The following is a 56787-nucleotide window of genomic DNA, read 5'->3' on the forward strand; positions in this document are numbered from 1 at the left end:
CTGTGGCCCAATATGCTCGGCAGCCTGATCCTGGCAGCAATGGTCTGGCTGGCCATTGGCTGGGGGCTCAAACCCCTGGCCAACATGGCAGCCACCCTGCGTGCCCGTCATTCAGGGTCGCTTGAACCTCTGCAACTGATGCCATTGCCTGCAGAACTCGAACCGATGCAGGCCGCGCTGAACCGCATGCTGGCGCAGATCCAGGAAGTGCTGGAACGCGAGCGACGCTTCATTGCCGACGCGGCTCATGAAATGCGCACGCCCCTGGCGGTCCTGCGGGTGCACGCGCAAAACCTGCAGGAGGCCGGGACCGAACAGGAGCACCGTGAATCGCTGGCGCACCTGATACACGGGGTGGACCGCGCCAGCCGTCTGGTCAACCAGCTGCTCACCATGGCACGCCTGGAACCGCAGCCGGGTCATGCCCATGCCCCGCGAATCGACCTTGAACACACTGTGCGCGACAGCCTGGTGCAGATGACCCCATGGCTACTGGACCAGGGCCTTGAACTGGTGTTCGAGGCCGCCCCAGGCAACTACCTTGCCCGAGTGGATGGCGGGGCGATCGATATCGCACTCAACAACCTGGTGACCAATGCCGCGAACTTCTCCCCCGAGGGAGGGATCATCAGCGTTCGCCTGAGCCGCCAGCCGACGCATTTCGTGCTGTCGATACAGGACGAGGGGCCTGGTATCGACGAAGCTGAACGCGAGCGCCTGTTCGAACGCTTCTACAGTCGTGGCAATGCACAGGGCGCCGGCCTTGGCCTGGCCATCGTCCAAGCGGTCGCCATGCGGCTGGGCGGTCAGGTCCGGCTGGAGAACATGGCCACCGGCGGGCTGTGCGCAACCCTGGAGATTGCGCTGGACTGAACCCGCCCCCCCGCTGACAGGTAGCCATCGACGGTCATGGCGCCAGGTCAGGGTCCGAGTCGCTGTGCTTCTGGCCGATCGGGTCGGTGGCCGGCGACTGCTGCGGCGCCTGGGTATCGATGCCCGGTGGCGGCGCAAGCTGCAGTATCTCGCTGGTGTAGGCCCACTCCTGCTGCACCCGGGCCGGGTCGTCGTTCAGGTGGGTGCCGTAGCTGGGCACGATCTGGTGCAGCTTCTGCTGCCAGGCCGGGCTGGCGACCTTGTCCTTGAACACCTTCTGCAGCACTTCGAGCATGATCGGCGCCGCGGTGGATGCGCCGGGCGATGCGCCCAGCAGCCCGGCAATGCTGCCATCGGCCGCGCTCACCACCTCGGTGCCCAGCTTGAGCACCCCGCCCTTTTCCTTGTCGCGCTTGATGATCTGCACCCGCTGCCCGGCCTGCCACAGGCGCCAGTCTTCCTTCTTGGCCTGGGGGAAGTAGGTCTGCAGCGCCTCGAAGCGGTCGTCGTCCGATTGCATCAGCTGGCCTGCCAGGTACTGCACCAGGTCGAACTGGTCGATCCCCACCTTGGTCATGGGCCACAGGTTATGGGTGGTCATGCTGGAGAACAGGTCCAGGTACGAGCCTTCCTTGAGAAACTTGGTGGAGAAGGTCGCGAACGGCCCGAACAGGATCACCCGCTTGCCATCGAGTACCCGGGTATCCAGGTGCGGCACCGACATCGGCGGCGCGCCCGTGGCGGCGATGCCGTAGGCCTTGGCCATGTGCTGCTGGGCGATGGTGGGGTTGTCGGTGACCAGGAACGAGCCGCCCACCGGGAAGCCCGCGTAGTCCTGGGCCTCGGGAATGCCGGACTTCTGCAGCAGCGGCAGCGCCGCGCCGCCGGCACCGATGAACAGGAACTTGGCATCGGCGGTCGACTTCTCGCCGCTCTTGAGGTTCTTGTACTCCACATGCCAGGAGCCGTCGTCATTGCGACGGATGTCCTCGACCTCGCTGGACAGCTTGAGCGAGAAATTCTCCTGCTGCTGCAGGTGCGCCACGAACTGGCGGGTGATCTCGCCGAAGTTCACGTCGGTGCCGATCGGCGTCCAGGTGGCGGCGATCTTCTGGTTGGGGTCGCGGCCCTCCATCATCAGCGGCACCCACTTGCGGATCTGCGCCGGGTCTTCGGAGTACTGCATCGGCCGGAACAGGGGGCTGGCCTGCAGCGCCTCGTAGCGGCGCTTGAGGAAACTGATGTTGTCGTCACCCCACACGAAGCTCATGTGCGGCGTGGAATTGATGAACGAGCGCGGGTTCTTCAGCACCCCGTTCTTGACCTGCCAGGCCAGGAACTGGCGCGTCACCTGGAACGCCTCGTTGATCTCCACCGCCTTGGTGATGTTGATCTTGCCGTCCTTGTCCTCGGGCGTGTAGTTCAGCTCGGCCAGCGCCGAGTGCCCGGTGCCGGCGTTGTTCCAGCCGTTGGAGCTTTCCTCGGCCACCCCGTCCAGGCGCTCGACCATCTCCATCGACCAGCCCGGCTCCAGCTCGTTGAGCCAGATTGCCAGCGTGGCGCTCATGATGCCGCCCCCCACCAGCAGTACATCGACCTTCTTCGATTCCGCCCCCTGCGCCTGGCCGGCCGCCAGCGACACGGCCAGGCCCAATGTGGCCACGTTCCTTGCGAACTTCATGGCATATCCCCCCAATTGCATTACGAGACGATCCAGTGAGTGTGGCTCATGGATCGCGCATGACAAGCCGTACAAGCGACCCGGTGCAGTCAGTGGGGTTCCCTTGGATCGGGCCGCGGCGGCGCCAGGGCACGGGCAGAACGCTATCAAACTGAACCAATTCATCAGCTAAGGATCAGTTTTAGCATCGTGAAACCACAGGATTTGATACCTTGTCCGCGCTTTCTACACTTGGCCGGGATCGCTTGTGCCCTTCCCCTGCACGGCCTGCCAACACGCCTTCAGGAGGGATCTTGTGACCACCACCCACCCCAGCGACGCTTTCCAGATCGCCCTGGCCAACTGCGCCCGTGAACAGATCCGTACCCCCGGCAGCATTCAGCCCCAGGGGTTCATGGTCGTGGTGCAGGAGCCGGCCATGTTGATCCGCCAGGTCAGCGAGAACCTGCCGGACTGGCTGGGGGTGGAGATCGACGCCTTGCTGGGCGTGCATTTCGATGCGGTGGTGCAGGACGGTTGCAGTTTCGTCGAGCAACTGGGCGAACTCGACGAAGACCAGTCCCAGCCCTATCACGTGGCCGACGTACAGTTTCTGATCGGCCAGCAGGCGCAGCGCCTGCCGATGATGCTGCATCGCCACGACCAGGTGCTGATCGCCGAATTCCAGCGCCCGGCCGCCGTGCCGGCGCCAAGCTCGCGGCTGTACCCGCTGGTGCGCTCCTTCGTTGGCGGCGCACCGGACAGCGAGAGCATCGACGAGCTGTGCGAGCGGGCGGTGCGCGTGATCAAGCGCCTGACCGGGTTCGGCCGGGTCAAGTCCTACCGCTTCGACACCGAGGGCAACGGGCTGGTCAACGCCGAGCTGGTCGACGACGACTACCCCAGCTACAAGGGCCTGTGCTTCCCTGCTTCGGACATCCCGGCGCAGGCCCGGGCGCTGTACTGTGCCAACCGCATCCGCGTGATCGAGGATGCCGACTACCAGCCGGCGCGCCTGCTGCCGGCCGCCAACCTGCTCACCGGCCAACCCCTGGACCTGAGCTTCTCGACCCTGCGCAGCGTCTCGCCCGTGCACCTGCAATACATGCGCAACATGCAGACCTGGGCCTCGATGTCGGTTTCCATCGTGGTCGAGGGCCGGTTGTGGGGGCTGGTGTCGTGTCATCACCGCACCCCGCGCAGCGTGAGCTTTCAGGTGCGTACTGCCTGCGAACTGCTGGGCCGGGTGCTGTCGCTGCAGATCGAGACCCGCGAAGCCCACCTGCGCCACGCGCGCATGCTCGAGATCCGCCAGCGCATCGTGCAGCTGCTGGGCGCCATCGCCGACCAGGACAGCGTGCGCCTGGGCCTGCGCGCCCTGCCCGACATCTTCACCGACTTCGTCGGCGCCGCCGGTGCCGCAGTGGTGTCCAGCACCGGCTGCGATACCTACGGGCACACCCCGCCCCAGGCGCGGATCATGGCCCTGGTGGGCTGGCTGACCGCCCGCGGCGACGCCGAGGTGTTCCATACCGACAACGCCGGGCGCGATATCCCGCACCTGACGGGGCTGGCCGACATGGCCAGCGGCATCCTTGCCGTGTCCATTTCCGAACTGCACCCGCATTACCTGATCTGGTTCAAACCCCAGCAGTCCCAGGTGGTGCACTGGGCCGGCCGCCCGGAAAAAAGCATCGCCCAGAGCGGCTCGCTGAACCCGCGCGAAAGCTTCGAGCAGTGGCAGCAGATCGTCGAAGGCTTCTCGACCCCCTGGGACCCCAGCGAAATCGAGGGCGTGCAGGAGCTGCGCCAGGCCATCCTCGGCATCGTGCTGCGCAAGGCCGAAGAACTGGCGCAACTGTCCGAATCCCTGGAAAAGACCAACAAGGAACTGGAAGCCTTCTCCTACAGCGTTTCCCACGACCTGCGCGCGCCGCTGCGTCATATCGCCGGCTACGCCGAGCTGCTCAGCGATGCCGAAGGCGCCAACATGTCCGAGCGCAGCCTGCGCTTTCTGGGCACCATCGAGAACTCCGCCAAGTTCGCCGGCACCCTGGTGGACAACCTGCTGAGCTTCTCGCAGATGGGCCGGTGCGCCATGCACCTGTCCGACGTCAACCTGTCGGCGATGGTCGCCTCCATCAAGCTGGAGATGCTGCCCGACTACGAGGGCCGGGACATCCGCTGGACCTTCAACGCCCTGCCGATCGTGGTGGCCGACCCGGCCTTCCTGCACCTGGCCCTGCGCAACCTCATCGCCAACGCCATCAAGTACACCCGCGGCCGGCCGGTGGCGCTGATCGAGGTCGACGTGCAGGAACGCGACGACGCCCACGTGATCAGCGTGCGCGACAACGGCGTCGGCTTCGACATGCAGTACGCCAACAAGCTGTTCGGCGTGTTCCAGCGCCTGCACCGCATGGAGGAGTTCGAAGGCACCGGCATCGGCCTGGCCAATGTGCGGCGCATCATCGAGCGCCATGGCGGCACGGTATGGGCCCACGGTGTCCCGGACCAGGGCGCGACGTTCTATTTTTCACTTCCAAAGAAAACCCTCATGCCCACTGCATGACCCACACGAGGGCGCTCCATGCTCAAACCGATACTCCTGGTAGAAGACAACCCCAACGACCTCGAACTGACCCTGCTCGCGCTCGAGCGCAGCCAGCTGGCCAACGAGGTGATCGTGGTACGCGACGGCGCCGAGGCGCTGGACTACCTGTTCCGCAGGAACAGCCATGCCGACCGCCCGCAAGGCAACCCGGCAGTGCTGCTGCTCGACCTCAAGCTGCCCAAGGTCGATGGCCTGGAGGTGCTCGAACAGGTGCGCGACTCGGCCGACCTGCGCAGCATTCCGGTGGTGATGCTGACCTCGTCCCGCGAAGAGCCGGACCTGGACCGCGCCTATCAGCTGGGCGTGAATGCCTACGTGGTCAAACCCGTGGAATTCAAGGAGTTCGTCGGCGCCATCTCCGACCTGGGGATTTTCTGGGCCGTGCTCAACGAGCCACCGCCCGGTTCCACCCGGGTCGTGCGTCGCCCCAAGTCATGATGACAAGACATGCCTAGACGAGAGCCCGGAGCGCCGACGCCGCTCCCCAGAATAAAGCTGCTGCTGATCGAAGACAGCACCCACGACGTCGAGCTCACGCTGTTGACGCTGGAGCGCTATGGCCTGCAGGTCGACCCGGTGGTGGTGCACGATCACATCGGCGCCTGCGAGGCCATGCAGCAGCACACCTTCGACGTGATCGTGTGCGACTACCTGCTGCCCTCCTCGTCGGGCATCCAGGTGCTCGAGGTGGCCCAGCGGGCGGCCCCGGAAACGCCGTTCATCTTCCTGTCCGGCATCTTCGGCGAACAGCAGGCGGTGGAGACCATGCGCCTGGGCGCGGTCGACTACGTGCTCAAGCAGAACCTCAAGGTGCTGCCCAAGGCCATCCGCCGCGCCGTGCTCGAAGTGCGCGAACGCGAGAAGCGCCGCGCTGCGGAAAACGCCCTCGAAGAGGTCGAGACCCGCGCCCGCCTGGCCATCCAGGCTGCCGAGATGGGCGTGTGGGAACTGAGCGTGCCCAGCGGCTCGGTGCTGTGGGACGAGCGCTGCCGCGCCCTGTACGAAGTCACGCCCAGCTGCAACCTGCACCTTGACCAGGTGCTGGAGCACTGCCACCCCGACGACCGGGCAATGCTGCGGGCCAAGGTCGAGCAGGCCCTGAGCTGCGAATCGGTGTTCCATGCCGAATACCGCGTGCAGTTGTCGGGCGGTCGCCTGCGCTGGATCAACTCCAACGGCCGTTCGCTGTTCAAGGATGGCCGTTGCGTGCGTTTCAGCGGGGTGATGCAGGACATCAGCGAGCGCAAGGTCGCCACCCAGGCCCTGGTGCAGTTGACCGAAACCCTGGGCGAGCGCGTAGAGCAACGCACCCGCGAGCGCGACCGCACCTGGGAGCTGTCGCGTGAACTGCTGGGGGTGCTGCGCTTCGACATGACCCCGATCAACTTCAACCCGGCCTGGGAGGCGGCGCTGGGTTGGTCGCGGGACCAGATCGGCAGCCTGCGCCTGTGGGAGCTGATCCACCCCCTCGATCTGGACGCCACCATCAAGGAAACCCGCAGCATCGCCAGCGGCAACGTATCGACCCGCTTCGTCAACCGCATGCGCCACGCCAACGGCGACTACCGGTGGCTGTCCTGGACCATCGTGCCGGAGAACGGCCTGATGTACGCCGCCGTGCGCGACATCACCGATGAGCGTGCGGTGGTCGAGGAACTGGCCGCCACCAACAAGCGCCTGCGCGAACAGATCGACGAGAAGGAACGCGTGGAAGCCACGCTGCAGCAGATGCAGCGCCTGGAAGTGGTCGGCCAGCTGACGGCTGGAGTGGCCCACGACTTCAACAACCTGCTCACGGTGATCCTCACCAGCGCGACCTTTGCCACGCGCGACATTGCCCGCGGCAACCTGGACAAGGCCCGCACCCGGCTGGAACACATCACCGATGCCGGTGAACGTGGCGCCCGGCTCACGGCCCAGCTGCTGTCGTTCTCGCGCCGCCAGCGCCTGCAGCCGCGCCCGGTGGACCTGAACGCCACCGTGCGCGGCATGCAGAGCCTGCTGAACAAGGCGCTGGGGGCCAATATCTGGGTAGAGATGTCGCTGGCCCCGGACCTGTGGACCGCCTCGGCGGACCTGACCCAGACCGAGATGATCATCCTCAACCTCATCATCAACGCCCGCGACGCCATGGCCAACGGGCCCGGCTCGGTGCTGCTGCGTACTCACAACGTCACCGTGGAGGCCGCGCCCCTGCGGCCCGAAGACCCGGAACCCGGCCACTACGTGGTGTTCTCCATCGTCGACTCGGGCAGCGGCATGAACGAGGACACCCTGCTCAGGGCCTTCGAGCCGTTCTTCACCACCAAGCCGGTGGGGCATGGATCGGGGCTGGGGCTGGCCCAGGTGTTCGGTTTCGCCAAGCAGTCCGGTGGCGGGGTGCGCATCGAAACCACCCTAGATGTCGGCACCACGGTCAGCGTGTACCTGCCGCGGATCCAGGGCGACGCCGTGGCCGTGCTGCCCAGCCCTGCGCCGGTGAGTGAACCGCATCAGCCGCTGGGCTCGACCATCCTGCTGGTGGACGATGACAGCACCGTGCGTACCCTCACGGCCACCTTGCTGGAATCGTTTGGCCTGAAGGTGGTGCAGGCGCGCAACGGCCCGGATGCACTGAACATGCTGAGCCCCGAGATCGACCTGCTGCTGACCGATTACGCCATGCCGGGCATGACCGGCGGCGAGCTGGCGGCCCTGGTCAAGCGCTCCTACCCGCAGTTGCCGGTGGTGTTCGTGACTGGCTATGCCAATACCGACGTGCTGGGGCTGAGCCATTCGACGGTGATCCAGAAGCCGTTCAGCGAGCGCGACTTGCGCAGCAAGATCTGGGCAGCGCTGGCGCGTTGAAAAAACCTGTACACGCTTTCTACCTGGCCGAGCAAAAAAGATTATTCTTGAAAGACATTTTTCAACGCCAGACTATGTGAGAGCCGAATATGAAGATCGATGACATGGACGCCTTCGTCGCCGTCATCCGCTGCCAGTCGACCAACCTTGCGGCGCAGTCGCTGCAGTTGACGCAGCCGGCCATCACACGACGCGTGCAGAACTTCGAGGAAGACCTGGGCGCCAACCTGCTCGACCGCAACACCAAGCCGCTCAAGCCCACGCCCATGGGCTGGCGCGTGTACGAACAGTGCAAGGCCATCCTGCGCGAGATCGACACCCTGCGCGAGCTGGTGGCCAGCCACGGCTCGCCCAGCGGCACCCTGCGCCTGGGCGTGCCGCAGACCATCGGCGATGTGGTGCTGCTCGATGCCCTGGCGCAGATTCGCCAGGCCTACCCCGAGCTGCGGACCCAGGTCGCCAGCGGCTGGGGCAGCGCGCTGATCGCCAGGATGGAAAACGGCGAGCTGGATGCGGCCGCCGCGCTGTTCCCCTCCGGCAAGATCTTCCCCGAAGGCATCGCCAGCCGTTCCATCGGCCGCATGCACCTGCGGGTGGTGGCCGCCAAGGGCAGCGCCAGCAAGCGCAGCTACAAGCTCAAGGACTGCTATAGCCAGGGCTGGGTGCTCAACCCCGACGGCTGCGGGTTTCGCGCCGGCTTGCAGCGCGCCTTGAGCGAGCAGGGGCTGTCGCTGCAGATCAACCTGGAAACCTTCGGCACCGAACTGCAACTGGGCCTGGTCGCCAACGGCCAGGGCCTGGGGCTGGTGCCCGAGCCGCTGCTGGCCGCCAGCCGTCATCGCGACCTGCTTGAAGTGGTCAACGTCAGCGACTTCAAGCCCCAGGTCGACCTGTGGCTGTTTCACCCCAGCTACCTGGGCAACCTGCAGGAGCCGGTGGAGCTGTTCGGCAGCGTCACGGCGCAGCGGCTGGCGCTGTAGCAGCCCCGCCCTGCCCCGCATCAGCCAAGGCAGCGGGCCTCACTCCAGCGTGATGTTGCCCGCCCGGATCACCTCGCCCCACCGTGCGCCGTCATCGGCAATCAGCTTGGCAAACCCCGCCGGGGTACTGTGCTCGACGCTGATCCCGTTCTGCGCGAACCGCTCGGCGGTCTGCGGCGCCTGGGCAATCGCGGCAATCGCCGCGCTCAACTGCTCGACCAGCTGCGGCGAAGCGCCCTTGGGCAGCACCAGGCCGAACCAGCCCGATGCCTCGAACCCCGGCAGGCCTGTCTCGCTGGCACTCGGCACCCCTGGCAGCAACGGCGAGCGCTGCGCGCTGCTGAGCACCAGCCCCTTGAGCTTGCCGGCCTGGATCTGCGGGGCCAGCACGGTGAGGGTATCCACCGCCACATCCACCTCGCCGCCCAGCACCGCCGTGACCGCCGGCGCACTGCCCTTGTACGGCACGTGCAGCAGGTCGATGCCCGCCAGGTTCTTCAGCAACTCCCCGGACAGGTGGCACAGGGTGCCGTTGCCGCACGACGAATAGCTCAACGCGCCCGGGCGCGTCTTGGCCTGGTCGATCAGCGCTTGCAGCGTGTCGACCTTGCTGGCAGCCGGTACGGCCACCACGTTGGGCACCGAGGCCAGCACCGCCACGGGCGTGAAGTCCTGCAGCGGGTCGTAGCGCAGGCCCTTCTGCAGGTTGGGCAGTATGGTCAGCTGCCCGGCGGTGGCCAGCGACAGCGTGTAGCCATCGGGTTTGGCCTTGGCCACGGCCTCGGCGGCGATTGCGGTGCCGGCACCGGGCTTGTTGTCGACCACCACCGGCTGGCCCAGCGAGGCCGACAACTGCTCGGCGTAGTAGCGCCCCACGGTATCGGCAGCGCCGCCCGGCGGGAACGGCACCACCAGGGTCACGGCGCGGCTCGGGTAGGTATCGGCCTGGGCCAGTGCGGCAACGCCCAGGGCCAGTGCGGCCAGGGCAAACTTGAGCGGTAGGATGATTTTCATGCAAAGGTCCTGGAACAGTCAGGGTTGAAGCAGCCCTCAGTCTTCACTGAAGGCCACATGACGCGTGGCGCGCACCCGCGGGATGAGCATCAGCCCCACCGCCAGCACGCACAGAATCAACAGGGTCAGGCTCAATGGCCGGGTGACGAACACCGTGGGGTCGCCCCGCGACAGCAGCATCGCCCGGCGCAGGTTCTCCTCCATCAACGGGCCGAGCAGATAGCCCAGAAGCAGTGGCGCCGGCTCGCAGCGCAGCTTGATGAACAGGTAGCCCAGCAACCCGAACGCCACCGTGAGCAGCACGTCGAACAGGCTGTTGTTGACGCTGTACACACCAATGCAGCAGAACAGCAGGATCGACGGGTACAGCAGGCGGTACGGCACCGACAGCAGCCGCACCCAGATCCCCACCAGCGGCAGGTTGAGCACCAGCAGCAACAGGTTGCCGATCCACATGCTCACGATCAGCCCCCAGAACAGCTCGGGGCGCTCGTCGATCACCTGCGGGCCCGGCACGATGCCGTGGATCATCATGGCCCCGGCCATCAGCGCCATCACCGCGTTGGAAGGCAGGCCCAGCACCAGCATCGGGATGAACGAGGTCTGCGCCCCGGCGTTGTTGGCAGACTCCGGCCCGGCCACGCCCTCGATGGCGCCCTGGCCGAAGCGCTCGGGGTGCCTGGCGATACGCTTTTCGACCATGTACGAGGCAAACGCGCCCAGCATCGCCCCGCCCCCCGGCAGCACGCCCAGCACCGCGCCCAGGCCGGTGCCGCGCAGCATCGGCTTCCAGCTGCGCCGGTAGTCTTCGCGGGTCGGCATCAGGCTGCCCACCCGCGCCACCTGGGGCGGCTGGCCGCGGCTGCGCTCCAGGTTGGCGATGATTTCGGCGATGCCGAAGATGCCCATCGAGATCACCACGAAACTGATGCCGTCGCTCAACTGGGGCAGGCCGAAGGTAAAGCGCTCCACCCCGGAATTCACGTCGGTGCCCACCAGGCCCAGCAGCAGGCCCAGCAGGGTCATGGCCACGGCCTTGAGCACGTCGCCCTGGGCCAGCACCACGGCGGCCACCAGGCCCAGCAGCATCAGCGAGAAGTACTCGGCCGGGCCGAACTTCAGCGCCACCTCGGCCAGCGGTGCGGCAGCAGCGGCCAGCAGCAGGATCGACAGGCTGCCGGCAATGAACGAACCGATCGCGGCAATGGCCAGGGCCGCCCCGGCCCGGCCCTTGCGTGCCATGGCATGGCCGTCCAGGCAGGTCACCACCGAGGACGACTCGCCCGGCAGGTTGACCAGAATCGCCGTGGTCGAGCCGCCGTACTGGGCGCCGTAATAGATGCCCGACAGCATGATCAATGCCGCCGCCGGGCTCAGGCCGTAGGTGATCGGCAACAGCATGGCGATGGTGGCCACCGGCCCCAGGCCGGGCAGCACCCCCACCAGCGTGCCCAGGGTCACACCGATCAGGCAGTACAGCAGGTTGTTCAGGGTGAAGGCGGCTTCAAGGCCGATACCCAGGTGTGCCAACAGCTCCATGGGTCGCTCCTCAGACAGGCCAGGCCGGCAAGTTCAGGCCCAGCCCGTAGCCGAACACCAGCACGCTGAACAGCCCCAGCGCGCTGCCCACCGCCAGCAGTTCGCCCAGGTGCGCCTTGTGCCGGCCCAGGCCGCTGAGCAGCGTCATGCACAGGGTCGCCAGCGCCAGGCCAAGGCTGGGCAGCAGCAGCGCGAACGCCACCACGCTGGCACTGATGGCCAGCGCCGGGCGGACGATGAACAACCCGTCCAGCGTGACCTTCTCGCGGCCCAGCCACAGGCCGCGCACCAGCAAGGCCACGCCCAGCCCGCCCAGGGCCAGGCTCACCAGCCAGGGAAAGTAGCCTGCGCCCATGCGCATCGCCGTGCCGCTGGCATAGGCGCTGCCCACCAGCAGCCCGGTCAGGCCGAAGCCCAGGAACAGGCAGCCGGCCAGCACTTCGCGGGCATCGAGGTTCAGGGTCAGGGAATGCGGGCGCGCAGTGGCGGCCCGTTGCAGAGCATCTCGCACGCAGGTCTCCAGGTGCCGGTACGGCACAAGGCAAGGCGATCCGCGCGTGCGGTCTCGGGGTGGGGTTGGGGTAGCTGCGCCGTTCAGGCGCTGCGTTGTGCCTGGCGCGCCGCGACCTTGGCGTGGGTCAGCGGGATCAGCTCGCGGCCGTAGTCGGCGGCGTCGTTGATCGGGTCGAACCCGCGAATCAGAAAGGTGGTCACGCCCAGGTCGTAGTACGCCAGCAAGGCATCGGCCACCTGCTCGGGGGTTCCCACCAGCGCGGTGGAGTTGTGCCCACCGCCAACCAGTGCAGCGATACCGGTCCACAGGCGCTCATCCACGCGCTCGCCTTGCGCCACGGTGTCCAGCAGGCGCTGCGCACCGACGCTCTGCGGCTTGTTGGCCACCACCGGGCCGGCGCGCTCCAGGCGCTGGCGAGCGGTATCGAGAATGGCATCGGCCTTGGCCCAGGCCGCAGCTTCGGTATCGGCGATGATGGGCCGGAACGACACGCTGAACTGCACCTGGCGCCCGTGCAAGGCCGCCTGGGCACGTACTGCCTGAATGGTTTCGCGGGTCTGCTCCAGCGACTCGCCCCACAGCGCGAACACATCGGCATGCTTGCCGGCCACTTCCAGGGCCGCCGCCGAAGAACCACCGAAAAACACCGGCAGGTGCGGCTTTTGCACAGGCTTGATGGCGGAGAAGGCGTTCTGCGCCTGGTAGAAGGTGCCGTGATGATCGAAGGGGGTGTCTTGGGTCCAGACCTTGCGCACCACCTCCAGAAACTCGTCGCTACGCGCATAGCGCTGGTCGTGGTCGAGGTAGTCGCCGTCCTTGCGTTGCTCGCCGTCATTGCCGCCACTGATCACGTGCAGCGCCAGGCGTCCGTCGAGCAGGTGATCGAGGGTCGCCAGCTTGCGCGCGGCCAGGGTAGGCGCCACGAAGCCGGGGCGATGCGCCAGCAGAAAGCCGATACGCGGCGCCGCCAGCCCGGCCAGGGCCGTGACCAGAAAGCCGTCGGGCTGATCCGACCAGTACCCCACCAGAATCCGGTCGAAGCCTGCCTGCTCGTGCACCTGGGCAAAACGGGTGATGTACGCCTTGTCGAAGATCGGGCCAGCCGGATCGAGGGTCTCCGAAGACAGGCGGTGGCCGATCATGCCGATGAATTGAACGCTCATGGGGGGCTCCTTGAAGAGGGCGAAGAAAGCTTATTGGTTATAGAAGGTTCTTTCTTCAAAACGAACGCTTATAAGCTACCGAGCCCGCCACCCCTTGTGAAATTCATTTTAGGCATAACCTAATATAAAAAATGATTTATATCGAAACAGCTTTAAAATTCACTTTGCGCATATTAGCTTATGCTCAATTTGAATTTTGAGAATCATCAGGCGGTTGCTAGGGTGATTCGAAACCGTAGCCAGAGCCCCGACCATGACCGACCCCCTTCGCCTGGACCGCTTGCGTCAGTTCATCGACGAACTGGCCAGCCTGCTCGACCGAGAAACCGATGAAGCGGCCCTTCTCGATGATGGCCAGCGCCTGTTGCAGCAACTGGTGGCCCATGACGATTGGCTGCCGCCAGAGCTGGCCCAGCCCAGCCCCGAACGCTATCAGCAGTACCTGCTGCACTGCGATTCGCGCCAGCGCTTCTCCATCGTCAGCTTCGTGTGGGGGCCGGGGCAGACCACGCCGGTCCACGACCACCGGGTATGGGGCCTGATCGGCATGCTGCGCGGCGCCGAATACGCCCAGGGTTTTGCCCGCAGCGAGCACGGCGCACTGCTGCCGTCCGGCAGCCCGGTGCGCCTCGAGCGCGGCCAGGTCGAGGCGGTGTCGCCGCGCATCGGCGACATCCATCAGGTCAGCAATGCCTTCGACGACCAGGTGTCGATCAGCATCCACGTGTACGGCGCCAACATCGGCGCGGTCAGGCGTGCCGTGTACCTGGCCGACGGCAGCGAGAAACCCTTCATTTCCGGTTATTCCAACACCCAACTGCCCAATCTGTGGGACCTGTCAAAAGAGAACCTTGCGCCATGAGCACCCCGACCACCCGCACCTACGCCCACCTGCGCCAGCACTTGCTGGCCAGGCATGAACTGGCCCTGATCGATGTGCGCGAAGAAGCGCCCTTCGCCGTGGAACATCCGCTGTTCGCGGCCAACATCCCGCTGTCCAGGCTTGAAATCGAAATCTACGCGCGAGTGCCCCGGCGCGATACACCGATCACCGTGTATGACGATGGCGAGGGCCTGGCGCAGATTGCGCTCCAGCGCCTGGGTCAACTTGGCTACAGCGACGTGGCCCTGCTCGAAGGCGGCCTGGCCGGCTGGCGCGAGGCCGGCGGCGAGCTGTTCCAGGATGTGAACGTACCGAGCAAGGCGTTTGGCGAACTGGTGGAAAGCCAGCGCCACACCCCTTCGCTGGCGGCCGAAGAAGTGCACGCACTGCTGAACGAAAAGGCCGACGTGGTGGTGCTGGATGCGCGTCGCTTCGACGAATACCAGACCATGAGCATTCCGGGCGGCATCAGCGTGCCGGGTGCCGAACTGGTACTGCGGGTGGCCGAGCTGGCACCGAACCCGGCCACCCGCGTGATCGTCAATTGCGCCGGGCGCACCCGCAGCATCATCGGCACCCAGTCGCTGGTCAACGCCGGCATTCCCAACCCGGTATCGGCTTTGCGCAACGGCACCATTGGCTGGACATTGGCGGGGCAGACCCTGGCCCATGGCCAATCGCGGCGCTTTGGCGACGTGAGCCCGGCCAACCGGCAGCGCGCCGCCGAACAGGCCCGGGCCGTGGCCGACAAGGCCGGCGTCGTGCGTGCGGACAGCCAGACGCTGGCGGCGTGGCGCGCCCAGGCCGATCGCAGTACTTATGTGTTCGATGTGCGCACCCCCGAGGAATTTGCCCAGGGCCACCTGCCAGGCAGCCGCTCGACGCCGGGTGGTCAGCTGGTGCAGGAAACCGACCATGTGGCCAGTGTGCGCGGGGCGCGCATCGTGCTGATCGATGACGATGGCGTGCGTGCCAACATGAGTGCGTCGTGGTTGGCGCAGATGGGCTGGGAGGTGGCGGTGCTCGATGGCTTGGGCGCAGGCGACTTCAGCGAAACGGGTGATTGGCAGCCGCCGTTGCCGGCGTTGCCGCAGCCTTCGACCATCGACCCCGAGCAGTTGGTGCAGTGGCAGGCCGACGCCGACACGGTGCTGCTCGACTTCACCACCAGTGCCAATTACGTGCAGCGGCACATACCGGGTGCGCACTGGGCGATCAGGGCACAGCTGGAGCAGGCACTGGAGCGCTTGCCGGTGGCGGGACGTTACGTGCTGACCTGCGGCAGCAGCTTGCTGGCGCGGTTCGCGGCGCAGGACCTGCAACGCCTGACCCGAGTGCCGGTGTTCGTGCTGGAGGGTGGTACGGGCCGCTGGATTGCCGAGGGGCGGCCGCTGGAGTCGGGCGAGACGCACCTGGCGGTGCCGCGCAGCGACCGTTACCGCCGGCCGTATGAAGGCACCGACAACCCGCGTGAGGCGATGCAGGGGTACCTGGATTGGGAGTTCGGGTTGGTGGCGCAGCTGGGGCGTGATGGCACCCATGGGTTCCGGGTGATCTGAACCTCTTGAGCAGACCGTATGAGGTCTGCCCCTGGCCGACAGGCCGCATACGCAGGTGCGGGCAAGGCCCGCTCCTGCTTGCTTCGGGCACAAGCACAGTAGGCGCCGGCCTTGCCGGCGAATCGAGCGCGAAGCGCTCGTACAACCTGAACCCACCGTGGATCAGGCAGCCCCCACCCGCCGAGCCGCAATCAGCGCCCTGCCACCGGCTCGAACAACGACACCGCCGCCGCATCCACCTTGCGCGGCAACAGGCCCTGGGCAAAGAACACATCGGCAATCTGCTGCTGTTCGGCCAGATGCTCCGGCTTCACCAACTGCACGTCGTAACTGCGCCGCGCATTGGCCTGCTCCACCGTGGCCACATCCAGGTTGCCCCACAACGGCCCCAGCACCTGCGCCGCCTGCGTGGGGTTGGCCTTGGTCCACTGCCCCGCCTTCTGCAACGCACCGAACACGGTTTCAAGCACCTGCGGATGCGCCTTGGCGTAATCGCTGCCCGCCAGGTAGTAACGCTGGTAGCTGGCCAGCCCCTGCCCGTCGCTCAGCACCCGCGCATGCTGCTGGCGCTGGGCGCTGGCCACGAACGGGTCCCAGGTGACCCAGGCATCGACCTTGCGGTTCTCGAACGCCGCACGGCCATCGGCCGGGATCAGGTAGGCCGGCTGGATATCGCTGAAGGTCAACCCGGCCCTGGCCAGGGCCTGTATCAACAGGTAATGGCTCCCCGCGGCCTTGGTCACCGCCACCTTCTTGCCCTTGAGGTCCGCCAGGCTGTGCAGCGGCGAATCCGCCGGCACCAGAATGGCCTGGGCCAGTGGCGATGGCGTCTCGCGGGCAAAATAGGTCAGCCGCGCCCCCGCCGCCTGGGCGAACACCGGCACGGTGTCGGCCACATCCGCCGACACATCGACATTGCCCAGGTTCAGGGCCTCCAGCAGCGGCAGGCCGCTGGCGAACTCATGCCAGCTGACCTGTATGCCCTGCTGCGCCAGCTGCTGCTCCAACGTACCCTGGGCCTTGAGCAGAATCAGCAGCGTCGAGGATTTCTGGTAACCGATGCGCAGGGTTTGCCCCGCGCTGGCGCTACCGATCAGGCTGGCGCCAAGCAGCGCGCCGATGGCCAGTTGTCGCAGACGTTTGAACGGTTGCATGGGGTCAGCTCCTGTCAGTGGGCCTGGGTCACGGCGACCCTGGCGGGCAGCACGAAGCCGCCGGCAAAGGTCGGCGCCACGTCCAGACGTTGGGCAATCAGGCCGTGGGCCTGGTAGAAGTCGGCGGTTTCCTGCTGCTCGGCGATGGTGCCGGCGTCCACGACCTGCCAGCGCAACTGGCGACGCTCGAACTGCAGCCGGGCCGCGTCCTGCGGGAAGCCGATGATCTGCGCCAGGGTCTTGGAGTAGCTGTCCAGGTTCTGGTTGGCCCACACCTGGGCCTTGGCCAGGCGCGCCAGGTAGTCCTGCAGGGCCGCGCGCCGGGCCGGGTCGGCCAACGCCTTGTCAGTCGCCGCCAGAAAGCTGTTGCCACTGGACAAGCCGCGACCATTGACCAGCACCCGGCCCTGGCCGGTGGTTTCGGCCAGCGCGGTGTAGGGCTCCCACGTCGCCCAGGCATCCACCGAACCGTTGGCCAGGGCCATCCTGGCATCCACCGGGCCAAGGAAGCGGAACTCGACGTCCTTCTCGCTCAGCCCCGCGCTGGCCAGCGCCTTGAGCGCCACGTAATGGCCAATCGAGCCGCGCCCGGTGGCGATGCGCTTGCCCTTGAGGTCGGCCGCCGCGTGCAGCGCCGACCCGGGGTCCACCAGCACGGCTGTGCCATAGGCGTCGGACTTGTCCACGGCAATCGCCTTGACCTGCGCGCCGGACGCCAGGGCGAACAGCAGCGGCGCATCACCGATGATGCCGGCGTCCACCGCGCCGGCATTGAGCGCCTCGGCCAGCGGCGCGGCAGCCGGAAACTCCGCCCACTTGATGTCATACGGCAGGTCGCGCAGCCCGTCTGCGGCCTCCAGCTGGGCACGCATGTTGCCCTTTTGGTCGCCGATACGCAGTTCGATACGCGGTTCGGCCAGCACCTGCCCGGCCAGCAGCAAGGCGCCAGCGAGGGCGAGAAGTCGTGAAATGGGTGGCATGCAGTGCACTCCTGAAGGCGATTGTAGAGCGACTCTACCGGCTCGCCATAAATCAGTGAAGTGCATTTTATGAATATCCTAATATGCAAATAACGTTTAATTATCGCCATTAGCTTATAACCATAAAGAATTTTACAGCAGAAAATTTAACGCATACGGTCATAAGCCCGCCGATCTGCACACACAACTCAGGGCGGGACGACGGCACCCCCGGGTGCTCCCTGGATTTTCTGCGATGAGTGCCTGATGAGCCTGTCTTCTATTGCCGCGCCGTACCGTTCGATCGAGTCGGCCCCTGCCCTGGCCGACCTGGACCCACTGCTGTTTACCCTGACCCGCGAGCTGGCCGCCAGCGCCGCCGAGGTGGACCGCAGCGGTGCCTTCCCCGCCGCCAACTTTGCCCTGCTGCAACGCCATGGCCTGCTCGCGCTCACCGTGCCGCGCGAGCTGGGGGGTGCCGGTGCCGACCTCGCCACCGCGCGCAAGGTGGTGGCCGCCGTGGCCAAGGGCGAGCCCTCCACCGCACTGATTCTGGTCATGCAGTACCTGCAGCACGTGCGCCTGCAGGACGACCAGCGCTGGCCGGTGTCGCTGCGCCAGCGCCTGGCCCGCGAAGCGGTGGAGCACGGCGCGCTGATCAATGCCTTCAGGGTCGAACCCGAGCTGGGCACCCCGGCCCGTGGCGGCCTGCCCGCGACCCTCGCGCGGCGTACCGCCGAAGGCTGGCGCCTGTCCGGCACCAAGCTCTACTCCACCGGCAGCCACGGCCTGAGCTGGTACCTGGTGTGGGCGCGCAGCGACGATGCCGACCCGCTGGTGGGCGGCTTTCTGGTGCACAAGGACAGCCCCGGCATCCGCATCGTCGATGAGTGGGATCACCTGGGCATGCGTGCCACCTGCAGCCACCGCGTCGAGTTCGACGATGTGCTGCTGCCGCTGGAGCATGCCGTGGCCGTCAGCCCGGCCAGCGCACCGCGCGCCGAGCTCGATGGCGAAGCTCAGCTGTGGATGGCGGTGCTGCTGGCCAGCCTCTACGACGGCGTGGCCCAGGCCGCACGCGACTGGCTGGTGAGCTTCCTGCGCGAGCGGGTGCCGTCCAACCTCGGCCAGCCGCTGGCCAGCCTGCCGCGCTTTCAGGAGCGGGTCGGGCGCATCGATACCCTGCTGTTCGCCAACCGCAACCTGCTCGACTCCGCGGCCAGCGGCCAGGTCACCGCGCAGCACGCCGGGCAGCTCAAGCAACTGGTCACGCACAACGCCATCCAGGCCGTGGAGCTGGCCATCGAGGCCAGCGGCAACCCAGGGCTTTCGCGGCACAACCCGCTGGAGCGGCACTACCGCAACGTGCTGTGCAGCCGCATCCACACCCCGCAGGATGACGTGGTGTTCCACAGTGCCGGGCGCTCGGCGCTGAGCCAGGAAGCGCCGTGACCCTCGCCCCCGGCTGACAGCGGCCGACCGGCCACGCACCGCCGCCCTCCAAATCGGCCTATGCTCAAACAGGCCTGCCGGCGGAGGTGCACATGTGCGGACGACTGAGCCAGTACCACGGCATCCACGAGTTCGTGGACGCCCTGAGCATGCCCAACCCACTGGTCAACCGCGTGGGCGATGCGCCGCTTGGGCACTACAACGTGGCCCCCACCACCCAGCTGGCGGTACTCGGCCTGCAGCATGAAACCCTGCACGCCGACCTGCTGCGCTGGGGCTGGCGGCCACACTGGGCGCAGGACAAGCCGGCACCGATCAATGCCCGCGTCGAGAAGGTGGCCCACGGCCCGTTCTTTCGCGCCATCTGGCCGCACCGGCTGATCGTGCCGGTCGACAACTGGTTCGAATGGGTCGATGAAGGCGGGCCGAAGAAGCAGCCCTACCTGATCCGCCGCCGCGATGGACGCCCTGCCCTGTGTGCGGCCATCGGCCAGCTGGGCGACCCACCCGGCGAACAGGACGGCTGCGTGATCATCACGGCCGACAGCCAGGGCGGCCTGCTGGATGTGCATGACCGGCGCCCGGTGGTGCTGGCTGCAGATGCGGCACGCCACTGGCTGGCCCCCGCCACCTCCAAGGCATACGCCGAACAGCTGTTGCTGGACCTCGCCGAGCCCGCCCAGGTGTTCGAGTGGTACCCCGTGGACAGCGCCGTGGGCAACAGTCGCAACCAGGGCCCGGCCCTGGTGCAGCGCCGGCACCCCTGAACGGCGCCTACTCGCCCAGGTACGCCTTCTGCACCTGCTCGTTGTGCAGCAGGTCGCTGGCCTGGCCTTCCAGCGCGATGCGCCCGCCATCGATCACATAGGCGCGCTGGCAGGTCTGCAAGGCAAGCCTGGCGTTCTGCTCCACCAGCAACAGGGTCACGCCGCCCTTGACCACCTCGACGATGGTTTCGAAGATCTTCTGCACGATGATCGGCGCCAGGCCCATCGACGGCTCGTCGAGCAACAGCAGCTTGGGCCTGCCCATCAATGCCCGGGAAATCGCCAGCATCTGCTGCTCGCCGCCCGACATGGTGCCGGCCAGCTGAAAGGCGCGCTCCTTGAGCCGCGGGAAGATGCCGAACATGCGTTCGATATCGGCCTGGATCGCGTCCTTGCCGTCGGTTCGCGAGAACGCACCCATCTCCAGGTTCTCGTACACCGTCAGCTTGGGGAAGATCCCGCGGCCTTCCGGCACCAGCGCCAGGCCCTGGCGGATCAGGTCGTAGCTCTTGATCGCCGCATGCGCCTTGCCATCGAAGGTGATCTGCCCGGCCACCGGGCTGAGCAGGCCGGCCAGGGTCTTGAGGGTGGTGGTCTTGCCGGCGCCGTTGGCGCCGATCAACGCGACCATTTCGCCCTCGCGGATGTGCAGGTCGATGCCCTTGATCGCCTGGATGGCCCCGTAGGCCACCTGCAGGTCGCGTACTTCAAGAATGTTCTTCATGTTCAGGCCACCGCCTCCGAACCCAGATAGGCCTCGATTACCCGAGGGTCCCTTTGCACATCGGCCGGCAGGCCATCGGCGATCTTCCTGCCGAATTCCAGCACGGTGACGTGATCGCACAAGCCCATCACCAGCTTCACGTCATGCTCGATCAGCAGCACCGTCTTGCCGTCGGCCTTCATCTTGCACATCAGCTGGCGCAGGCCTTCGGTCTCGGAGGCGTTCATGCCGGCCGCCGGTTCGTCCAGGGCAATCAGCAAGGGTTCGGTGGCCAGCGAGCGGGCAATTTCCAGACGCCGCTGGTCGCCGTAGGACAGGTTCTTGGCCAGTTCCCCGGCCAGGTGCCCGATGCCCACGTAGGCCAGCCAGTGCCGCGCAGCCTGGCGAATCTCGCGCTCTTCGCGCACGCAGGCCGGGGTGCGGAACACGGCCCCGAACACCCCGCAGCGGGTGCGTACATGGCGACCGATCATCACGTTTTCCAGCGCGGTCATGTTGTGGAACAGCCGGATGTTCTGGAAGGTGCGCGAGATACCCGCCTCCACCACCTTGTGCGGCTTGCTGATGTTCAGCGGCTTGCCGTCGAACTCGACCTTGCCCTCTTCGGCCCGGTACAGCCCGGTAAGCACGTTGAACAGGGTGGTCTTGCCCGCGCCGTTGGGGCCCAGCAGGCCGCGGATCTCGCCGCGCCGGATCGACAGGTCGATGCCGTGCAGGGCCTGCAGGCCGCCAAAGAACTTGCTGACCGAACGCAGCTCCAGTAATACGTCGCTCATACCTTGTCCGCCTGTTGGGCCGGGTGATCGAAGGCCGGCGTGCTCGCGGGCACCGTGGTGCTCAGCGCGGTCGCCGCCGGGGTGGGCTCGGGGTCGCCGTCATGCAGCTCGGCGCGGCGTCGGTTGGACGGCCACAGGCCCTCGGGCCGGTAGCGCATCACCAGAATCAACGCCAGGCCGAACACCAGCATGCGCAGGGTCGAGGCATCCAGCACGTTGCGCAGCACCTCGCGGCTGACGAAGGTCACGTTGTCCATCACGAACGGCTGTATCCAGTTGACCAGGTCGCGGAACACCTCGGGCATCACCGACAGGATCAACGCCCCAAGCACCACGCCGCGAATCGAGCCCATGCCGCCGAGCACCACCATCGCCAGCACCATGATCGACTCCATCAGGGTGAACGACTCGGGGCTGACGAAGCCCTGGTAGCTGGAGAACAGCACCCCGGACACCCCGCCAAAGGTCGCGCCCATGGCAAATGCCAGCAGCTTGAGGTTGCGCTTGTTCAGGCCCATGGCCTCGGCCGCCACCTCGTCCTCGCGCAGGGCCATCCAGGCCCGCCCGATGCGCGAGACTTCGAGGCGCTTGGACAGCACGATGGCGAAGATCACCACCACCAGGAAGAACAGGTAGTAGCTGATCACCGGGGTGACCTTGAGCCCGAACAGGCTCCATGAGGTCTGCAGCGACAGCAGCGCCTCGGGCGCCTGCCCTGCGGCATGCGACCAGGCCCCGCCGTCGATGTGCAAGGGTGCGATGTTGCTGATGCCCTGCGGCCCGTTGGTGATGTTCACCGGCTGGTCGAGGTTGTTCATGAAGATGCGGATGATCTCGCCAAAGCCCAGGGTCACGATGGCCAGGTAGTCGCCGCGCAGCTTGAGCACCGGGGCGCCGATCAGCACCCCGCAGATGGCCGCGGCAATCGCTGCCAGCGGGATGATCACCCACAGCGGCCAGTTCAGCACGCCGTCCACCAGCCCGGCCATGTTCAGGTGCGGCGAGGCCAGCAAGGCGTACAGGTAGGCGCCGATGGCATAGAAGCCGATGTAGCCCATGTCGAGCAGGCCGGCGTAGCCGATCACGATGTTCAGGCCCAGTGCCAGCAGCACGTAGAGCATGGCAAAGCCGAGGATGCGTACCCAGGTGGGCCCCAGAAACGGAATGCTGTCGACGACGAAGGGCAAGGCCACGAACGCCAGGATCAGCAGCAGGTACTGTGCGGTTTGGTTTTTCATGTGCGTTGCCTCCTAGGCCCGGTCGGCCTGGCGTTCGCCCATCAGGCCGTTGGGTCGGAACAGCAGCACCAGAATGAGCACGGCGAACGCGAAGATGTCCTGGTAGTTGGCGCCCAGGAAGCCCCCGGTGAGGTGGCCGGTGTAGCCGGCGGCCAGCGACTCGATCAGGCCCAGCAGCAGCCCGCCGGCCATGGCCCCGAACAGGTTGCCGATGCCGCCCAGCACCGCCGCCGAGAAGGCTTTGAGCCCCAGCAGCAGGCCCATGTAGGCGTCGGCCTGGCCGTAGTTGACCGCGCGCATCACCCCGGCGATGGCGCCAAGCCCGGCACCGATCAGGAAGGTCGCGGAAATCACCCGGTTGATGTTGATGCCCATCAGCCCGGCCACTTCCTGGTTCTGCGCGGTGGCGCGCATGGCCTTGCCCAGGCGGGTCTTGTCGACCAGCAGCCACAGCCCCAGCATGATCACCACCGAGATGATCATGATGCTCATCTGCACGTTGGTGACGGTGGCGCCAAACACCTCGATCGGGCGGGTTTCGACCACTTCGGGGAAGGTCTTGTAGCCACGCCCCCAGATCATCATCGCCAGGTTCTGCAAGGCGATCGAGATGCCGATCGCGAGGATCAGCGGGGTCAGGCGCGGGGCCTTGCGCAAGGGCCGGTAGGCGAACTTCTCCATGCCCTGGGCCATCAGCATGCACACCGCCGCCGCCACCATGATCGCCAGCAGCAGGGTCAGGATGCCGGGCGCAAAGCCCATGCCCGCGAGCATGCTCAGCACCGAGATGGTCACCATGGCGCCCACCATCACCACCTCGCCGTGGGCGAAGTTGATCAGGCCGATGATGCCGTAGACCATGGTGTAGCCCAGGGCTACCAGGGCATAGATGCTGCCCAGCACCAGGCCGTTGAGGACCTGCTGCAACAAGATATCGAAATTGCCTTCCACGAGCTGAATCCTCAAAACTGCGTTGTCGCTCACCGCGTGCGCTGGCAACAGCGACGCGGCGGCATGCCTGGCAGGTCAGAAATGAACGCTTCTTATTGTTGCGAGCCGGGCGGCCCGCTTGTTATTCGAGGTAGAGCAACGGCTCAGTCGCGCTCGACCGAGAGGGTTTTCCAGCCGCCGTCGGCAAACTGGAACACCGTGGCGGCCGGGCTTTTCAGGTTGCCGAATTCATCGAATGCGATGGTGCCGGTGACGCCCTCGTAGCTTTCGCTCTTGAGTACCGGCAGGTACACGGCAGGGTCGGCCGACTGCGCCTTGACCATGGCGGTGATCGCCGCCCAGGTGGCGTCGTACGCCGCCGGCGAGGACTGCACCACGCCCGTGCCGAACTTGGCCTTGAGCTTCTGCTCGAACGCCGCGCCCTTGGGCATCTCCAGCAACGGGGTGCCGTAGTTCCAGGCGTACACGCCCTCGGCGGCGCTGCCGGCCATCTTCTTGAACTCGTCGTTGGGCAGGTTGCCGATGTTCATGAACCTGGCCTTCAGGCCCAGGTTCTTCATCTGCTTGGCCATGGGGGCGGCCTGGTAGTCGAGGGCGGCGAAGAACACCGCATCGACCTTCTGCGACTTGGCGGTGGTGAGGATGGCATTGAAGTCGGTGGACTTGTCGTTGGTGTATTCGCGTACCACCACGTTGCCACCGGCGGCCTTGACCGCCTTGGTCACTTCGTCGGCCAGGCCCTGGCCGTAGGCGGTGCGGTCGTCGAAGATCGCGATGCGCTGGGCCTGCAGGGTCTTGACCAGGTAGTTGCCGGCATAGCGGCCGAGGGTGGCGTCGTCGTTGACCACGCGAAACACGGTCTTGATGCCCTGGCGGGTCAGCGCCGGGTTGGTCGCCGACGGCGAGATCTGCGGGATGCCGGCATCGGCGTAGATCTTCGAGGCCGGGATGCTGGTGCCCGAGTTGTAGTGCCCGATCACCACCGCCACCTTCGAATCCACCAGGCGTTGCGCCACGGCGGTACCGGTACGCGGGTCGGCCACATCGTCCTCGGACACCAGCTTGAACTGGGCCACCTTGTCGCCCAGCTTCAACTGCTGCTGGTTGGCCTCTTCGATGGCGATGCTCACGCCATGTTCCACATCCAGCCCCTGGTGTGCAGAGGGCCCGGTCAGCGGGCCGGCAAAGCCGATCCGTACCAGCTGGGTGTCCGCCGCGTTCGCAGTGCCAGCCCCCATCAGTGTTGCCATCAGTGCAGCAAGGGCGGTCAAACCCCGGTTGTTCTTATTCATTCTCAGCTCCCAGTAATCATTGGACGAACTGCACACGCCTGGCCAACCTCGCCGGCGCACTTGTAAGATAACAGTCAGCAGGCAACTGTCAATGGGTGTATGCTTGAGGAAAATGAAAATGCTGACAAAAGCCACGCACGCCTTGATCCATGCACCTTAACGAGGCATGGGATTGCAGTAGAATCAGGCGCTTGCACCATAACAAGTCAGTTGTTTGATAACATATGGCTACATTTTCGCCGCTACTTCGGGTTTTTAGCGGGTCGGGTGAAATCGACGCAGATCGCGTTTGACGGATGCGCCAACCTGTTCAACCATTCAATCCATCGTGATGAGCACATCAGTTTCAGGAGCTACACAACTATGAATGCGTCGTTTGGAACGCGCAGGGCCAATCTGGCGGAGACAGTGATCCACGAGCTGTCCAACCGGATCGACAATGGCACATACGGGCCGGGGCAGAAGCTTCCGTCCGAACAGGAGCTGTGCAAGGAATTCGGCGTCAGCCGCCCTGTGATTCGCGAGGCCGTGGCCTCGTTGCGTCTGGGCGGTCGGCTGATCGCCCGCCAGGGTGTAGGCGTGTTCGTGGTCGAGCAGGACGTCAAGCGCCTGGGCTTTGCCCTGAGCACCGCAGTCGATGACGTGCGCGCCGCCGCCCACGTGCTGGAACTGCGCCTGGGCATCGAGACCGAGTCGGTCGCGCGTGCCGCCGAGCGCCGCAGCCCCACCAGCGTGGCGCAGATCACCGAGGCCTTCGACCGCTTCAACGCGCTGGACGGCTCCAACCTCGAGGAAGAGGCCCGTGCCGACTTCGAGTTCCACCTGGCGATTGCCCGCGCCACCAACAACCCGCACTTCCCGCAGCTGCTCGAAGCCCTGGGCCCGGACATCATCTTCGACCTCAACCTCAAGCACGGCCAGTCCACCGGCAAGAACCGCCTGGCGCACATCAAGAAGATCGGCCGCGAACACGGCGCGATTCTCTCGGCCATCAGCATGGGCGACGTCAACGCCGCCCGTTCGGCGGTGCGCAAGCACCTGGAAGAAAGCCTGTCGCGTTACCAGCGCCTGGTCGACAGCGGCGACTGAGCGGCGCTGTCGCCCTGCCCTGGCGGGTCAGCCCAGGCCCAGGCACACGTACTTGATCTCGAGGTAATCCTCGATCCCGTAGCGCGAGCCTTCGCGCCCCAGCCCCGATGACTTCACACCGCCAAACGGTGCGACCTCGGTGGCCAGCACGCCGACATTGACGCCGACCATGCCGTACTCCAGGGCCTCCGAGACCCGCCAGATCCGCCCCACATCCCGTGCATACAGGTAGCAGGCCAGGCCGAACTCGGTGGCATTGGCCTGGGCGATGACCTGTTCTTCGCTGTGAAAGCGAAACAGCGGCGCCACCGGCCCGAAAATCTCCTCGCGGGCCACGCGCATGTCCGGTGTCACCTCGGCCAGCACGGTGGGCTGGTAGAACGCCTCGCCAAGGGGGTGGCGCCGGCCACCGGCGACCAGTCGCGCACCGCCCTCCAGTGCGTCGCTCACCATCGCCTCGACCCCGGCCACGGCCTTGGCATCGATCAGCGGGCCGACGGTGGTGCCGGCCTGGCTGCCCTCGCCCACCACCAGCTCGCCGACCCGCTGGGCAAAGCGCTCGACAAAGCGCTCGTAGATGCCGTCCTGGATGTAGAAGCGATTGGCGCACACGCAGGTCTGCCCGCTGTTGCGGAACTTGGCCACCAGTGCGCCCTCCACCGCCGCCTCAAGGTCCGCGTCGTCGAACACGATGAAGGGCGCGTTGCCGCCCAGCTCCAGGCTCACCTTCTTCACCGTGGCCGCGCTCTGCTGCAGCAACTGGATGCCGATGGGCGTGGAGCCGGTGAACGACAGCTTGCGCACCACCGGGTTGGCGGTCAGTTCGCCACCGATGGCGGCCGAGTCGCCGGTCACTACGTTGAGCACGCCACGCGGTATGCCCGCGCGTTCGGCCAGCACGCACAGCGCCAGGGCGCTGAACGGGGTCTGCGAGGCGGGCTTGAGCACCAGCGTGCAGCCGGCCGCCAGGGCCGGGGCGGCCTTGCGCGTGATCATCGCCGCCGGGAAATTCCACGGCGTGATCGCCGCGCACACGCCAATCGGCTCCTTGGTCACCAGCAGGCGCCGGTCGGCCTGCGGCGAGGGGATCACGTCGCCATACAGGCGCTTGCCCTCCTCGGCATAGAACTCCACATAGGCTGCGGCGAAGGCGATCTCGCCACGGGCCTCGGCCAGGGGCTTGCCCTGCTCGGCGGTCATGATGCGCGCCAGGTCTTCCTGGTGCAGGAGAATTTCGCGAAACCACGCCTGCAAGCGGCTGGCGCGTTCCTTGGCGGTGAGGGCGCGCCAGGCCGGCAGCGCCGCCTGGGCGGCGAGCACGGCGCGGCGGGTTTCGTCGGCGCCCATGCGCGGCACGCCACCCAGGCGCTGGCCGGTGGCCGGGTTGGTCACGTCAATGCTGCGGGCGCTGTCGGCGCCCACCCAGGTTCCATCGATATAGCAACGTTCACGCAGCAGATCAGGATCGGCAAGGTTCATGCTGATGGGCTCGCAGGGGAATGAAGGAAACGGCGGGAGGCAGACCCTGCCCCCGCCTGGAGGGTCAACGCGACGCCAGGGCCTTTTCGCGGATCTGGCTGAGGGTCATGCGCGGGGTCAGCGCCTCAGGGTCGATCTGCACCTCGATCAGCGCCGGCTTGCGCGACGCCTCGCAACGCTCGAACGCACCCGCGAACTGCTCGGTGGCGCTCACCGTTTCGGCATGCAGGCCATAGGCCCGTGCCAGCGCGGCGAAGTCGGGGTTGTGCAGGTCGGTACCCGACACCCGCCCCGGGTAGCTGCGCTCCTGGTGCATGCGGATGGTGCCGTACATGCCGTTGTTCACCACCACCACGATGACCCGGGCGTCATAGTGCGCGGCAGTGGCCAGCTCCTGGCCGTTCATCAGAAAGCAGCCATCACCGGCGAACGCCACCACGCTGCGCTGCGGCGCGGTGAGCTTGGCCGCAATCGCCGCCGGCACGCCATAGCCCATCGAGCCGTTGGTGGGCCCCAGCAAGGTGCGAAACGCCTGGTGCTGGTAGCCGCGGTGCACCCAGCCGGTGTAGTTGCCGGCACCGCAGGTGATGATGCTGTCGGCAGCCAGGTGCTGGTTGAGCCAGGCGATCACCTCGCTCATCTGCACCGCGCCGGGCGAACGCGGGCATTCGAAGTTGGCCCGGTAGCCGCTGTTCAGGCGCTGTACCCACTCGGCGAATGCCTGCGGCTTGACCGGCGCCAGCGCCGCCAGTTGCGCGGCGATGGTCGGCATGCCGGCGTTGATCGCCAGGGTCGGCTGGTACACCCGGCCCAGTTCCTCGATGCCGGGGTGAATGTGCACCAGCGCCTGCCTGGGCACCGGAATGTCCACCAGGGCATAGCCGCCGGTGCTCATCTCGCCCAGGCGTGCACCGATCACCAGCAGCAGGTCACTGCTTTTCACCGCCTCCACCAGCTCGGGGCCGGCGGCAAGGCCCAGGTCGCCGGCGTACTGGGGCAAGGTGTTGTCGAACAGGTCCTGGCAGCGGAACGAAGCCGCCACAGGCAGGTTCTGGGCCTGGATGAAGCGCCGCGCATCGGCCACCGCCGCGGCGGTCCAGCCGCCACCGCCCAGCACCACCAACGGGCGCTGTGCCTCGCCCAGCAGAGCCTGCAGGCGCTGCAGGTCGGCAGGTGCCGCCGCCGCTTCGATCCGCCGGGCCGGGCCAGCATCGGCCACTGCCACCCGATCCGTCAGCATGTCTTCGGGCAGGGCCACCACCACCGGGCCGGGGCGGCCGTTGGTGGCGCGGTGGAACGCCTGGCTGAGCAGCTCGGGCAGGCGCGCGGCATCGTCGACCTCCACCACCCACTTGGCCATCTGGCCGAACATGCGGCGGTAGTCGATCTCCTGGAAGGCTTCGCGCTCCACCTGGTCGCGGGCCACCTGGCCGATGAACAGGATCATCGGCGTGGAGTCCTGGAAGGCGGTGTGCACGCCGACCGAGGCATTGGTCGCCCCCGGCCCGCGGGTGACGAAGCAGATACCCGGCTTGCCGGTGAGCTTGCCGTAGGCTTCGGCCATGTAGGCGGCGCCGCCCTCCTGGCGGCACACGATCAGCTCGATGTCGTCCCTGGCATCGTGCAAGGCATCGAGCACCGCCAGGTAGCTCTCGCCGGGCACGCAGAACGCGCGTTCCACGCCATTGATGCGCAAGGCATCGACCAGCACCTGCCCGCCCGTGCGCAGCCCGTTGTTGTCAGTGTTCATCTTGTTGTTCTCCATCAGGCGGCGCGGTCAGATGACCGAGTCTTCCAGGAAAGGACGGTTCTCGATCACCCGTTGATAACTCAGGGCACTCAGGTCCAGGGTGCGGTAGCCCCCGTAGATGATCAGCTCGCTCAGGCCGCGGCCGATGGCCGGTGCCTGCTGCAGGCCGTGGCCACTGAAACCGTTGCAGAACAGGAAGTTGCGCACCTGGTCATGGGGGCCGACGATGGCGTTGTGGTCGAGCACGCAGAAGTCGTAGTGCCCGGCCCAGGAGTTGACCACCTTGATCGCCTCGAACGCCGGCACACGCTCGGCCAGCACCGGCCACACCTCTTCCTCGAACTCGTCGTGCATCACGTCGAAGTCGCTGAAATCCACCTCCGGGTCGTGGCGTGGGTAGGTGCCGCCCAGGTACAGGTGGCCTTCGGGGCGGAAGAACACCCCGGTGGGGTCGATGGTCAGCGGCACGGTGCCGGGCAGCGGCGTATGGCAGTCGAACACGAACAGCGAACGGCGCCGCGCCTCCACCGGAATGTCCAGCCCGGCCAGGCGCGCCACCTGGCGTCCACGGGTGCCGGCGGTGTTGACCAGTTGGCCACAGCCGATCAACTGGCCATCGCCCAGGCGCACACCGGTGATCACATCACCCTCGCGCAGCACCTGGACCACTTCGTTCTCGACATACTCCACGCCCAGGCTGCGGGCCTTTCTGCGAAAGCCGTTCATGATCCCGTAGTTGTCGAACCAGCCCTCGTCCCTCTCGCCATAGGTGCCGCCGGCCAGGCTGTCGGGGTTGACCCACGGGAAGCGGCGGATCAGCGCCTCGGTGTCCAGCAACGTGACGTCGGCACCGTTGTCCAGCTGGGTCTGGTGCAGACGCTTGAGCACGTCGAAACCCTTCTGGTCGGCCAGGAACAGGTAGCCGTTCTCCTTGAAGGCCAGGTCGGGCCTGTCGCCATTGACCGCCATCAGTTCGGGGAAGTCGCGGATGAACTGCGCGCCAAAGCGCGAGATCTGGATGTTGATCGGGTTGGAGAACTGCACCCGGATCGAGCTGCTGGACAACGCCGTGGCCGATTGGGCATAGGTCCAGTCGCGCTCCACCACCAGCACCGAGCCGGTGAAGTCCGGGTTGCTGGCCAGAAAGTACGCGGTGGCGCTGCCATTCACCGCACCGCCGACGATCACCACATCGTAATGCTGCTTTGTTGCTGTCGAAGCCATGGCTGGGGTCTCTTCAAAAGTGCTCGGAAAAGGTCATTTCGGGTCTTCGAAGTGGCCGGCGCCGGCGAAGTTGCCGCCGTGGTAGCGCGCCGCCGGCTCGTTCGGGTCCAGCGGCGGGTGCTCGGCCAGGACCTTCTCGCGGTAGTCGTCGGCGCTGTCCGTGGGCACGTAGCCGAGGGAGGACGCCAGGCGGTTGTCCCACAGGGTTTCGCGGTTGTCGGACATGCCGTACACGATCATGTGGCCGACCCGTGGCGCCAGCAGCGAGCGCTCGCACAGCTGCGCGAAGTCGGCGAACGACAGCCAGGTGGCGAGCATGCGCCGGTCCAGCGGCTCGGGGAACGAGGAGCCGATGCGCAGGTTCACCGACTCGATGGCGAACTTGTCCCAGTAGTAGCGGCCCAGGTCCTCGGCAAAGCACTTGCTCACCCCGTACAGGCTGTCGGGGCGGTGCGCTGCGCTGGCGTCGATGGTTTCGGTGCGGTCATAGAAGCCGATGGCGTGGTTGGAACTGGTGTAGATCACGCGCTTGACGCCATGCTGGCGCGCCGCTTCATAGATGTTGTAGGTGCCCACGATGTTGCCGTTGAGGATCGCCGCGAAGGTGTCCTCCACCGGCACGCCGCCGGCATGGATGATGGCATCCACGCCCTCGGCCAGCGGCAGCACATCGGCCAGGTTGCCCAGGTCGCAGCGCACCAGCTCTTCGTGCGGCGCGGCGCTGCCCATGTCGGCGATATCGGTCAGGCGCAGCTCGTCGGCAAAGGCCTGCATGTGCTTGCGCAACACGCTGCCCAGGCGGCCGGCTGCACCGGTGATCAACAAACGTTTGAACGGCTTGCTCATGCTTGAAACCTCGTGAAAGTCGGTTTGTCGGTACTAGGCCAGCGCCGCGAACGCATCGCGCAGCTGCCCCAGGGCCTGCTCCAGCTCCTGGCGTGAGGTGGCGAACGACAGGCGAATGTAGGGTTCGAGGCCAAAGGCCGAGCCCGGCACCGTGGCCACCTTGCCCACCCGCAGCAGGTAGCTGGCAAGGTCGGCGTCGGTTTCGATCACCTGCCCGTCCGGCGTACGCCTGCCGATGAACGCGGCGCACTGCGGGAAGGCATAGAACGCGCCCTCGGGCATCTGCAGGCTCAACCCCTCGATGGCCGCCAGGCCCTCGACCACCAACGCCCCTCGGGCCTGGTACTCGCGATTGGCCTGGCGCACGAAATCCTGCGGGCCGTTGAGCGCCGCAGCAGCCGCCAGTTGCGAAATGGTCGACGGGCAGGTGGTGGTCTGCGACTGGGTCTTGTTCATTGCCACGATCAGCTCGCGTGGCCCGGCCGCATAGCCCAGGCGGTAGCCGGTCATGGCGTAGGCCTTGGACACGCCGTTGATCAGCAGAGTGCGATTGCGCAGGTGCGGGCAGGCGCTGACGAACGACACGAACGGCTGCCTGCCCAGCACGATGTGCTCGTAGATCTCGTCGGAGATCACCAGCACCCGGGGGTGGCGCTCCAGCACGGCGCCCAGGGCCGCGAACTCTTCACGGCTGTAGATCGCCCCGCAGGGGTTGTTCGGCGAGTTCAGCATCAGCCAGCGGGTACGCGGGGTGATGGCGGCCTCAAGGCGCGCGGCATCCAGCTTGAAGCCGTGTTCGGCGCCGCACGGCACCACCTTCGGCACGCCACCGTTGAGCATCGCCATGTCGGTGTACGACACCCAGTACGGCGCTGGCGTGAGCACTTCATCGCCCTGCTCCAGGGTGGCGAGAAACGCATTGAACAGCAGCTGCTTGGCGCCATTGCCCACGCAGATTTCGTCCAGTGCGTAGCGCAGGCCGTTTTCCCGCTCGAACTTGTCGACGATGGCCTGGCGCAGCACCTCCAGGCCATTGGGCGCGGTGTAGTGGTTGTTGCCCTCGAGCATCGCCTGGTGCGCGGCCTCGATCACGTGGGCCGGGGTGTTGAAGTCCGGTTCGCCCAGGCTCAGGTTGATCACCGGCTCGCCCTTGGCCAGCATCTGCTTGGCCAGCACCGATACCGCCATGCTCGGCGAGCTTTTCACCGCCCGCACACGGGCACTCTGAAAGTCCATGGGTCAGCCCTCCTGGCCGGGTTCGAAGGCGTAGTCGTCGCGTGCCTGGCTGGCACTGATGTAGCCAAAGCGCAGGTCGCGCGCCACCTCGTGGCGTGGCCGCTGGCGCGGGTCGCCGTAACCGCCGCCACCCGGCAGGCGCAGCACCAGGCGCCGATCGGCCGGCACGAACTGCTGGCCCTTGCCGCGCAGCAGGGTGCCGTCGTCCAGGCCCACGTAGCCCTGGGCCCCCTCCTTGCCCCCCTCGAGCCCACGCGCCGGGTACTGGATGCGGTCGAACATGGCGCTGAAGCGGAAGCTGTAGCCTTCGGCGGCCGACACCTCGATTTCCTGGCCCAGGCCGCCGCGCAGCAGGCCGGCACCGCCAGAGCCTTCGCGCAGTTCCTTGCGCCACACCACCACCGGGCCGGCCTGTTCGGTGGCTTCCACCGGCATGGTGTGCACGCCGCTGGGGAACGCGGTGGCGCTCAGGCCGTCCATGCCGGAGCGCGCGCCCATGCCGCCGCTGTTGAACATCAGCATCTCGGCGTTGCGCCCGGTCGGGTTGCTGTCCAGCGGACGCACGCTCAGGTGCAGGTTCCACAGTGCGCTGGCGCCCTCGGCCGGCACCTGGCCGGGCAGGCACTTGTGCAGCGCACCCAGCACCAGGTCGGGCACGAAGTGGCCCAGTACATGGCGTACCGATACCGGCGCCGGGTGCTTGGCATTGAGAATGCAGCCTTCGGGCGCAGTGACCGCAAAGGGCTCCAGCGAGGCGCTGTTGTTGGGGATCTCCGGCGCCACGATGCACTTGAGCCCGTAGCAGGCATAGGCCTTGGCGTAGCCCAGCGGCACGTTGATGCCGAACTGGCTCATGCCCGAGGTGCCGCTGAAGTCGGTGAGAATGCCGTCCGGGCCCACCGTCAGGGTCACCGCCAGCGTCACCGGCACGTCGTAGCCGTCCAGGGTCATGCTGTTGTGGTAGGTGCCATGGGGCAGCGACTTGAAGCATTCCAGGGTGGCGCGGCGGCTGTGCTCCAGGATGAACCCGCCGATGTGCTCCAGGTCGTCCAGGGCAAACTCGTCGAGCATGCTCAGCAGGCGTTTGTGCCCGGTCTCGTTGCAGGCCGACAGTGCGTAGAAGTCGCCGACCACGCGGTCGTTCTCGCGCACGTTGTTGCGCAGGATGTTGATCAGGTCGCGGTTCACCTGGCCGCGCTCGAACAGCTTCATGATCGGGATGAACAGGCCTTCCTCGTACACCTCGCGGGCATCCGGGCCGAAACCGCGCCCGCCGATGTCCACCACGTGGGCGGTACTGGCGAAGTAGCCGATCAGCCGGCCCTTGTAGAACGAGGGCGAGACGATGGTGATGTCGTGCAGGTGCCCGGTGCCCTTCCACGGGTCGTTGGTGACGTACACGTCGCCTTCGAAGATGTTGTCCGGGCCGATGTCGTTGATGAAGTGCACCACCGCCTCGGCCATGGTGTTGACGTGGCCGGGGGTGCCGGTGACGGCCTGGGCCAGCATGTTGCCGGCGCGGTCGAACACCCCGGCCGAGAGGTCGCCGGCTTCGCGCACGCTGGTGGAGAACGCGGTGCGGATCAGGGTCAGGGCCTGTTCTTCGACCACCGACACCAGGCGGTTCCACATCACCTGCATTTGAATATCGATCATTGTTTCGCTCATGGGTTATCGCCTTCCAAACGAATGCGGCTTAGCGCCGGACGACCAGCAGGCAGCCGTCGGGCTGGACCGTGGCGGTGAACGAGGACGACACGAAGGTCGAGGTTTCGCGCTCAGCGATGATCGCCGGGCCATCGATGCGCGCACCGGCCTGCAGCGCTTCGCGCTGGTAGATGCCGGCATCGACGAAACCGCCGGCGACCACGTCGAACACCTGGCGACGCGCCACTTCGTGGGCGCGGTGCGAGGCCTTGACCTGGCTGGCCAGCGCCACGGGCGGCAAGGGCGAACTGGCCTTGACCGACCAGCTGACGATCTCCACGTCCGGGCCTTCGATCGGGCGGCCGAAGAACACGGTGTAGGCCGCCTCGAACAGCGTCTTGAACTGCGCCGTGTCGCTGTTGCTGAAAGCCTTGAACGGCAGGCTCACGGGGATCTCCCAGCCCTGGCCGACGTAGCGCATGAACGCGGTGCACTCCATCTCCGGCTCGCCCTCGGGCATGCCCTGGCGCAGGAAGCCCAGGGCCTCGGCCTTCATGTCGTCGATCAGTGCATTGACCTGCCCCGCCTCGAACTCGGCCAGGCGCACGAAGGCGCTGCGTACCGCTTCATAGCCGAACGGCGCACGCAGAAAACCGATGGCCGACCCTACCCCGGCGCCGGCCGGCACCAGAAAGCGCGACACACCCATCTTTTCGCACAGACGCGCAGCGTGCAGCGGGCCACCGCCACCAAAGGTGATCATGGTGTAGTCGGCAATGTCCTTGCCGCTCTCCACCGCGTGCACCCGGCCGGCGTTGGCCATGTTCTCGTCGACCACTTCGCAGATGCCGAAGGCGGCGGTGCGCGGGTCCATGCCCAGCGGCTGGCCGATCACCCGGTCCACCGCGCCGGCGGCGTTGTCGACCGACAGGCGCAGCGCGCCGCCGGCAAAATTGTCGGCATCCAGGCGGCCCAGCAGCAGGTTGGCATCGGTGATGGTCGGCTCAAGGCCACCGCGGTCATAGCAGGCCGGGCCCGGCTCGGACGCCGCGCTGTGCGGGCCCACACGAATCTGGCGCATGCTGTCGATGCTGGCGATGGAACCGCCGCCGGCGCCGATCTCGACCATCTCCACCACCGGGATGGAAATCGGCATGCCACTGCCCTTCTTGAAGCGGTAGGTGCGCGCCACTTCGAAGGTCTTGGCGGTCTTGGGCACCTGGTTCTCGATCAGGCAGATCTTGGCCGTGGTGCCGCCCATGTCGAACGACACCACCGCGTCGAGTGCGTATTTGCGCGCAATGTCGGCGGCGAAGATCGCCCCGCCCGCCGGGCCCGACTCCACCAGGCGCACCGGAAACTCGGCGGCGCTCTGCACCGAGATGATGCCGCCGCCGGAATGGATCATGAACACCGGGCAATCGGCGCCGGCGGCCTTGAGGGTGACCACCACGCGGTCCAGGTACGACTTGATCAGGGGTTTGACGTAGGCGTTGGCGCACACGGTGTTGAAGCGTTCGAACTCGCGCATCTGCGGCGAGACTTCGCTGGAGATCGAAATCGACAGGTGTGGCAGGCGCGCCTGCAGGGCGTCGCGCAACAGGCGCTCGTGGGCACCATTGATGTAGCTGTGGATCAGGCCGATGGCCACGCTCTGGTAGTCGCCCTCGCCGATGCGCTGCACCAGCGCGTCGATATCGGCCTGTTGCGGGGCGATCAGCACGTTGCCGCGTACGTCCAGGCGCTCGCGCAGGGTGTAGCGGTGCTCGCGCTCGATCAGCGGCGGTGGCAGCGCAATGTTGATGTCGTACTGCTCGAAGCGGTTTTCGGTGCGCATCTCCAGCGTGTCGCGAAAACCTTCGGTGGTGATGAACGCAGTGCGCGCGCCGCGGCGCTCGATCAGGGCATTGGTGGCCAGGGTGGTGCCGTGGATCAGCTGCTCGATATCCGACAGCTTCAGGCCTGCCGCGTCGACGACCGCCTGCACACCCGTGAGGATCGCACGCTCGGGCAATGCGTAGTCCGTCAGAATCTTGGTCGAGTGCAACACCCCGCCGACATCCAGCGCGATATCCGTAAAGGTCCCACCTATGTCCACGCCGACTCGGCATGCTGTAGCAGTCATCGTCGTTCCCCTGAATTCTTGTGCTTGTCACACCCGACTGGTTGGCGGGCTTAATGTAAGTTATATGTTGTCTTACAGGTGGTCAAGCACTAACACCACGCTTTTCCACCCTCGCCCGGGCTGGCGTGCCGATGCGCCGTGCGCACCGGCACCGCCTGCCTCAGCCGAGCGTCTTGACCATCCGCGCGCCGCCCACGGCCTGGGCCGTGGGGAACACCTCCAGACGCGAAACGTCCACCTGCTCGGGCAGGCGCAAGGCCGCCAGCAGCAGCTGGGCGATGTCCTCGGGCATGATCGAGGCGTAGCCGTCATACAGCTCGCTGCCCGCGGCCTGCATGCCCATGGCGGTGCGGTACAGCTGGGTCTGCACGCGACCCGGGGCGATTTCGGTCACCCGCACCCCGCTGCCCAGCAGGTCGCAGCGCAGCGCGTCGCAGAACAGGCTGATGCCGGCCTTCGACGAACCATACACCGCCGCCCCGGGGTGCGGCGCACGCCCGGCACTCGAGCCGATGAAGAACAGGTGGCCATGGCCGCGCTGCACCATGCCCGGCAGCACCTGACGGGTCAGGTGCAGGGGCGCCTTGAGGTTGATGTCGAGCATGGTGTCGATCTCGGCCGGGTCCATGTCCTGGAACGCGGCTCGGCTCGACAGCACCCCGGCATTGTTGACCAGCACGTCCACCGGGTACTGGCTCAGCACCTGGGCAAAGGCGTCGGCCTGGCGCACGTCGGCCTCCACCGTCACCACGCCCTGCTCCTGGCCCAGCGCCTGCAGCGCCTCGCGGCTGCGGCCCACGGCAATCACCTGCAGGCCGGCATCGCGCAGGGCCAGCACGATGGCCTTGCCGATGCCGCTGGTGGCACCGGTCACCAGTGCACAGCGGTAGGACGCCGGTAATGCGGCTGCTTCAGGCATAGATGTAACCCCCGCTGACAATCACGTTCTCACCCGTGGCATAGCTGTTGCGGCTGCTGCCCATCATCACGATCCATTCGGCGATCTCTGCAGGTTCCGCCGCGCGGCCCAGCGGGTTGGCGGCGGCCAGCTCGCCGAGAAAACCCAGCTGGCGGGCGCGCTCGGTGGCAAAGCCGGCCGGCGCCACCGAGTTGACCAGGATCTGGTCCTTGGCACAGGCCTGGGCGAAGGATTTGGTCAGGCTCACCACCGCCGCCTTGGTGGCGGCATAGTGGGCGTTCTGCGGGTGCGCCTTGAAGGCGTCCACCGAGGTCACGTTGACGATGCGCCCGGTCACCTGCGGCGCCGCGACGAAGCCCTGCATGTGGCGCACGGCGGCGACCATCATGTGGTAGGTGCCCTTGATGTTGACCGCGTTTTCCAGGTCCCACTCTTCGTCGGTGATCTCGAAGATGTCCTGGCGCGGGTAGATCGCCGCGCTGTTGACCAGGCAGTGCACCCGCCCCAGCGCCTCGACGACCTGCCCGAAGGCTGCATGGGCGCTGGCCTGGCGCGAAATGTCCGCCGCCGCCGTGGCCACCTCGCAATCCAGGGCGCGCAAGGTGCTTGCCGCCTCGGCCATCAACTGCTCATTGCGATCGATCAAGCCGATTTTTCGTGCCCCACGCTTGACCATCAACCTGGCGGTCTCCAGGCCCAAACCCGAAGCCCCGCCAACGATTACGACCGTCTGACCTTCCATAACCACCTCCGCGCATTAGTCTTTACGTAAGATGCCTGTTGTCTTACATTTGGTCAAACCGAATTTGCCCCGCTCGATGCCCATACAGGACTGCGCCATGCCCGCTGCCGCTACTGCCTGCTCGCCCCGGGACCGCCTGCTCGACGCGGCCACCGAACTGTTCGCCACCCGCGGCTACCAGGCCATCGGCCTGCGCGACCTGGCCAGCCATCTGGGCCTGCGTGCCGGCTCGCTGTACCACCACATCGAGAACAAGCAGTGCCTGTTGTTCGAGCTGATCGAGTCGACCCTGGCCGACCTGGTGTTCGACACAAAACGCTGCATGAAAGGCGCCAGAACCCCCGAAGAACGCCTGCAGCGCTTCGTCCAGGCGTTTGTGCGGTTCAACCTGGCGCACGCCCATCGCGTGCAATTGGTGACTCGCGAGTACGTCAACCTGTCCCACGAACAGCAGTTGCAGATTGACGCGCTCAACCGCAGCCATGCGTCGATCCTGAGCGGCATCGTTGCTAGCGAGTGTGCACGCGACGGGCGCCAGGGAGGCGCGATCGGCCTCGTCACCCATGCCGTCATCGGCATGCTGTACGGGCACGCGCAGTGGCGCGGGGTGCAGGTCAGCGAACAGGGCCTGACCCAGGCCCTGATCACCTTCGTCACGGGCATCATCGAAAGCGCCAAGAACAATTCCAACATGGCCTGATCTACATGCACCCACAGCGCAAGACCTTGCACAACGAGCTGCACGCCCGCCCCTCGCTGTACTTCGACGAGCCCGCCCACGTCTACCACCTGGCCTTTCTCAGCGACGACGCACGTTGCGAGGCGCTGCTGCAGCAGTGCTGCCCGGAGCCGGTGAGCCCAGGCGCCGTGCAGGGCATCACCCGACTGCAAGGCCACGCCCTGAAATGGGAACGGCACGCCGAGTTCGTCACCCTCACCCTGGTGGTCACCACCACCGAGCAGACGCCGGCCTGGCAGCCCCTGCCCGCGCTGCTGATGGACAGGGTCGATGCCTTTTTGCCGTACCTGATCAATGCCGTGCAGATCATGGTGCACAACGACGCGGCATTTGCCGGCGAGCTGTCGCGCTACGGTTTCAAGGACCCGTGCGGCTCGTGCATTGGCGGGGGCGATGCGCGGGTATGGAGCGATTTTCGCCTGGGCGAGGACGGCACCAACCGCTTCCTGTTCGTCAACAGGCGCCTCAATGCCTACCGCCAGGGCCGCATGATCCGGCGCCTGCTGGAGATCGAGACCTACCGCATGATGGCCTCGCTGTCGCTGGACACCGCCAAGGCCCTGAGCGTGGAGCTCAATGCCTACGACAGAACCCTGGTGAGCCTGTCCGAGCGCAACGCCGACCCGCAGCCGGGCAACGCCAAGGCACTGCTGGGCGACATTGCCGGGCTGTCGGCGCAGATGGTGCGCAGCGCCGCGAAGACCCGCCACCGCTTCAGCGCCACCCAGGCCTATGCGCAACTGGTGTTCGAGCGCCTGGGCGAGCTGCGCGAAAGCCACCTGGGCGATTGCCAGCGGTTGGGTATCTTCATCGAACGGCGCTTCAAGCCCACGGTGCGCTACTGCGCCGTGACCGAACAGCGCCTGGACCAGCTGGCCAAGAGCGTGGCCAACCTGGGCGACCTGCTGCAGGCACGGGTGCAGGTGGAAATGGAGGAGCAGAACGCGGAGATCCTCAAGAGCCTGAGCACCCGCGCTGACACCCAGATCAAGATCCAGCGCGCAGTGGAAGGGTTGTCGATCATCGCCATCACCTACTACCTGCTCAACCTGTTCAAGCTGATCTATTCAGGCCTGACGGTAATGGGGCTGCAGGTCAGCGCACGGGACGCACTGCTGGGCATGGCGCCACTGGCCATCGGCGTGCTGGGGTTGATTCTGGTGCGGGTGCGCAAGGTCAAGCACAACGATCACTAGCCCTGCGACCAGCGTTTGAACCTGCGTTGTTTAAACCGAGCGCCATGGCCTGCAGCCTTGGCGCCGCTGGCCCGGCAGCGAAACGCAGCACGAACGGAAGCCGACCGCAATAAAGCAGTTTTTTTGATAGTTGGGGAAGGTTGATACGAGAAAAATGGCAGGGGCGGCTGGATTCGAACCAACGCATGGCAGGATCAAAACCTGCTGCCTTACCGCTTGGCGACGCCCCTGTGATGCAACTGGAGGCCCATGAAAGGCCTCGGCAGGAATGAGCGGAAATGTACCAACTTTCGCTTCGTCAGGGAAGCCCCCAACGATAAAAAATAACGAAAAAACAGGTGGTTACCGCATGGCTTACGGCATATCCGGCTTTTGCGGCCCGTTCACACAGCCAAATCGCGTCTCCTTCGACGGGCCGTACCCATAAAAAGAGGTGTAGCACTTGCTGAAATGGCTGGGCGAAACAAAGCCGCACGCCAGGGCCACATCGATCAACGCCAGGTCCGAGTGCTGCAACAACCGGCGACTCTCGGTAATGCGCAACTCCAGGTAGTAACGGACCGGCGTGGTCCCCAGCTGCGACTGGAACAGCCGCTCGATCTGACGCCGGGACAACCCCACATACTGCGCCAACTGCACCTGGCTCAGCGGCTCTTCAAGGTTGGCCCCCATCAGCTTGATCGCCTCGCGCAGCGGCGCACTCATGTTCTGGTGCACGGTCGGCTGCACCCGGCGAAAGCGCGAGGCCTCGTAGGCCAGGATATCGACCACGGCATCCACCAGGCCACGCCCATGACGCTGGCCGATCCATTCCAGCACCATGTTGAACGCCCCCGCCGGGCTGCCCGCCGTCAGGCGGTCTCGGTCCACCGTGTAGCTCTCCCCTGTCACCTGGCTATGCCTGGCCAGCTCGGCCAGCGCTGCACGGTTCTCCGGGTGCACCGCACACTGGTAGCCATCGAGCAGGCCGGCCTGGGCCAGAAACCAGGCACCATTCCACAGCCCCGCCAACGCCACCCCCACCTGCGCAGCCCGTTGCAGCAACAGCGCCAGCTCCGGCAGCGGGCGCAGCACGGTGCGCAGGCCACCGCACACCACCAGCAGGTCCAGGCCTTCGAGCGTCTTCAAACCCAGCGGCGCATCCGGGCAGATCACCAGCCCCAGGTCGCTGACCACCGAGGCACCGTCAAGGCTGAAGGTGGTGGTGACGAAGGCATCGGCCTGGATCAGGTTGGCGGTGACCAGGGTATCGAGCGCCTGGGTGAAGGCCGGCAACGAAAAATGTTCGAGCAGCACAAAGCCCACCCGCGCCCGGGGCCCGCTGCCGTGACCCTGCCCGCCTACAAAACGCAGGTTCGAGCCCTGCAGGGCACCGCTGAACTGCCGCCGTTGCACCACGTTCTGCCTCTTCTGGTTGTTCTGGTAAAGCGTGCAGAGCACGCCGGGTGGCACGGCAATATGCCTCCAAATGCCCCCGCCGCGATAGTCGTCGCCACGCTCGACAGTTGAAACTTTCTGCGCGCGCGCCCGGTCCAGACCTCTGACTATCACTTGTAAACGTGAGGGATCGAATGACGACGACAGTGGGCGACTTCCTGGTTGAGCGGCTGTATCAATGGGGCGTGCGACGTATCTACGGCTACCCTGGCGATGGCATCAACGGCGTGTTCGGCGCGCTCGACCGGGCCCGGGGCAAGATCGAATTCATCCAGGCGCGGCACGAGGAAATGGCCGCGTTCATGGCCGCAGCCCATGCCAAGTTCACCGGCGAGCTGGGGGTATGCATCGCCACCTCCGGCCCCGGCGCCTCGCACCTGCTCACCGGCCTCTACGATGCGCGCATGGACCACATGCCGGTGCTCGCCATCGTCGGCCAGCAGGCCCGCACCGCGCTGGGCGGCCATTACCAGCAGGAACTGGACCTGTTGTCGATGTTCAAGGACGTGGCCGGCGCCTTCGTGCAGCAGGCCTCCGAACCCTCCCAGGTACGCCACCTGATCGACCGTGCCGTGCGCACGGCGGTGGGCGAGCGCCGCGTCACGGCGGTGATCCTGCCCAACGACCTGCAGGACCTGCCCTATAAAGAACCCGCCCGCGCCCACGGCACCCTGCATTCGGGCGTCGGCTACAGCAAGCCCAGGGTGGTGCCCTACGAGGCCGACCTGCAGCGCGCCGCCGACATCCTCAATGCGGGCAGGAAGGTCGCCGTGCTGGTTGGTGCGGGCGCGCTGAACGCCACCGACGAGGTCATCGCCGTGGCCGAAAAACTCGGCGCCGGCGTGGCCAAGGCGCTGCTGGGCAAGGCCGCCCTGCCCGACGAACTGCCCTGGGTCACCGGCGCCATCGGCCTGCTCGGCACCGAGCCCAGCTACAAGCTGATGCAGGAGTGCGACACCCTGCTGATGATCGGCTCGGGCTTCCCCTACGCCGAGTTTCTGCCCAAGGAGGGCCAGGCCCGCGCGGTGCAGATCGACATCCAGCCCGACATGCTCAGCCTGCGCTACCCGATGGAGGTCAACCTGGTGGGCGATGCGGCCGAAACCCTGAGCGCCCTGCTGCCGCTGCTCGACAGCAAGACCAGCCGCAGCTGGCGCAAGAAGGTCGAAGGCTGGCGCGCCCGCTGGGACAAGACCCTGGAAAAACGCGCCCTGGTCAGCGCCAACCCGATCAACCCGCAGCGGGTGGTGCACGAGCTGTCCCCGCGGCTGCCCGACCAGGCCATCATCACCAGCGACTCGGGTTCGTGCGCCAACTGGTACGCCCGCGACCTGAAGATCCGCCGCGGCATGCAGTGCTCGCTGTCCGGCGGCCTGGCCTCGATGGGTGCGGCCGTGCCCTACGCCATCGCGGCCAAGTTCGCCCACCCCGAGCGCCCGGTGATCGCGCTGGTGGGCGACGGCGCCATGCAGATGAACAACATGGCCGAGCTGATCACCGTGGCCAAGTACTGGCGTCAGTGGCAGACCCCGAACTGGATCTGCGCGGTGTTCAACAACGAGGACCTCAACCAGGTCACCTGGGAGCAGCGGGTAATGGAGGGCGACCCCAAGTTCGAGGCGTCGCAGAACATTCCCGACGTGCCCTACCACCTGTTTGCCATCTCCATCGGGCTCAAGGGCATTTTCGTCGAGCGTGAAGAAGACGTTGCCGCCGCCTGGGAGCAGGCCCTGGCCAGCGACTGCCCGGTGCTGATCGAGTTCAAGACCGACCCCAACGTGGCGCCCCTGCCGCCGCACATCACCGTGCAACAGGCGAAGAACTTCGCCACCACCCTGCTCAAGGGCGACCCCGACGAAGCCGGCGTGATCACCCAGACCGCCAAGCAGGTGCTCAGCGCGGTGCTGCCCAAGCGCAAGCGCTGATTGCATGCCCACGCCACTTCGCTGAGGCAGCATGGGCGTGGGCAGTGTGCCTTCATCCAAACTGCATGATCCGGTGGCCGTTTCGGGCAATTTGCAAGCCTGACGCTGCCCATGCGCTGGCGACGCCGTTGATTCAACGAGGTTTTTCCAGCGGTGCAGGCTGGCATCGTTGATGCAACGACTACCGAGGCGAACACGCCACCGTACCCGCCACCGGAGATCACCATGAATGCCATTGAACTGCTCGAAGCCGATCACAAGCGCGTAAAGGCCCTGTTGGCAAAACTGAGCGCATCCACCGAGCGCGGCGTCAAGACGCGCACCCAGCTGCTTGCCGAACTGGAGATGGAAATCACCGTGCACACCGAGATCGAGGAGCAGATCCTCTACCCGGCGTTCAAGCAGGCCGGCGGCAAGGAACAGGACGTGATGTACTACGAGGCCAAGGAAGAGCACCGCACCGTCGACTCCCTGGTGCTGCCCGACCTCAAGACCACCGACCCGTCGACCCCGGAGTTCACCGGCCGCGTGAAGGTGGTGAAAGAGCTGCTCGAACACCATATCGAGGAAGAAGAGTCCGAGATGTTCCCGCAGGCCCGCAAGCTGCTGAAAAAGGCCGAACTCGAGGCCCTTGGCGAACAGATGCAGGCGTTCAAGGCCAACTACATGAAGGCCCTCAAGAATACCACCAGCCACTGACCCCTTCCCCAGGCCCGCCGCCGGGCGGGCCCGCCCCACCTTTGGTCGTGCCCTTGGCAGTCACCTGTCACTTGCCTTGAACTCTGCCGCCACGTCCATCGTCATCCGCCTGAGAGTCCGTAAAACAGTGCTTGGCAATCAGCGCAGTGTGCCCGGCGTTTATCCGAACGTAAGGGAGAACCACAATGAACGGGACTGATCAGTCGGCCCACGGCGACGCCTCGCAGTCGCCCCAGGGCACCCCGCAGGAACACCTGCACACCCTGGCCGAAGACGCCGGGGCATTGCTCGACGACGCCAGGGAACACGGCGCCAGACAGTACGAGCAGTATCGCGACCTGGCCGCCGAACAGCTCGACTCGCTGGTCGAAGGCGCCCAGTCGGCAGCCTCGGCCCTTGAAGGCAAGGATTCCCTCGGGCTGGCGCAGTACATGGCGCAACTGGCCAGCGGGCTGGGCGATTTTGCCGACCAGGTCCGCGACAACAGCATCGAGGACCTGGTGCACAAGGGCGCGCAACTGGCCCGCGACAACCCCACGCTGTTCCTGGCCGGCAGCGTCGCCATCGGCTTTGGCCTGTCGCGCTTTCTGCGCGCCAGCAGCAGCCACCCGACCGCGTCGGGCACCCCCACGCAGGCCTACGGTGCCAGCGCGCCCTACCAGAGCTCGGTACCGCCGCTGCGCGACAACCCCGTGCCCGCCGACCCGCTGGGCCGCACACTGGCCGATGGCCCCAACACCCAGGACAGCTTCAAGGGAGGTGTGTGATGGAACGCGACCCACTCGATACCCTGCCCCCCGCGCCACCGGGCGAGCACGACAACACCAGCATCGGCAGCCTGCTGCGCCAGCTCTCCCGTGAAGTGCCCGAGCTGTTCACCAAGGAGCTGGCACTGGCCAAGGCCGAACTGCAACGCAGCCTGACCACCCTCAAGGCCGGTACAGCCGCCGTGGCCGGCGGCGCCATGGTGCTGCTGGCGGGCCTGATCATCCTGCTGATGGCGGCGGTGTACGGCCTGGCCTACGTGGTCGCGCCCTGGCTGGCGGCGCTGATCGTGGGCGCGGTGACCCTGGTCATCGGCTTCGTGATGCTGCAGGCCGGCAAGAAGCAGTTCGACCCGTCCAACCTCACCCCCGACCGCACCCTGCATGCCCTGCAACAGGACAAGGACGCACTGAAGAGGAAAGTCTCATGAGCACCTCATTCGAAGCCGAATCGCACAAGAGCCCGGAAACCCTGGAGCAGGAGATCGACGCCAAGCGCGCCAGCATCAGCCACCTGGTGGACTCGCTGGAACACCGCCTCACCCCCGGCCAGCTGATCGACCAGGGCATGGCGTACTTCAAGGGCAACGGCGGCGAGTTCTTCCAGAACCTGGGCATCACCCTGAAGAACAACCCGGTGCCCACCGTGCTAACCGGCGTGGGCCTGGCGTGGCTGGCGCTGAACCAGAACCGCCCCTTCTCACCCGGCTCGCCGACCTTTGGCGGCAGCGGCCTGGCCGACACGCTGGGCGACGCTGCCAGCGGCATCAAGGGCGCCATGGCCCAGGCCGGCGAGCACCTGCACCACGCCTCGGACGTGGCCCACGACAAGGCGCGCGACGCCGGCGACAGCCTGGGCAGCTCGGCCGACAAGGTGCGCCAGGCCGCGCACCACGCCAGCGACCGGGTGCAGGCCCAGGCCGCGCAGCTCAAGGGCCAGTTCGACCACCTGCTCAAGGACCAGCCGCTGGTGCTGGCCGCGATCGGCATCGCCCTCGGCGCGGCCCTGGGCGCGGCATTGCCCGGCACGCGCAAGGAGGACGAACTGATGGGCGAAACCCGCGATGCCCTGGCCGACAAGGTGACCCGCACCGGCAAGGCGCTGTACGCCGACGCCACCCAGGCCGTGCACAACGCCGACGCCAGCGCGCCGGCAGCTGCCGCGCAGGCCCCCCGCGAGGGGCCTGCCGACCTGTCCGACGGGCTGGGCTTCAGGCCCTGAGTGTCGCCCCGGCGCCCTGTGCGCCGGGGCACGCCCCTCTGTGTTGCACCTACCTACGCGAAGCTGGAGAGACCATGAGAGCACTCACCTACCACGGCGCCCACGACGTCAGGGTCGATACCGTAATCGACCCCATTCTGGAAGAACCCGACGACCTGATCCTGCGGGTGACCGCCACCGCCATCTGCGGCTCGGACCTGCACCTGTACCGCGGCAAGATCCCGGCGGTCGAAGACGGCGACATCTTCGGTCACGAGTTCATGGGCGTGGTCGAGGAAGTCGGCACCGGGGTGACCGCCGTGCAGCCGGGCGATCGCGTGGTGATCCCGTTCGTGATTGCCTGCGGCAGCTGTTTCTTCTGCCAGCAGGACCTGTTCGCCGCGTGCGAGACCACCAATACCGGGCGCGGCGCGATCCTCAACAAGAAGCTCATCCCCTCTGGCGCAGCGCTGTTCGGCTACAGCCACCTGTACGGTGGCGTACCCGGCGGCCAGGCCGAGTACGTGCGCGTACCCAAGGCCAACACCGGGCCGTTCCGCGTGCCCGGCACGCTGAGCGACGAGAAGGTGCTGTTTCTGTCCGACATCCTGCCCACGGCCTTCCAGGCGGTGAAGAACACCGAGATCGGCCAGGGTTCGAGCCTCGCCATCTACGGCGCGGGGCCGGTCGGGCTGCTGTGCGCGGCGGTGGCGCGGATGCTCGGCGCCGAACGCATCTTCATGGTCGACCACCACCCCTACCGGCTGGCCTATGCGCAGCAGGCGTATGGCGTGATCCCGATCAATTTCGACGATGACGACGACCCGGCCGATACCATCATCCGCCAGACCCCGGGCATGCGCGGGGTGGATGGTGTGGTCGATGCGGTGGGCTTCGAGGCCAAGGGCAGCACCACCGAAACCGTGCTGGCCGCGCTCAAGCTCGAGGGCAGCAGCGGCAAGGCCTTGCGCCAGTGCATCGCGGCAGCCCGGCGTGGCGGTGTGGTCAGTGTGCCGGGGGTGTATTCGGGGTTCATCCACGGCTTCCTGTTCGGCGATGCGTTCGACAAGGGCCTGACCTTTCGCATGGGCCAGACCCACGTGCAGCGCTACCTGCCCGAACTGCTGGGCTACATCGAAACCGGCGCGCTCACGCCGGAAACCATCATCACCCACCGCCTGTCGCTGGAGCAGGCGGCCGAGGGCTACAGGATCTTCGACAAGAAGGAGCAGGAGTGCCGCAAGGTCATCCTCACGCCTGGCGACAGCAGCATCGAGTTGCCGATGGCCATCGTCGACGACGGCGTGGTGGCCTGAGCCCGTGACGCTGGCCGGCAGCCTCGCCGGTCAGCGTCGGGCGGGTTCAGTGGTGGGCGTGCAGCGCTTCGATCAGCTGCGCCTTGGTCATGCTCGAGCGCCCCTTGATGTCCTTGCTGCGCGCCTCCTTGAGCAGGCTTTGCTTGGTCTGGCTGGCCAACGAGGTGGTGGAGGTGCGCGCGTGGCCGGCGCGGGTGCTGGCGGCGCGTTTGGCCGAGTCGGAGGCAGCGGCGTGCTTTTCGCCGGCCGGGGTGCTGCGACCTGAGCCGCCCTTTTTCTCGCCCCCGCCAGATTGCTTGTTCACCGTGGCCCAGGCACGCGCCTCGGCCTCGGCTTTGGGCGTGCCTTTTTGCTCGTAGCTTTCTTCGATGTGCTGCGCCTTGCGTTTCTGCTCGGCGGTGTACTTGGCTTTGCTTCCCTGGGGCATGGTGCTCACCCTCGATCCGGTTGAATGCGGGCCCGTGTCACGGGCCATTCAGGGGGTTTGAGGGCACGGGTGCGCCAGGGTGCGATTGGGTGGATGAATGGCAGAGGAGCGAAGACCACCGGCCTCTTCGCTGGCACGCCAGTGAACGAGCGCGAAGCGCTCGCCACCTGTCCTACTGGGTAGCCCCGGCCATCTGCCCCGCCGGCTCATCCGCCCCGCCGATCGGCGCCTTGAGCAACAGGAAGTACGCCAGCGCCGAGCACAGCGCCACCACCGCACTGATCATGAACGCGGTATTGAACGAGCCCGAATACTGGATGCTGAACCCGGTCACGATCGGCGCCACGGACCCTGCAATGTAGCCGCCAAAGTTCTGGATCGAACCAAACGAGGCCACCCGCGGGCTGTCGACGATGGTGTTGACGATCATCCACGCCGTGGCACTGGCCATGTTGATGCTGAACAGCGCCAGGCACAGCAGTATCACGCACCCGGTCAACCCGCTCACATATGACAGCGGCAAGGTGAACAGCGCCGCCAGCACCAGCCCGGTGATCACGCTGAACTTGCGGCTGGCCAGCACGCTCATGCCACGCCGTACCAGCAGGTCGCAGAACCGCCCCGCCACGATGGTGCCCACCGCGCCGAAACCATAGGCCAGCGATACCACCCACGCGGTGTCGTACAGGTTCAGCCCATGCTCGCGCTCGAAGTAGCCCGGCAGCCAGGTCAGGTGCAGCCACAGCATGTAGATCACGCCCATGAAGCCCAGCACCGCGCCCCAGGTGCTGCGATGCTTGAACAGGTCGAGCCAGCCGGCAAAGTACGACGCCTTGGGCGCCTGCACCGCGTCAGCCCGCGGCGCCGGCTGTTCGCTTGGCAGCGCCTGGCCCTGCGCCGCCAGTTCGGCCAGGTACCTGGCCTTGCTCTTGTAGAACGTCAACCAGCACAGCGCCAGCACGATGCCGATCACGCCGGTGATGATGAACATCCCGCGCCAGCCGAAGTTGACCATGAACAGCGTCAGCAACGGTGGCGCCAGGCACGGCCCCAGGCAGGTCGACGACCACACGATGCCGGTCGGCGTGCCCCTCTCGTTGGCGTCGAACCATTCCGACAGCGCCTTGGCCGCCGAGGGGAACATCGGCGCCTCGCCGATCCCCAGCAGCACCCGCAGGCCCATGAAGCCGCCAAAGCTGTTGACCAGCCCGCACAGCGACTGCGCCACCGACCAGGCCAGCAACGAGGCGCCCAGGGCGATCTTGCTGCCCAGGCGGTCGATGATCAGGCCCAGTGGCAACTGCGCAAAGGCATAGGCCACGGAGAAGGCCGACAGCAGGATGCCCATCTGCGAAGGGCTGATGAGCATGTCGCGCTGGATCGAGGTGTTGGCAATCGACAGCGCGCTGCGGTCCAGGTAGTTGACGATGCCGATCAACAGCAGAAACACGACGGTGATGCGTTGGTACTTCTTCAGTGCGTTCATCTGATGGCCTTTATTATTGTTGTTGCAGCGTCAAACGCCGAGGCGATCCTTCATCCACACGTCATCCCTGGAATACGCACGCCCGCTCAGGGCTGGCGTGCAGTCACTGCCACCTCCAGCAAGCCACGACGGCTCAGGCTTTCGATCAGCGCACGCAGGCCGAATGCCCATTGTGGCGCCTGGTCGCTGGTGGTCACGCGGTTGCACAGGCTGCCCAGCAGCGGGTTGCTGATGGTGACCACATCGCCCAGCTTGTGGGTGAAACCGCTGCCGGGCTGGTCACGGTCCTGCTTGGGCGCGAACAGGGTACCCAGAAACAGCACCAGGCCGTCGGGGTACTGGTGGTTCTCGTTGAGGGTCTGCTGCACCAGGTCGACCGGGTCGCGGCTGATCTGGCGCATCGAGCTGCGCCCCTGCAGCACGAAGCCATCCCGGCCTTCGACGCGCAGGTCGACTTCGGCGGCGCGCACGTCCTCCAGGCTGAAGGTCTCGTCGAACAGGCGCAGCAGCGGGCCGAGGGAGGTCGAGGCGTTGTTGTCCTTGGCCTTGGACAGCAGCAGCGCGCTGCGCCCTTCGAAGTCGCGCAGGTTCACGTCGTTGCCCAGCATGGCGCCGTGGATGGTGCCGTTGCTCGACACCGCCAGCACCACCTCGGGCTCGGGGTTGTTCCAGCTGGACTTGGGGTGCAGGCCGATATCGGCGCCGTGGCCGACCGCCGACAACGGCTGGGCCTTGGTGAACACTTCGGCGTCCGGGCCGATGCCCACTTCCAGGTACTGCGACCACATGCCCTGCTCCACCAGCAGCACGCGCAGTTCTTCGGCCTGGGCCGAGCCGGGCACGATACGCGACAGGTCGGCGCCGATGCGGCTGACCAGGGTGTCGCGAATCGCGTCGGCCTTGGCCGGGTCGCCCTTGGCCTGCTCTTCGACCACACGCTCCAGCAGGCTGGCGGCGAAGGTCACGCCGGCGGCCTTGACCGCCTGCAGGTCGATGGGGGCCAGCAACCATGGCAGGCGCGCATCGCGCTGCTGCGGGTCGCTGTTGGCCAGCAGCGCGGGCAGCTCGATCAACGCCTCGCCCAGCGGCAGTGCGCGCAGGTAGGTGGCCGGGTCGGGTTGTTCGAGCAGGGCCGAGACGGTGGCCACATGGGCACTGATGTCATGCACCGCGCCGGCCCTGACCAGCACCACGGCCGGGCCCTGCTCGGGCAGCCACACCCGCCCTACCCAGCTGCCGGTGGCGAACACGGCGAGATCGTTGCTCAGTGCGAGAGGCGCGTGCGCCTGGTTCTGGTTGGTCATGTGTGCACTCTTGTTGTGGTGGTCGGTCATTGCGAAAGCGGCGCAAGTTGCAACTGCGCAGCGGTCTGGTTCAGCGCATCGAGCACCGCCGGCGACAGGCCCAGGCCCTCGCGCAACGCCTGCTCGCGCAGTTTCAGCCCGGCCTGGCCCGGCAGGCGCACCGGGCGCTGCGGGTCGAGCGGACGGCTGGCCAGCACCAACTGGCCAAGGAAGCTGCTCTCGGCGGTAAAGGCCTCAAGCCCGCCGAAGAAGCGCGGGTCGATCACCACTGCGGTGGCCGAGGCGCCCCACTGCTGCGGCGCGTCCTTGCGCCCGTGCCCGGCCAGGCCCGAGGTCAGCGCCTCGACCAGCAGGGCCAGGGCAAAGCCCTTGTGCCCGAAGGCCTGCCCGCCCAATGGCAGCAGGCTGCCCTGGGGCGTGGTGAAGAAGTCGCGCGGGTCGTTGCTCGGCGTGCCGTCGTTACTCATCAGCACGGCGTGAGGCAAGGTGGTGCCGGCATCGCGGCACTGGCCCACCAGGCCCAGGGTGACGCTGGACATGCTCACATCCAGCAGGATCGGCTCGCCCTGGGTCGGAATACCCGCGGCAATCGGGTTGGGGGTGTAGATCGGGTCGATGCCGCCCTGGGCGCACACCAGCCCCACCGACGGGTCGGAGGAATACAGCAGGGCCACCAGGCCACGGTCGGTGTAGGGCTTGAGGTAGGCCGCCAGGCAGCCGATGTGCGAGGCACGGCGCACCACCGAGATGCCGATACCCTGCGCCTGGGCACCCTGCGCGGCGCATGCCAGGGCACGCTCCACGCAGTACGGGCCCAGCACGTAGTGGCCGTCGAACAGCGTGGCGATGCCGCTGCCCTGCAGGTGTTCGAGGTCGGCGGCACGTGCCTTGACCTCACCGCGCTGTACGCCACCGACATAGCGGCTGACCAGGTTCAGACCGTGGGTGCGGTGCCCCAGCAGCTCGCCCTCGAGCAGCACGCGGGTCACCACCCGGGCCACCTCGGCGTCGGCCCCGGCACCCTCGAACAACTGTTCGACGAACCGGGTCAGCGTGGCCGTGTCGTAGCGCCGGGCTTCAGACATCGCCCAGGCCCTGGCGGCTGTACTGGCCATCGACCAGGCGCTGGATACCCAGCGGGTTGGCGTCCTTGAGGGCGTCCGGCAGCAGCGCGTCGGGCACGTTCTGGTAGCACACCGGGCGCAGGAAGCGGTCGATGGCCAGGGTGCCGACCGAGGTGCCGCGGGCATCGGAGGTGGCCGGGTACGGGCCGCCGTGCACCATCGCGTCACACACCTCCACACCGGTGGGGTAGCCGTTGACCAGCACGCGGCCGACCTTGTCTTCGAGCACGCCGAACAGCTGGGCGAAGGCCGGCAGGTCGTCACCGTCGGCCAGCAGCGTGGCGGTGAGCTGGCCACGCAGGGCGCTGACGGCGCGCAGCAGCTCGGCGTCGTCGGCCACCTGGATCACGATGGTGCAGGGGCCGAACACCTCTTCCTGCAGCAACTCGTCGTGTTCCAGCAGCAGGCTGACATCGGCGCCGAACAGCTGCGGCTGGGCCTGGTTGCCGGCTTGTGCCTGGCCGCTCAGGTGCTGGATGCCGGGGTGCGCCAGCAGTGCCTGCAGGCCCTTGCCATAGCTGGCCAGGGTGCCGGCGTTGAGCATGGTCTGCGGCGCCTGTTCGGCCAGGTGGCCGCCCAGTTGCTCGATGAAGGTGGTGAAGGCCGGCGAGCGGATGCCCAGCACCAGGCCCGGGTTGGTACAGAACTGGCCACAGCCCTGCACCACCGAGGCGGCCAGTTCCCTGGCCATCTGCGCACCACGGCTGGCCAGTGCCTGCGGCAGCGCCAGTACCGGGTTGATGCTCGACATCTCGGCAAATACCGGGATCGGCTGCGGCCGCGCCGCCGCCATGTCGCACAGGGCACGGCCGCCCTTGAGCGAACCGGTGAAGCCCACGGCCTGGATGCCGGGGTGCTTGACCAGCGCCTCGCCCACCCCGCCACCGAAGATCATGTTGAACACGCCGGCAGGCATGCCGGTTTTGTCGGCCGCACGCAGCAGCGCTTCAGCCACGCGCTCGGCAGTGGCCATGTGGCCACTGTGGGCCTTGAACACCACCGGGCAACCGGCTGCCAGCGCTGCGGCGGTGTCGCCGCCAGCGGTGGAGAATGCCAGCGGGAAGTTGCTGGCGCCGAACACCGCCACCGGGCCCACGCCGATGCGGTACTGGCGCAGGTCCGGACGTGGCAGCGGCGTGCGCTCGGGCAGCGCCTGGTCGATGCGCGCACCGTAGAAGTCGCCACGGCGCAGCACCTTGGCGAACAGGCGCATCTGGCCGCTGGTGCGACCGCGCTCCCCCTGGATGCGTGCGCTTGGCAGCGCGGTTTCGCGGCAGGTCAGCGCCACGAAGTCCTCGCCCAGGGCGTCGAGTTCATCGGCAATGGCGTCGAGAAATTCGGCCCGGCGCACGGCCGGCAGGCTGCGAAACACCGGGAAGGCCGCGCTGGCACCGGCAACGGCACTGTCGACTTCGCTCAGGGTGGCCTGGTGGAAACCGCCCGGCAGGCGTTCGCCGGTGTGGGCGTCGACGCTGTAGACCAGTGTGTCGCCCAGGGCGCTGCGCTGGCCTGCGATGAAGTTGTGTCCGGAAAAGCTCATGTGCATTTCGCCTCTATAAGGGTGCGGAAAGGTCAATCAGGTCACGGCGCCGATCTGCCACGGCACGAACTCGTTCTGCCCGTAGCCGTGTTGCTCGCTCTTGCTGCGCTGGCCCGATGCGATGCGCAGCATCTGTTCGAAGATGTAGGCGCCGCGTTCTTCAATGCTGGTGGAACCGTCGGCAATGCCGCCGCAGTTCACGTCCATGTCTTCTTCCTGGTGCTCGAACACCCGGTTGTTGGTGGCCAGCTTGATCGACGGCGCCGGGGCGCAGCCGTAGGCCGAACCGCGACCGGTGGTGAAGGCGATCAGGTTGGCGCCGCCGGCGACCTGGCCGGTGGCCGACACCGGGTCGTAGCCGGGGGTGTCCATGAACACCAGCCCCTTGGCGCGCACGGCCTCGGCGTACTGGTACACGTCCACCAGGTTGCTGGAGCCGGCCTTGGCCACGGCGCCCAGGGATTTTTCGAGAATGGTGGTGAGGCCACCGGCCTTGTTGCCGGCCGAGGGGTTGTTGTTGAGCTCGGCGTTCATGCGCTGGCAGTAGTCTTCCCACCAGTGGATGCGCGCGATCAGCTTCTCGCCCACTTCGCGGCTGACCGCACGGCGCGTCAGCAGGTGCTCGGCGCCGTAGATTTCCGGGGTTTCGGACAGGATCGCGGTGCCGCCCGCAGCCACCAGGCGGTCTACCGCATTGCCCAGCGCGGGGTTGGCGGTGATGCCCGAATAGCCGTCGGAACCGCCGCATTGCAGGCCCACGATCAGGTGCCGGGCGCTGACCGGCTCGCGGCGCACCTGGTTGGCGTCGGCCAGCAGCGCCTTGACCTGCTCGATACCGGCGGCGATGGTCTTGGAGGTGCCGCCAATGCCCTGGATGGTGAACGCGCGCAACTGGGCGCCGGCGGTCAGCCCCTGGGTCTGCATCAGGCTTTCGATCTGGTTGGTCTCGCAGCCCAGGCCGATGATCAGCACGGCGGCGAAGTTGGGGTGCACGGCATAGCCGCCCAGGGTGCGGCGCAGCAGGCCCAGGGCTTCGCCGCTGGGATCGACCGCGCAACCGGCACCGTGGGTCAGGGCCACCACGCCATCGACGTTGGGGTAGTCGGCCAGCGCCTCGGGGTGGATATCGCGGCGAAAATGGTCGGCCACGGCACGGGCAACGGTCGCCGAGCAGTTCACCGAGGTCAGGATGCCCACGTAGTTGCGGGTGGCGACCCGCCCGTCGGCGCGCACGATGCCTTCGAAGAAGGCTTCCCTGGCCGGCACGCTGTGGGCGTCTTCGCCAAAGGCGTAGTCACGGGCGAAGTCGCCCATCTCCACGTTGTGCACATGCACGTGTTCGCCGGCCTCGATGGGCTGCGAGGCAAAACCGATGATCTGGCCATAGCGGCGCAGCGCCTCGCCCTGCTCCACGCGCTGGCTGGCCACCTTGTGCCCCGAAGGGATCGACTGGCGCACGGTGACCGCCTCGGCGTCCAGGTGCAGGCCCTCGGGCAGCACCTGGCGGGCAATCAGCACGTTGTCCAGCGGGTTGAGGCGGATGACCGCAGGGTCTTCGCTGCTGCGGGTTCTGGCAATCAGGTGCATGGGACCTCTCAGGGCGCTACGGCAAGCTTCTTGTTATGGCATCACGCCCGTCTTGTGCGGGCGAATCTGCACCAACTGTAAGGAGCCGGCCGGCGTATTCCCAATGAGATGATCCGATCAAGCGATAACCCTGGGTTATCGAAGTGCGAATTCTCGTTTCATTTATAGATCGTTTTATGACCCTCGGCCTGACGGCGCTGGCGGGCGAAGTCCAGCAGGATATCGGCGAACACCTGCGCCGAGCCGGTCAGCGGCTGGTCCTTGCGGGTGATGATGCCGTACTCCAGCGGTGCCAGGTGCAGCGGGGTCTGCAGCTCGCGAAACTGACCGCTGGCCAGCTGCGCCGCCACCATCGAGCGCGGCAGCATGGCGATCATCGGCCCCGACTGCAGCAGTTGCAGGAACATCGGCATCGAGATGGTATCCACGCTGTCGGCGGGGGTGGCGATGTTGGCAGCGCGAAACGCCCGCTCCAGGCGGTCGCGGATCGGCGTGCCGACCGGGTACAGCACCCACGGCCAGTCGCCCAGGGCCTCCAGCGGCGTGATCTCGAGCTGGTTGAGCGGGTGGCTGCTGTTGACCACCAGGCAGAAGGGCTCGGGCTCCAGTGCCTGGAAGTCGAACAACTGGGCGAAGCGCGGTTCGGTGAAGCGCCCGATCATCAGGTCGAGCTTGTTCTGTTCGAGCATCGCCAGCAGGTAGTCGCTGGACTGCTCCACCACTTCTATCGACAGCAGCGGGCTGCGCGCCTTGATCGCGGCAATGGCCTGGGGCAGCACCACCGAGGTGGCGGCGAAGATGCCGCCCACCTTGATGAAGCCGTGGCCGCCCTTGCGCAGGCGGTTGACCTGGTCGACGAAGGTGTGCGAGTCGGCCAGCGCGTTCTGCGCATAGCGCACCACGTACTCGCCCAGCTCGGTGGGCGGCATGCTGCGCGGCAGGCGTTCGAACAGGGCAAAGCCGAACTGCTCCTCGAGGTCGCGCAGCATCTTGCTCAGGGCCGGCTGGCTGAGGTTCATGCGCGAGGCGGTGGCGTGCATGTTGCGCGTGCGCGCCAGGGTGTCGATCAGCACCAGGTGCTTGAAGCGCACCCAGTTGCAGAAGCTGGAATGGGTAATGTCCGAGGGCATCGGCTCAGTGCCTCCTGAAGATGGCGGCGCAGGTCATGTCATTGCGCCCGCAGGTAATGCAGCAGGGTGTTCAGCGCCACCGAGCGTGGGCGCGAACGCAGGGTCAGCAGGCCCAGGTTGACCATGCTGATGGGCAGCTCCACCGGCAGGATGGCGACCATGCCATAGCGCGCATAATGCTCGGCCACGTCGTTGGGCACCACCGCGATCATGTCGGAGGCTTCGAGCATGGCGGTGGTGGCCAGGATCGAGGCGGTCTCGACGATGTCCAGCGACTGCACCATGCCGCCGGCCTGCAGCGCGCTTTCCACGCGCCGGCGCATGGGGCTGCCGAGCGGGTGCAGGATCCAGGTGAGGCTGACCAGGTCGGCCAGTTGCAGCGCTGCGGCGCCGGCCAGCGGGTGCCCTGCCCTGGCGATCACGCGCATCTGCTCGCCGATGTCGAACAGCTCGATGTCCAGGTCCTGGCTGTCACCCTGGTCGGGCAGGCGCCCGAGCACCACGTCGAAGTCGCCGCGCAGCAGCGCCGGCAGCAAGGTGTCGCTGGTGCCCACCTCGATGCTGATGCGCACCTTGGGGTGGTCGCGCTTGTAGGCCAGCACCGCGCCGGTCAGCAGGCGCGGCACCGGGCCCATCACCGTGCCCACCCGCACCAGGCCCATGGCACCGCGGGCCAGTTCGGCGATCTGCGCCTGGGCGTGCTCGAACTCGTGCAGCGCGCCCTGGGCATAGCGGATCATCACCTCGCCATACAGGGTGGGCTGCATGCCCCGGGGCAGGCGCTCGAACAGGCGTACGCCCAGGCGCTCCTCCAACTGCTGCAACAGCAGGCTCGCCGCCGGTTGGGTGGTGTGCATGGCCGCTGCGGCGCGGCGCAGGTTGCCGAACTCGCCCAG

Annotated in this window: 48 protein-coding genes and 1 tRNA gene (2 of these 49 only partly in view); 18 read left to right on the forward strand and 31 right to left on the reverse strand. The window is 66.7% G+C overall.

Going from position 1 to position 56787, the window contains the following annotated elements:
- Nucleotides 1-873, forward strand: partial view of a sensor histidine kinase gene (locus CR917_RS14880; protein WP_104572556.1) — the 3' portion only. 495 nt of this gene lie to the left of the window's left edge; only the last 873 of its 1368 coding nucleotides appear in the window; its start codon lies beyond the left edge, outside the window; the stop codon is at nucleotides 871-873.
- Nucleotides 874-907: 34 nt separating this feature from the next.
- On the opposite strand, the gene mqo is transcribed toward CR917_RS14880, so the two are convergent.
- Complete coding sequence (gene mqo / locus CR917_RS14885) at nucleotides 908-2554, reverse strand: malate dehydrogenase (quinone) (protein WP_058540324.1); 1647 nt, start codon at nucleotides 2552-2554, stop codon at nucleotides 908-910.
- Nucleotides 2555-2849: 295 nt separating this feature from the next.
- Between mqo and CR917_RS14890 the strand changes: the two genes are divergently transcribed.
- From CR917_RS14890 to CR917_RS14905, 4 genes are all read left to right on the forward strand, one after another.
- Nucleotides 2850-5105 carry an ATP-binding protein gene (locus CR917_RS14890; RefSeq protein ID WP_254999888.1) on the forward strand — a complete coding sequence of 752 codons (2256 nt, stop codon included), beginning with the start codon at nucleotides 2850-2852 and terminating at the stop codon, nucleotides 5103-5105.
- A gap of 18 nt (nucleotides 5106-5123) precedes the next feature.
- Nucleotides 5124-5585: a response regulator gene (locus tag CR917_RS14895; protein ID WP_043864031.1), complete on the forward strand. Its 462-nt coding sequence runs from the start codon at nucleotides 5124-5126 to the stop codon at nucleotides 5583-5585.
- Nucleotides 5586-5594: 9 nt separating this feature from the next.
- Nucleotides 5595-7994 carry a hybrid sensor histidine kinase/response regulator gene (locus CR917_RS14900; RefSeq protein WP_043864032.1) on the forward strand — a complete coding sequence of 800 codons (2400 nt, stop codon included), beginning with the start codon at nucleotides 5595-5597 and terminating at the stop codon, nucleotides 7992-7994.
- Nucleotides 7995-8083: 89 nt separating this feature from the next.
- A complete protein-coding gene (locus tag CR917_RS14905; RefSeq protein ID WP_058540326.1) occupies nucleotides 8084-8974 on the forward strand; it encodes a LysR family transcriptional regulator in 891 nt (296 codons plus the stop codon).
- A gap of 39 nt (nucleotides 8975-9013) precedes the next feature.
- On the opposite strand, the gene CR917_RS14910 is transcribed toward CR917_RS14905, so the two are convergent.
- The 4 genes from CR917_RS14910 to CR917_RS14925 all read right to left on the reverse strand — a co-directional run bounded on the left by CR917_RS14910 (nucleotide 9014) and on the right by CR917_RS14925 (nucleotide 13204).
- Nucleotides 9014-9988, reverse strand: coding sequence for a tripartite tricarboxylate transporter substrate binding protein (locus tag CR917_RS14910; RefSeq protein ID WP_104572557.1), 975 nt, complete (start codon nucleotides 9986-9988; stop codon nucleotides 9014-9016).
- Nucleotides 9989-10024: 36 nt separating this feature from the next.
- On the reverse strand, nucleotides 10025-11527 hold the full coding sequence (locus CR917_RS14915) for a tripartite tricarboxylate transporter permease (protein WP_043864035.1): 1503 nt from the start codon (nucleotides 11525-11527) through the stop codon (nucleotides 10025-10027).
- Between the two features lie 10 nt (nucleotides 11528-11537).
- Nucleotides 11538-12038, reverse strand: coding sequence for a tripartite tricarboxylate transporter TctB family protein (locus tag CR917_RS14920; protein WP_256589678.1), 501 nt, complete (start codon nucleotides 12036-12038; stop codon nucleotides 11538-11540).
- Nucleotides 12039-12121: 83 nt separating this feature from the next.
- Nucleotides 12122-13204, reverse strand: a complete 1083-nt coding sequence (locus CR917_RS14925; protein ID WP_104572558.1) for an LLM class flavin-dependent oxidoreductase — start codon at nucleotides 13202-13204, stop codon at nucleotides 12122-12124.
- A gap of 253 nt (nucleotides 13205-13457) precedes the next feature.
- Between CR917_RS14925 and CR917_RS14930 the strand changes: the two genes are divergently transcribed.
- Nucleotides 13458-14066, forward strand: coding sequence for a cysteine dioxygenase (locus tag CR917_RS14930; protein ID WP_088514431.1), 609 nt, complete (start codon nucleotides 13458-13460; stop codon nucleotides 14064-14066).
- Nucleotides 14063-15646: a rhodanese-related sulfurtransferase gene (locus CR917_RS14935; RefSeq protein ID WP_104572559.1), complete on the forward strand. Its 1584-nt coding sequence runs from the start codon at nucleotides 14063-14065 to the stop codon at nucleotides 15644-15646. Before CR917_RS14930 ends, CR917_RS14935 begins: the two co-directional genes overlap by 4 nt.
- 191 nt (nucleotides 15647-15837) lie before the next feature.
- On the opposite strand, the gene CR917_RS14940 is transcribed toward CR917_RS14935, so the two are convergent.
- Together CR917_RS14940 and CR917_RS14945 are read right to left on the reverse strand one after the other, a co-directional pair.
- Nucleotides 15838-16800, reverse strand: coding sequence for an aliphatic sulfonate ABC transporter substrate-binding protein (locus CR917_RS14940; protein WP_054914347.1), 963 nt, complete (start codon nucleotides 16798-16800; stop codon nucleotides 15838-15840).
- Between the two features lie 14 nt (nucleotides 16801-16814).
- Nucleotides 16815-17780, reverse strand: coding sequence for an ABC transporter substrate-binding protein (locus CR917_RS14945; RefSeq protein WP_213085786.1), 966 nt, complete (start codon nucleotides 17778-17780; stop codon nucleotides 16815-16817).
- Nucleotides 17781-18026: 246 nt separating this feature from the next.
- Between CR917_RS14945 and CR917_RS14950 the strand changes: the two genes are divergently transcribed.
- Both CR917_RS14950 and CR917_RS14955 read left to right on the forward strand, forming a co-directional pair.
- On the forward strand, nucleotides 18027-19211 hold the full coding sequence (locus CR917_RS14950; RefSeq protein ID WP_054914345.1) for an acyl-CoA dehydrogenase family protein: 1185 nt from the start codon (nucleotides 18027-18029) through the stop codon (nucleotides 19209-19211).
- A 92-nt stretch (nucleotides 19212-19303) separates the two neighbouring features.
- Nucleotides 19304-19978 carry an SOS response-associated peptidase gene (locus tag CR917_RS14955; RefSeq protein ID WP_104572560.1) on the forward strand — a complete coding sequence of 225 codons (675 nt, stop codon included), beginning with the start codon at nucleotides 19304-19306 and terminating at the stop codon, nucleotides 19976-19978.
- Between the two features lie 7 nt (nucleotides 19979-19985).
- Here CR917_RS14955 and CR917_RS14960 read toward each other — a convergent pair whose 3' ends face one another.
- The 5 genes from CR917_RS14960 to CR917_RS14980 form a co-directional block, all read right to left on the reverse strand.
- Nucleotides 19986-20702, reverse strand: a complete 717-nt coding sequence (locus CR917_RS14960; protein ID WP_043864043.1) for an ABC transporter ATP-binding protein — start codon at nucleotides 20700-20702, stop codon at nucleotides 19986-19988.
- A gap of 2 nt (nucleotides 20703-20704) precedes the next feature.
- Complete coding sequence (locus tag CR917_RS14965; RefSeq protein ID WP_054914344.1) at nucleotides 20705-21478, reverse strand: ABC transporter ATP-binding protein; 774 nt, start codon at nucleotides 21476-21478, stop codon at nucleotides 20705-20707.
- A complete protein-coding gene (locus CR917_RS14970; protein WP_043864045.1) occupies nucleotides 21475-22716 on the reverse strand; it encodes an ABC transporter ATP-binding protein in 1242 nt (413 codons plus the stop codon). Before CR917_RS14970 ends, CR917_RS14965 begins: the two co-directional genes overlap by 4 nt.
- Nucleotides 22717-22728: 12 nt before the next feature.
- The gene (locus CR917_RS14975; RefSeq protein ID WP_043864046.1) at nucleotides 22729-23667 is read right to left on the reverse strand and encodes a branched-chain amino acid ABC transporter permease; all 939 of its coding nucleotides are present in this window, start codon (nucleotides 23665-23667) and stop codon (nucleotides 22729-22731) included.
- Between the two features lie 143 nt (nucleotides 23668-23810).
- Nucleotides 23811-24959, reverse strand: coding sequence for a branched-chain amino acid ABC transporter substrate-binding protein (locus CR917_RS14980; RefSeq protein ID WP_078481146.1), 1149 nt, complete (start codon nucleotides 24957-24959; stop codon nucleotides 23811-23813).
- A 363-nt stretch (nucleotides 24960-25322) separates the two neighbouring features.
- Between CR917_RS14980 and CR917_RS14985 the strand changes: the two genes are divergently transcribed.
- Nucleotides 25323-26048, forward strand: coding sequence for a FadR/GntR family transcriptional regulator (locus tag CR917_RS14985; RefSeq protein WP_043864047.1), 726 nt, complete (start codon nucleotides 25323-25325; stop codon nucleotides 26046-26048).
- A gap of 27 nt (nucleotides 26049-26075) precedes the next feature.
- Here the strand turns inward: CR917_RS14985 and CR917_RS14990 are convergent, their stop codons facing one another.
- The 9 genes from CR917_RS14990 to CR917_RS15030 form a co-directional block, all read right to left on the reverse strand.
- On the reverse strand, nucleotides 26076-27527 hold the full coding sequence (locus tag CR917_RS14990) for an NAD-dependent succinate-semialdehyde dehydrogenase (protein WP_104572561.1): 1452 nt from the start codon (nucleotides 27525-27527) through the stop codon (nucleotides 26076-26078).
- Between the two features lie 64 nt (nucleotides 27528-27591).
- Nucleotides 27592-29277, reverse strand: a complete 1686-nt coding sequence (locus CR917_RS14995; RefSeq protein WP_104573179.1) for a thiamine pyrophosphate-binding protein — start codon at nucleotides 29275-29277, stop codon at nucleotides 27592-27594.
- A gap of 27 nt (nucleotides 29278-29304) precedes the next feature.
- Nucleotides 29305-30501: an FAD-binding oxidoreductase gene (locus CR917_RS15000; RefSeq protein WP_058540334.1), complete on the reverse strand. Its 1197-nt coding sequence runs from the start codon at nucleotides 30499-30501 to the stop codon at nucleotides 29305-29307.
- A 33-nt stretch (nucleotides 30502-30534) separates the two neighbouring features.
- The gene (locus tag CR917_RS15005) at nucleotides 30535-31347 is read right to left on the reverse strand and encodes an NAD(P)-dependent oxidoreductase (RefSeq protein ID WP_104572562.1); all 813 of its coding nucleotides are present in this window, start codon (nucleotides 31345-31347) and stop codon (nucleotides 30535-30537) included.
- Between the two features lie 33 nt (nucleotides 31348-31380).
- Complete coding sequence (locus CR917_RS15010; protein ID WP_104572563.1) at nucleotides 31381-32583, reverse strand: aminotransferase class I/II-fold pyridoxal phosphate-dependent enzyme; 1203 nt, start codon at nucleotides 32581-32583, stop codon at nucleotides 31381-31383.
- Nucleotides 32584-32586: 3 nt separating this feature from the next.
- Nucleotides 32587-34239: a hydantoinase B/oxoprolinase family protein gene (locus CR917_RS15015; protein WP_236171901.1), complete on the reverse strand. Its 1653-nt coding sequence runs from the start codon at nucleotides 34237-34239 to the stop codon at nucleotides 32587-32589.
- Between the two features lie 40 nt (nucleotides 34240-34279).
- A complete protein-coding gene (locus CR917_RS15020) occupies nucleotides 34280-36355 on the reverse strand; it encodes a hydantoinase/oxoprolinase family protein (protein ID WP_104572564.1) in 2076 nt (691 codons plus the stop codon).
- Between the two features lie 160 nt (nucleotides 36356-36515).
- Nucleotides 36516-37274, reverse strand: a complete 759-nt coding sequence (locus CR917_RS15025; protein WP_078481155.1) for an SDR family oxidoreductase — start codon at nucleotides 37272-37274, stop codon at nucleotides 36516-36518.
- A complete protein-coding gene (locus CR917_RS15030) occupies nucleotides 37267-38016 on the reverse strand; it encodes an SDR family NAD(P)-dependent oxidoreductase (RefSeq protein WP_043864056.1) in 750 nt (249 codons plus the stop codon). The genes CR917_RS15025 and CR917_RS15030 overlap by 8 nt, the downstream gene beginning before the upstream one ends.
- 97 nt (nucleotides 38017-38113) lie before the next feature.
- Here CR917_RS15030 and CR917_RS15035 point away from each other — a divergent pair, with 97 nt between their 5' ends.
- Together CR917_RS15035 and CR917_RS15040 are read left to right on the forward strand one after the other, a co-directional pair.
- Nucleotides 38114-38716: a TetR/AcrR family transcriptional regulator gene (locus CR917_RS15035; protein ID WP_104572565.1), complete on the forward strand. Its 603-nt coding sequence runs from the start codon at nucleotides 38114-38116 to the stop codon at nucleotides 38714-38716.
- Nucleotides 38717-38721: 5 nt separating this feature from the next.
- Nucleotides 38722-39951, forward strand: coding sequence for a DUF3422 domain-containing protein (locus CR917_RS15040; RefSeq protein ID WP_054914334.1), 1230 nt, complete (start codon nucleotides 38722-38724; stop codon nucleotides 39949-39951).
- Between the two features lie 155 nt (nucleotides 39952-40106).
- On the opposite strand, the gene CR917_RS15045 is transcribed toward CR917_RS15040, so the two are convergent.
- Together CR917_RS15045 and CR917_RS15050 are read right to left on the reverse strand one after the other, a co-directional pair.
- A tRNA-Gln gene (locus CR917_RS15045) sits at nucleotides 40107-40181 on the reverse strand.
- Nucleotides 40182-40305: 124 nt separating this feature from the next.
- A complete protein-coding gene (locus CR917_RS15050) occupies nucleotides 40306-41346 on the reverse strand; it encodes a GlxA family transcriptional regulator (RefSeq protein ID WP_244988720.1) in 1041 nt (346 codons plus the stop codon).
- A gap of 176 nt (nucleotides 41347-41522) precedes the next feature.
- Between CR917_RS15050 and CR917_RS15055 the strand changes: the two genes are divergently transcribed.
- From CR917_RS15055 to CR917_RS15080, 6 genes are all read left to right on the forward strand, one after another.
- Nucleotides 41523-43313, forward strand: coding sequence for a thiamine pyrophosphate-requiring protein (locus CR917_RS15055; RefSeq protein ID WP_043864059.1), 1791 nt, complete (start codon nucleotides 41523-41525; stop codon nucleotides 43311-43313).
- A gap of 225 nt (nucleotides 43314-43538) precedes the next feature.
- Complete coding sequence (locus tag CR917_RS15060; RefSeq protein ID WP_043864060.1) at nucleotides 43539-44012, forward strand: hemerythrin domain-containing protein; 474 nt, start codon at nucleotides 43539-43541, stop codon at nucleotides 44010-44012.
- A gap of 185 nt (nucleotides 44013-44197) precedes the next feature.
- A complete protein-coding gene (locus CR917_RS15065; protein ID WP_104572566.1) occupies nucleotides 44198-44779 on the forward strand; it encodes a hypothetical protein in 582 nt (193 codons plus the stop codon).
- The gene (locus tag CR917_RS15070) at nucleotides 44779-45207 is read left to right on the forward strand and encodes a phage holin family protein (protein ID WP_104572567.1); all 429 of its coding nucleotides are present in this window, start codon (nucleotides 44779-44781) and stop codon (nucleotides 45205-45207) included. Before CR917_RS15065 ends, CR917_RS15070 begins: the two co-directional genes overlap by 1 nt.
- Nucleotides 45204-45998, forward strand: a complete 795-nt coding sequence (locus tag CR917_RS15075) for a DUF3618 domain-containing protein (protein ID WP_104572568.1) — start codon at nucleotides 45204-45206, stop codon at nucleotides 45996-45998. The genes CR917_RS15070 and CR917_RS15075 overlap by 4 nt, the downstream gene beginning before the upstream one ends.
- Before the next feature lie 74 nt (nucleotides 45999-46072).
- Nucleotides 46073-47293 carry a zinc-dependent alcohol dehydrogenase gene (locus CR917_RS15080; protein ID WP_058540342.1) on the forward strand — a complete coding sequence of 407 codons (1221 nt, stop codon included), beginning with the start codon at nucleotides 46073-46075 and terminating at the stop codon, nucleotides 47291-47293.
- Between the two features lie 46 nt (nucleotides 47294-47339).
- Here the strand turns inward: CR917_RS15080 and CR917_RS15085 are convergent, their stop codons facing one another.
- From CR917_RS15085 to CR917_RS15120, 8 genes are all read right to left on the reverse strand, one after another.
- The gene (locus CR917_RS15085; protein ID WP_043864065.1) at nucleotides 47340-47720 is read right to left on the reverse strand and encodes a hypothetical protein; all 381 of its coding nucleotides are present in this window, start codon (nucleotides 47718-47720) and stop codon (nucleotides 47340-47342) included.
- 172 nt (nucleotides 47721-47892) lie between these two features.
- Complete coding sequence (locus tag CR917_RS15090; protein ID WP_054914329.1) at nucleotides 47893-49206, reverse strand: MFS transporter; 1314 nt, start codon at nucleotides 49204-49206, stop codon at nucleotides 47893-47895.
- Between the two features lie 86 nt (nucleotides 49207-49292).
- Nucleotides 49293-50510 carry a fumarylacetoacetate hydrolase family protein gene (locus tag CR917_RS15095; RefSeq protein ID WP_104573181.1) on the reverse strand — a complete coding sequence of 406 codons (1218 nt, stop codon included), beginning with the start codon at nucleotides 50508-50510 and terminating at the stop codon, nucleotides 49293-49295.
- Between the two features lie 26 nt (nucleotides 50511-50536).
- Nucleotides 50537-51595 carry an Ldh family oxidoreductase gene (locus CR917_RS15100; protein ID WP_054914328.1) on the reverse strand — a complete coding sequence of 353 codons (1059 nt, stop codon included), beginning with the start codon at nucleotides 51593-51595 and terminating at the stop codon, nucleotides 50537-50539.
- Complete coding sequence (locus tag CR917_RS15105; protein WP_104573182.1) at nucleotides 51588-53174, reverse strand: aldehyde dehydrogenase (NADP(+)); 1587 nt, start codon at nucleotides 53172-53174, stop codon at nucleotides 51588-51590. The genes CR917_RS15100 and CR917_RS15105 overlap by 8 nt, the downstream gene beginning before the upstream one ends.
- A 36-nt stretch (nucleotides 53175-53210) precedes the next feature.
- Nucleotides 53211-54761: a UxaA family hydrolase gene (locus tag CR917_RS15110; protein WP_043864068.1), complete on the reverse strand. Its 1551-nt coding sequence runs from the start codon at nucleotides 54759-54761 to the stop codon at nucleotides 53211-53213.
- A gap of 158 nt (nucleotides 54762-54919) precedes the next feature.
- Nucleotides 54920-55891, reverse strand: coding sequence for a LysR family transcriptional regulator (locus tag CR917_RS15115; protein ID WP_043864069.1), 972 nt, complete (start codon nucleotides 55889-55891; stop codon nucleotides 54920-54922).
- Between the two features lie 38 nt (nucleotides 55892-55929).
- On the reverse strand, nucleotides 55930-56787 hold the 3' portion of the coding sequence (locus CR917_RS15120; protein ID WP_054914325.1) for a LysR substrate-binding domain-containing protein. It continues 90 nt past the right edge of the window; the window shows 858 of its 948 coding nt (coding positions 91-948); its start codon lies beyond the right edge, outside the window — the gene reads right to left on this strand; it ends in the stop codon at nucleotides 55930-55932.

Origin of the sequence: Pseudomonas sp. BRM28 (assembly GCF_002939405.1) — a bacterium.
In the GTDB taxonomy this organism is placed as follows: domain Bacteria; phylum Pseudomonadota; class Gammaproteobacteria; order Pseudomonadales; family Pseudomonadaceae; genus Aquipseudomonas; species Aquipseudomonas palmensis.

What these genes read in the sequence shown, in the direction of transcription:
- CR917_RS15095 (WP_104573181.1), bottom strand. Translation starts at nt 50,510, where the DNA reads ATGACCAACCAGAACCAGGCGCACGCGCCTCTCGCACTGAGCAACGAT.
- CR917_RS15100 (WP_054914328.1), bottom strand. Translation starts at nt 51,595, where the DNA reads ATGTCTGAAGCCCGGCGCTACGACACGGCCACGCTGACCCGGTTCGTC.
- CR917_RS15075 (WP_104572568.1), top strand. Translation starts at nt 45,204, where the DNA reads ATGAGCACCTCATTCGAAGCCGAATCGCACAAGAGCCCGGAAACCCTG.
- CR917_RS14995 (WP_104573179.1), bottom strand. Translation starts at nt 29,277, where the DNA reads ATGAACACTGACAACAACGGGCTGCGCACGGGCGGGCAGGTGCTGGTC.
- CR917_RS14940 (WP_054914347.1), bottom strand. Translation starts at nt 16,800, where the DNA reads ATGCAACCGTTCAAACGTCTGCGACAACTGGCCATCGGCGCGCTGCTT.
- CR917_RS15005 (WP_104572562.1), bottom strand. Translation starts at nt 31,347, where the DNA reads ATGAGCAAGCCGTTCAAACGTTTGTTGATCACCGGTGCAGCCGGCCGC.
- CR917_RS14915 (WP_043864035.1), bottom strand. Translation starts at nt 11,527, where the DNA reads ATGGAGCTGTTGGCACACCTGGGTATCGGCCTTGAAGCCGCCTTCACC.
- CR917_RS14910 (WP_104572557.1), bottom strand. Translation starts at nt 9,988, where the DNA reads ATGAAAATCATCCTACCGCTCAAGTTTGCCCTGGCCGCACTGGCCCTG.
- CR917_RS14935 (WP_104572559.1), top strand. Translation starts at nt 14,063, where the DNA reads ATGAGCACCCCGACCACCCGCACCTACGCCCACCTGCGCCAGCACTTG.
- CR917_RS15105 (WP_104573182.1), bottom strand. Translation starts at nt 53,174, where the DNA reads ATGAGCTTTTCCGGACACAACTTCATCGCAGGCCAGCGCAGCGCCCTG.
- CR917_RS14905 (WP_058540326.1), top strand. Translation starts at nt 8,084, where the DNA reads ATGAAGATCGATGACATGGACGCCTTCGTCGCCGTCATCCGCTGCCAG.
- CR917_RS14895 (WP_043864031.1), top strand. Translation starts at nt 5,124, where the DNA reads ATGCTCAAACCGATACTCCTGGTAGAAGACAACCCCAACGACCTCGAA.
- CR917_RS14925 (WP_104572558.1), bottom strand. Translation starts at nt 13,204, where the DNA reads ATGAGCGTTCAATTCATCGGCATGATCGGCCACCGCCTGTCTTCGGAG.
- CR917_RS15090 (WP_054914329.1), bottom strand. Translation starts at nt 49,206, where the DNA reads ATGAACGCACTGAAGAAGTACCAACGCATCACCGTCGTGTTTCTGCTG.
- mqo (WP_058540324.1), bottom strand. Translation starts at nt 2,554, where the DNA reads ATGAAGTTCGCAAGGAACGTGGCCACATTGGGCCTGGCCGTGTCGCTG.
- CR917_RS15035 (WP_104572565.1), top strand. Translation starts at nt 38,114, where the DNA reads ATGCCCGCTGCCGCTACTGCCTGCTCGCCCCGGGACCGCCTGCTCGAC.
- CR917_RS14985 (WP_043864047.1), top strand. Translation starts at nt 25,323, where the DNA reads ATGAATGCGTCGTTTGGAACGCGCAGGGCCAATCTGGCGGAGACAGTG.
- CR917_RS15085 (WP_043864065.1), bottom strand. Translation starts at nt 47,720, where the DNA reads ATGCCCCAGGGAAGCAAAGCCAAGTACACCGCCGAGCAGAAACGCAAG.
- CR917_RS15060 (WP_043864060.1), top strand. Translation starts at nt 43,539, where the DNA reads ATGAATGCCATTGAACTGCTCGAAGCCGATCACAAGCGCGTAAAGGCC.
- CR917_RS14980 (WP_078481146.1), bottom strand. Translation starts at nt 24,959, where the DNA reads ATGAATAAGAACAACCGGGGTTTGACCGCCCTTGCTGCACTGATGGCA.
- CR917_RS15015 (WP_236171901.1), bottom strand. Translation starts at nt 34,239, where the DNA reads ATGATCGATATTCAAATGCAGGTGATGTGGAACCGCCTGGTGTCGGTG.
- CR917_RS14930 (WP_088514431.1), top strand. Translation starts at nt 13,458, where the DNA reads ATGACCGACCCCCTTCGCCTGGACCGCTTGCGTCAGTTCATCGACGAA.
- CR917_RS14955 (WP_104572560.1), top strand. Translation starts at nt 19,304, where the DNA reads ATGTGCGGACGACTGAGCCAGTACCACGGCATCCACGAGTTCGTGGAC.
- CR917_RS15110 (WP_043864068.1), bottom strand. Translation starts at nt 54,761, where the DNA reads ATGCACCTGATTGCCAGAACCCGCAGCAGCGAAGACCCTGCGGTCATC.
- CR917_RS15080 (WP_058540342.1), top strand. Translation starts at nt 46,073, where the DNA reads ATGAGAGCACTCACCTACCACGGCGCCCACGACGTCAGGGTCGATACC.
- CR917_RS15025 (WP_078481155.1), bottom strand. Translation starts at nt 37,274, where the DNA reads ATGCCTGAAGCAGCCGCATTACCGGCGTCCTACCGCTGTGCACTGGTG.
- CR917_RS15055 (WP_043864059.1), top strand. Translation starts at nt 41,523, where the DNA reads ATGACGACGACAGTGGGCGACTTCCTGGTTGAGCGGCTGTATCAATGG.
- CR917_RS14950 (WP_054914345.1), top strand. Translation starts at nt 18,027, where the DNA reads ATGAGCCTGTCTTCTATTGCCGCGCCGTACCGTTCGATCGAGTCGGCC.
- CR917_RS15010 (WP_104572563.1), bottom strand. Translation starts at nt 32,583, where the DNA reads ATGGACTTTCAGAGTGCCCGTGTGCGGGCGGTGAAAAGCTCGCCGAGC.
- CR917_RS14990 (WP_104572561.1), bottom strand. Translation starts at nt 27,527, where the DNA reads ATGAACCTTGCCGATCCTGATCTGCTGCGTGAACGTTGCTATATCGAT.
- CR917_RS14945 (WP_213085786.1), bottom strand. Translation starts at nt 17,780, where the DNA reads ATGCCACCCATTTCACGACTTCTCGCCCTCGCTGGCGCCTTGCTGCTG.
- CR917_RS15030 (WP_043864056.1), bottom strand. Translation starts at nt 38,016, where the DNA reads ATGGAAGGTCAGACGGTCGTAATCGTTGGCGGGGCTTCGGGTTTGGGC.
- CR917_RS15040 (WP_054914334.1), top strand. Translation starts at nt 38,722, where the DNA reads ATGCACCCACAGCGCAAGACCTTGCACAACGAGCTGCACGCCCGCCCC.
- CR917_RS15000 (WP_058540334.1), bottom strand. Translation starts at nt 30,501, where the DNA reads ATGGCTTCGACAGCAACAAAGCAGCATTACGATGTGGTGATCGTCGGC.
- CR917_RS14900 (WP_043864032.1), top strand. Translation starts at nt 5,595, where the DNA reads ATGCCTAGACGAGAGCCCGGAGCGCCGACGCCGCTCCCCAGAATAAAG.
- CR917_RS15065 (WP_104572566.1), top strand. Translation starts at nt 44,198, where the DNA reads ATGAACGGGACTGATCAGTCGGCCCACGGCGACGCCTCGCAGTCGCCC.
- CR917_RS15115 (WP_043864069.1), bottom strand. Translation starts at nt 55,891, where the DNA reads ATGCCCTCGGACATTACCCATTCCAGCTTCTGCAACTGGGTGCGCTTC.
- CR917_RS14960 (WP_043864043.1), bottom strand. Translation starts at nt 20,702, where the DNA reads ATGAAGAACATTCTTGAAGTACGCGACCTGCAGGTGGCCTACGGGGCC.
- CR917_RS15020 (WP_104572564.1), bottom strand. Translation starts at nt 36,355, where the DNA reads ATGACTGCTACAGCATGCCGAGTCGGCGTGGACATAGGTGGGACCTTT.
- CR917_RS14965 (WP_054914344.1), bottom strand. Translation starts at nt 21,478, where the DNA reads ATGAGCGACGTATTACTGGAGCTGCGTTCGGTCAGCAAGTTCTTTGGC.
- CR917_RS14970 (WP_043864045.1), bottom strand. Translation starts at nt 22,716, where the DNA reads ATGAAAAACCAAACCGCACAGTACCTGCTGCTGATCCTGGCGTTCGTG.
- CR917_RS15070 (WP_104572567.1), top strand. Translation starts at nt 44,779, where the DNA reads ATGGAACGCGACCCACTCGATACCCTGCCCCCCGCGCCACCGGGCGAG.